Source organism: Vibrio sp. 11986-1-5, from assembly GCF_963878025.1.
Classification (GTDB): Bacteria; Pseudomonadota; Gammaproteobacteria; order Enterobacterales; family Vibrionaceae; genus Vibrio; species Vibrio injensis.
In genome coordinates, this window is the sequence record NZ_CAWNVW010000052.1 from 173,014 (window position 1) to 230,684 (window position 57,671).

A 57,671-nucleotide genomic window follows, 5' to 3' on the forward strand; every position below is an offset into this window, starting at 1 on the left:
GAAAAAGTCTCCTGCCCTAATGGACTAAGACGAACGACATCGACGAATCCTTGCATGCCTGCTTGCTCATTGATTAAGTTATAGCAATAACCAGATTGAGTTTGAATGCCATTGAGGTTAAAGACGGCTTGTCCCTCCTGGCTAGTGACCTGAATACCGGTTGGATAGCGAATACAACAGGTTTGACATTCGTCTTTAGCGAGGTTTTCTGCGCGCGCAGTGAAACAGCGGGCAGAATAGGCTAGTGGTAAATATCCATGGGCAAATACCTCTGTGGTAAACTTGCTACGAATATTTAAATCATCACATTGATTTAAGACATTGATTAACCACTCACGTGACAACTCAACCGGCATACACCAGCGAATCATACCTTGTTGTAGAAATCGTTTGAGAACATAAGCGTTATAGCAGTTGATGGCAGGACCAACGACAAAGGGAACGCCTTGTTGAGAAGCGAGTTGGATAGCGGCTACGTCATTTGCTTCAATAGTAAATTCACCGTTATCAATATACTTCTTCATCAGATTGATTTCACTGGGCGCTTCCAAGAGTGCCATGGTTGAGAGAACGACCTCTTTTCCCTCTCCAGCAAGCTGTTTCGCCATATCGAGCCAATCAGCAGCCTTTATTTCTCGACGTTTTGAACATACTGTTTCCCCCAAATAAATGATTTCTGCTGAGCTAGAGCAAGCTTGTTGATAAAACGATTCGACGTCGGTTTTGGGCCAAAAATACAGTAATGGACCTAAAGCGTATTTCATGATGATTATCCTATTATTGCCACTGTCGATGATAGGCACCGAGCGTGGTTTGTCTCCCTTCTGATACATTAGCTAGACAGTTATCCCACTCGGTTCGAACTTGATAACGCTCTGGGGCAGCAAGATAGCTATCAATCGCTGCACGCCAAGTTCGGGTGACTTGTTCAACGTAGGCAGGGCTGCGTTGTCGTCCTTCAATCTTGACTGAGGCGACATTAGCGGCAAACAATTCTGGCAACATCGACAGTGTGTTTAAACTTGTCGGTTCTTCAAGCGCGTGATAATGCTTGGATTGACCCGCGATATCACTGATAAAGCGTCCTTTGCATAAGGTCGGATAGCCTGCATTTTCACCGTGTTTATAGCGGTCGATCAGAACGTTATTTAAGCGAGACTCAAGTCCACTATCTGTTTCTTGCCAGCGAACATATTTGGCTGGTGAGCAAGCGCCAACCGTATTAGGGGATTCTCCCGTTAGGTAAGAAGATAGATAACAGCGGCCTTCGGACATAATACATAGGCTACCAAAAGCGAAGACTTCTAGCTCTACGCCAGCAGGGATTGTCCGAGACAGTTGTTTTACTTGATGAATGGAGAGCACTCGAGGTAGCACAACACGCTTAATATTGAATTGCTGCTGATAGTATTCGATCGCTTTCGCATTCGTCGCCGAAGCTTGTACGGAAAGGTGTAATTCCATCTCTGGATAATGTTGCGTTGCGTAATCTAATAAAGCTATATCAGCGATGATCAAAGCATCAACACCTGCATTTACCGCTTTATCAACGGCTTGTGTCCAGCGCTGAAATCCTTCAGGATGGGCAAAAGTGTTTAAAGCGACATGAACTTTTTTACGCCGATCATGGGCATATTGAATCGCTTTATCGAGTTTGTTACCACTAAAATTGAGTCCTGCGAAGTGGCGGGCATTGGTCTCATCTTTGAAGCCGAGATAGACCGCATCGGCGCCACAATCAACGGCGGTTTTAAGGGCTGGTAAGTTACCCGCTGGGCAGAGTAGTTCCATTGCTCATTACTGTCTTTAAGAAATTTGCGTTAGTGTAAAAATTATTCTGTGCTAGGGAATTGATATAAGGCAGGTTTCAGGCAATCAATGGCTATTTTAGAAGACTCGTAGTAAAGAAAAGCACCGATCTAGCAATAGGAGGGATCGATAGAGTGAATAACAATACGCAGTGCTTTAGTAACTACGGCGATGTTGAGAAAAGAGAACTTCGACCTCTTCTTTAGGTTGGGGACGATAAAAATGAAAGCCTTGGATGGTATGGCAATGGAGGTTAGATAACAGTATCGCTTGCTGCTGAGTTTCAACGCCTTCTGCTACCACCGTTAGGTTGAGCGATTGACCCAGTTTAATAATGCTTTCGATCACCGTGATCTGTTTGGGCAATGTATCCATATCGCTGATAAATGATCGATCAATTTTTAATTCATCGATTGGAAAACGAGCTAAGTACGCCAGTGATGAGTAACCGGTTCCAAAATCGTCAATCGATAAGCTAAAGCCTAATTTTTTGATCGCACTGAGCATTTGTAGAGTATGTTCACTCCCACTCATGATCGCACTTTCGGTCAATTCAAAGGTAATATAGCGAGGATTTAATTGGGTTTGGCGAAGCAGCTTAGTTAGGTAATCGATTAATTGTGGGTTGGCAAACTGTTCCGGCGAGATATTGATTGCAACATTGCCGGGAAGTAGATTTTGTTGTTCCCAACGCTTAACGGTCGTAAACACTTCGCGAATCACCACTCTGCCCAGATGCTCGATTAACCCCGCTTTTTCTGCAACAGGAATAAAAGCACCAGGACTGATGTACCCTTCAATTGGATGCTTCCAACGCACTAACGCCTCGGCACCATTAATACTAAAATCACGCGCGTTGACTTTGGGTTGATACCAGACTTCCAAACCATTTTGTTGCAAGGCTTTTTGCAGCTCAATTTCTAGCCATAGGCGCATGCGCGCTTCTTTGTTCATTTGATTATTAAATTGTACTAAACGATTACGGCCACGTTCTTTAGCTTCATACATCGCGGTATCAGCATTTTGCAGTAATACTCGGGCATTATGGCCATCGCCAGGGTAAACCACGCTACCAATAGAACACGCTAAGCGTTTACTAAAGTGATGTAAATCAAACGGTTGATTAATTAAGTTGATGATCCGTTCTGCAAGATCTTCACCGCTGTGGCGATGTTCAGGATAAGGTAAGATGAGCGCAAACTCATCTCCGCCCAAATGACCGAGTATCGCTTGCGAGGGCAGCAAACGCTTTAGACGGATTGCGACCTCTTTTATTACGTTGTCGCCGATATGATGCCCTAACGAATCATTAATATTTTTAAAGTTATCAATGTCTAGATAGAGCATGATCAACGGTGTATGTTGTTCAATCAGATAATCAAGACGTTTGATAAAGCTGGAACGTGTATAGACGCCACTTAAGGTATCTATATACCCCTCATCGCTTTGACAAGTGGATGACAGAGGTAATATCGGCGATTTATCTTCCCTATTTTCCATAACGACAAGCTGAGCATGGCTACCGAAGAGTGGGGTTCTCACTGCACTTAACTGAACCCTTTTCGGCGGACCGTAATCAGCATGCGTCAAACAATGAATAGGGTTAATCAGCAACTGTTGCACCAAAGTAGGATTAAAACTGCTTTGGTTGGTGTCATCGCTAAATAATGCGGAAAGCGACTCGCCTAATAAATCATGGCTTTCATCGAACCCAAATAAGCGAGCTGCAGAAGGATTAGCCGCCAGTATGCAATCCTCCTCAACTAATAAAACCCCTTCATTGAGTAGCGTGCTGAGTGCGTTGAACTTAAGTTCGGATTCTTGCAGTGACCGCAGGAGCCTTTGTTGCTCAGAGGTTTCTAAGGCATGAACAATAATATAATCAGGATGATCAGCCCGATGAATGAGAGGCGTTATGCTGATGTGCCATTGACTGGCAATATCAGACGGGGAATTGAGTGTTAGCGTCAGCTCTTGTGCTTGTCCTGCAAAGGCATTGATATAATAAGGTTTGATTTGCTGATAGAAAGCGTCTCCGAACGTATCATTATCATTCATGCCGATTAGCTCAAAGCAGGTTAAACCACTCAGTTCGGCATAACGTTCATTGATCAAAACATAGTGATGCTGGCGATCTAAAATAGCCACAAACGCTGGATTAGAAGCGGTAATATGGCCAAACCAATAAGATAAATCTTGAACGGTCATCAAAATATGACCAATGTTATACAGTATGTACTATTCACGGTAAGAATTACTCATCAAAGACCCATCAACTATAACCTTGATTCCATTGGCTGAAAAGCGTCATTGCCATCTTAATCGATAACCATTTTTTGATGCATAACAGGTATTGTGAGCTTAACATCCATTATGATAGTGCTCAGTCTCTTAAGGTAACGGATAATACGCGTGATAAACAAGATTCGTCGTCAACTCGTACAAAATGCCCCATCAATTTTGCGATCTCCAGTCCATTTATTGCCTCATCGAGTACAAAAAATAGCCTTGTTAGAGGGGCTGAAGTTGGTTTTTCAAGAAGCGCTCGCTGATGGCGATTTTGAGTTTCTGGAGGGAAAATGGCTTAAAATCGAAATACATGATATCGCATTACGTTGGTTTATTAGCTATCAACATCCGCAGTTAATCGTCGCCGATTGCCCTTGCCAAGAAGATGTCAGTTTTAGTGGATGTTTGAATGATTTTATTTTGATTGCAGGTCGCAAAGAAGATCCAGATACTTTGTTCTTTCAAAGGCGTTTGTCGATTGAAGGGGATACCGAACTAGGATTAGCCGTTAAAAACTTGATGGATAGTGTGGATCTTGAACAATTACCTCAGGGATTGCAAATTTTGCTTCACCAGTTGGCTGATTTTGTGCATAAAGGCATGCAGATGCCAAACACACAAAATGAGGTAATGAATGCTTATTCGAACTGAAGTTCCTGCGGATATTCTTGCTGTTGAGCGATTATTAAGCGCGGTATTTGCTACCGATAGCGAAGCCAATTTGGTCACAGCGCTACGTGAGAATGGGCGTCGAACACTATCGTTAGTGGCATGTGATGAGCAAGGCGAAATTATCGGCTACGCTCTGTTTAGCCCTGTCACTCTTAATGGTGAGGATCTTAATTGGCAAGGCTTAGCCCCCTTAGCGGTGGCGAAAGAGCATCGCAAGCAAGGTATCGGTGCAATGCTGGTGAATGAGGGATTAAGTTCGCTCGGTGAGCTGGGCTATCCTGCTTGTGTCGTATTGGGCGATCCTAATTATTATCAACGCTTTGGCTTTAACGATGCGCAACGGTATGGTTTCTCCTGCCCATGGCCTGAACTCGCTTCTGCTTTTCAAGTGGTGGCTTTATGGGAGGAGGCGTTTATTGAACGCCAAGGGCTGATTGAGTATTGCCCTGAGTTTACTGATGCCTTTAAGCATTTAGATACGTAACAGGATAGCTCTCAATACTTCCGCTATAGGCTTGATGGTCGATATTTGTTAGCATGTGCAGATAAATTTCGTGAAGTAGAACATCATGTTTGAGCAGCAACACTATTTACAGGCGATGGGTATTCAAGAGTGGCAGCTTATTCATCCACAACGATTGGCTGGCTACTCACCTCCGATAGAGTCTCTCGATAAACAGTGCCGATTATTGCTGGTTAGTTCGCTCTTGCCTTCTGGTGCACAATTGGTTTGGTTAGAACGAGTATTAAACAGCTTTCAGCTCAACTTATCACAAGCCAGACATGTCTATCCTCACCAGCTGTGTCAATTGGAACTCAATGATCTGCAATGGATATGGTATGTCGATTGCCAAGTAAGTGCCGTCACAACGGCAAAAGCATTACACACGCCAGCATTAAGTGAAGTTGAAGGTAATACGCACCATCGCCGAGAACTATGGCAACAAATCTGTTCTTACGGAGCGCAATAAACAATGAGTATTTACTTTGTTCCTCTCTCTGTTGAACATTTGCGCCAAGTTTGGTCGATAGAACAACAGGCTCATTCTCATCCTTGGTCAAAGAATATGATTGATGATTTAGCCAGCCGTGGCGCGTGTCATCGAGCAATGTTATTTAACGATCAGCTATTGGGTTACTATTATGCGCAGCATGTTGTCGGTGAAATCACCCTACTTAATCTAGCGATTGCGCCAAGTGAGCAGGGTAAAGGTTACGGTAAGCAATTAATTGAAGACTTTATTCAGCAAGGTGAGCGCTTGCAAGCACAAAGTGCTTGGTTAGAAGTGAGAGCGAGTAACCAACGCGCTTTTCGGCTGTATCAAGATGCAGGTTTTAATGAGATTGATCGACGTTTTAATTATTATCCGACCGAACAGGGTAAAGAAGATGCGATCATCATGAGTTATTTTTTCTTGTGATCCTCTCTAACTGACACTGCGGCGTTATTGGTATCGCTGGTTCTCTTTTATCTGTAGCTAAGGCGTTTTTGAATAACAATGGTGAATAAATCGCTGTTCAAGTTCTTGGCTGGTTAAGGGTTTATCAAATAAGTACCCTTGGAACTGTGTGCACCCCATAGTTTTCAGTGCCTCTAGCTCGAATTTGTCTTCAACGCCCTCGGCAATCACTTGTAAATCAAGACGTTTGGCAATCAATAAAATAGTATCGACAATCGCCTGCGCGCTAGGATCTAAATGCAATTGGGTGACAAAAGAACGATCAATTTTTAATACGTCAACCGCGAGATCTTTTAAGTAGCGTAGCGATGAATACCCTGTACCAAAATCATCAATCGCCAAATGCAGCGACTGGCTTTTTAGCTGAGCAATTTTTTGAATGGCTTCATCGATATTCTCTAACAGTAAGCCTTCAGTGATTTCTAATTCAATATAGTGACCACTGATCCCACTTTGTTGAAGGGTGGCAACGATGTGTTCAACAAAAGAGGCCTGTGAAAACTGCAGCGGACTAATATTGATCGCTAAACGGCGAAAATGTTCAGGAAGCACGCCACGTTTTTGCCATTGAGAGAGTTGATAACAAGCTTGTTCGATGATCCAGCGGCCAATCGGTAAAATCTGTCCGGTCTCTTCAGCGACTGGCATAAAAATACCGGGCGGAAGTAGCCCTTTTTCTGGATGATGCCAACGGATTAACGCTTCAACACCAATCAATTGATGCTGCTCATTCACTTGTGGTTGGTAATAAAGCTCCAATTGATGGTATTGCAAAGCTTCGTGCAGCCCCTTCTCTATATCAAGAAACGTCTCTACTTGCGCCTGCATTTCCGGTTCATAAAATAAATATTTATTTCGTCCACAGGTTTTTGCGCGGTAAAGGGCAGTATCTGCTTGTCGAAAAACATCCAAACTGGTGATCCCTTCAGAGGGGAAAGTGGCAATACCAATACTGGCGGTACAATACAGCTGATGGCCATCAATCGAATGAGGGTTAGCCAATAAAGCCAATAACTGCTGAGCGATACTCGAAATTTGTTGATAAGGTAAACTGGGAATAATAATTGCGAATTCATCTCCGCCCACTCTGGCAGCAGTATAACTCTGATTGGCCCAAGCCTGTAAACGGTGCGCGATGGATTGAATTAAGGTATCGCCAATGGTGTGCCCTAAAGAATCATTAATGGTTTTAAAACGGTCTAAATCTAAGTAAAAAAGTGCACCTGTGTGTTGGCGTTGATGCACATAAGCAATCGCTTGAGTCAGTGTTTGCAGCAATAATCCCCGATTAGCTAATCCGGTTAAACCATCGTAGTAGGCCAAGTGGTTCAGTTTGGCTTGCGCTTTTTCTTTGTCTTGCCATAAAGACTGAAAGCTAGAGGCAAGCTCACTTAATTCGTCTTTGGGGCGTAGTAAATTGGTCGGGATGGGGTGTTGAGCGGTAGGTAATGAACGTACCCAGTCAATTAACGTGGTGATTGGGCGGGAAAGTTTACGATAGAAAAAGGCCAATAATATAATGGTTAATAGCGTATTACGCAGTAAATCAAACAGGATCACCCGAGTGGTTTTGACGATAAACGCATGAGCAATGCTATTGCCATCAATCATAAAGCTCAGTTTTCCGACCACAATTTGCGAATCGGGTTGATGTAATTCGCTGACAAAAACCGGACTTTCAGGTGTAAGGTAACTCACCAAACTGCTTATCATTAACGAGGGATGACTGATAGGTCGCTGCTGCTTAGCTAAGACATCACCAAAATCATCAATCACTGCCGCGTTAATGATCGCTGGCTCTGCCATTAAAGAAGAGACCACTTGTTCTGCTAATAAATGATTAAGGTGGTAAGCCGCTTGGCTGGCATTAGTATAATTTTGCACTAATTTGAATTGATAATACTCTTCAACTCGTTTTTGCTCATGATGCAAATCAACCAAAGTATGATACAAGCTAAAGCAGAGGCCAACCAACACGGAGACCCAAAATACGGTGTTCGCTTGTCGAAACGCAAGGGAGTTGATAGGCTTTAATGTCATCAGGATTGAATCTATTTTTAAGTATTTAGTATTTATAGTTCATAATGATAGATAAATTAACTTTTCTGATTAAATAATGCGATACGCCTTTAGTTGCTCCAAACCTTAAGATCAGCGAGAATATCCGACAATTTGAACCATAAGGTCGACACCCTCGCATTGAGTTAGCTGTCGGCCGAAAAAGAAGATACCTTGCATGTCAACGACTCCTTTTATCGGCGAAGTCTCAAAGCGCCGAACTTTTGCTATTATTTCGCACCCCGATGCGGGTAAAACCACCATTACCGAAAAAGTCTTATTATTTGGACGCGCGATTCAAACCGCTGGCACGGTAAAAGGCCGTGGTTCAGCACAGCATGCTAAATCTGACTGGATGGAGATGGAGAAAGAGCGTGGTATCTCTGTAACCACATCGGTGATGCAGTTTCCTTATCAAAATGCGTTGGTCAATCTGTTGGATACTCCGGGACACGAAGATTTCTCGGAAGATACCTATCGGACGCTAACAGCTGTCGACTCATGTCTGATGGTTATCGATGCGGCAAAAGGGGTTGAGGACCGAACGCGTAAGTTGATGGAAGTCACTCGTCTGCGCGATACACCAATTATTACCTTTATGAATAAATTGGACCGCGAAATTAGAGACCCGATGGAGCTGCTCGATGAAGTGGAAGATGAACTAAACATTGCTTGTGCACCGATCACATGGCCGATTGGTTGTGGTAAAGCGTTTAAAGGGGTGTACCACATTCATCGTGATGAAACCATTTTATACTCTTCTGGACAGGGACATACCATTCAAGAGCAACGAGTGATTAAAGGGTTAACAAACCCAGATCTTGATGCTCAAATCGGGGCTGATTTAGCTAATCAATTACGGGAAGAGCTAGAGTTGGTGTTGGGTGCCTCTCACGAGTTTGATCTTGAGCTATTTATGCAAGGTGCTTTGACGCCAGTATTTTTTGGTACGGCACTCGGTAACTTTGGTGTTGACCATATGCTTGATGGACTTACCGAATGGGCTCCAGCGCCTTTAGCTCGTCAAGCGAATGAACGTGTGGTTGAAGCGACGGAAGAAAAATTCTCTGGTTTTGTGTTTAAAATTCAAGCCAATATGGATCCTAAACACCGAGATCGTATTGCTTTTATGCGTATTGTTTCGGGAACGTATAAGCAGGGCATGAAAATGAATCATGTTCGTCTTGGTAAGCAAGTCAGTATTTCCGATGCGGTGACGTTCATGGCGGGCGATCGCTCACGTGCCGAAGAAGCTTTCGCTGGAGATATCATAGGGTTACATAACCACGGCACGATTCAAATTGGTGATACTTTTACCCAAGGTGAATCACTGAAATTCTCTGGGATCCCTAACTTTGCCCCAGAGCTGTTTCGCCGTATTCGTCTGCGTGATCCTCTCAAACAGAAACAGCTACTGAAAGGGCTAGTACAACTCTCTGAAGAGGGAGCCGTGCAAGTTTTCCGTCCACTACAAAATAACGATTTGATTGTTGGAGCGGTAGGTGTGCTGCAGTTTGACGTGGTCGTGGCACGTTTGAAATCGGAATACAATGTGGAAGCCATTTACGAAGGCGTCAATGTGGCAACCGCGCGTTGGGTCGAGTGCGCTGATGCGAAGAAGTTCGAAGAGTTTAAGCGTAAAAACCAAAGTAATTTGGCTCTGGATGGTGGTGATAACTTAGCGTATATCGCTCCAACCATGGTTAACCTTAACTTAGCGCAAGAACGTGCTCCGGAGATTATTTTCCGAGCGACACGTGAGCATTAATGCGTCGTTAACTCATGAGTAATAAAAAAGCCGATGGATTGTTCATCGGCTTTTTTATTGGGTTTATTTCTTTTTCTTGGTCTTTTTCTTCACGCTTTTGGCGACAACTTTCTTTTTACTGTCGTCTTTTTTCTTTTTCTTAAACACCGGCTTTTTATGCGTAGGGCGTAATCCATCAATAAAGCGTTCTTTAATCTCTTCTTTCACATAGCGAGCGACGCGATCCATCATCATTTGATCATGCGCTTCGACTAAAGAAATCGCATTGCCTTTTTTACCGGCTCGAGCGGTTCGACCAATACGATGGAGGTAAACATCCGCGCTACGTGGCATATCAAAGTTAATCACGTGACTGACATCAGGAATATCAATACCTCGTGCAGCGACATCGGTCGCCAGTAGGATATTGACATCCCCTTCACGAAAACGGCTAATAGCGTTGTTACGTCGATCTTGCGGCATTTCACCTTGGATCCAAGCACAAGGGATTTGGGCTCGTTCTAGTTCTCCTCGTAATTCGGCTAAGCGTTCACGGGTTTTGAGAAACACGATTGAACGCTCGGCTTGCTGAGTAAGAATCACTTTTAGCAGGTCGAGTTTATGTTGCATGCTGTCAGCACGATGATACCACTGCGCGATTTTTTTCCGTTCCCGACGAGGTGGTTCTGCGGTAATTTCTGCTGGGTTATTGAGAAGATCCGCGGTAAAGCCTTCGACGCCACGGCCTTCTAAGGTCGCGGAAAAGAGCAAGGTTTGTTTACGCCAGCGGCATTCGGCGGCTAAACGATCGACGACAGGACCAAATCCCATATCCAACATGCGGTCGGCTTCATCAAGGATCAACCATTCAATCGCCCGGCAATCAAAACGCTCGGCGTTGATGTATTCAAGTAGGCGCCCAGGTGTCGCGACCACAATATCTTGCGTGGTAGCAAGAATATCGGCGTGTTCTTGATATTGCACACCACCAGTGATGGTGAATATATTCAGCCGAGTATGTTTGGCGAGTTGACGAGCTTGCTCAGTGATCTGCATTGCCAATTCACGCGTTGGCGTCAGGATCAGCATTCGCGCAGGTCCCGGTTTTTTGCGTGGAAAATCTTGTAAATATTGCAGAGCTGGAATCACAAACGCTGCCGTTTTTCCAGTGCCTGTCGGAGCAGAGGCAAGAATATCTCTACCGTCCAGGGCGTGGGGAATCGCCTCCTCTTGCACTTGAGTTGGGCGTTCGAAGCCTAATTCTTTAATTGCATCAAGGAGATTGTCATCCAGTTCTAGGTCAGCAAAGGTTTTAGTCACAGTTTATTTACTCCGCAAGGCTCGGGCTGAATAGTCTAAAATAGAGGGCGCACATTATAGTTGGATCCACGTCTAGATCACATCTTTAATTACACCATCTTAAGATAAAAAGCACGGGTAAGCTGGATAAATGCGTCGCTATAGTTGCCGGACTCACGAATGATCAGCTCGCTTGATTGTAATTGTTGATCGGTACGGCTCAGTTCAAATAATAGTCGTTGCACCGGTTTTTCTGCCGTAGATCTGACTTGACAGAGTCGGGTTAAATACCAACCTTGTTGTCGTGCTTGTTCAATCAATGCTTGTCCTTCTTGTTCGGGTAAAATTAGGCTAGCAGTACCTTGGTGAGTTAAATATTCTGTCAAACAGAGCAGCAATTGTTGATGAGAAAGCGTATCTGTATGACGCGCGATCGCTCGCGTTTTTTGTTGTGCTGGCTGCCCGCTATTAAAATAGGGGGGATTACAGATGATGGCATCAAACGGCTGAATAAAACGTAAGGCGGTAATATCATCATGCACCACTTCTATACGTGCCGACCATGCTGAGCGACGCACATTATTTGCTGTGGCCAAAAATGCTTGCTGATCAATATCGATAGCGTAAATGTGACTATCGGAAAAACGTTGAGCACACATTAAGCTCAGTAAGCCTGTACCACAACCAATGTCGAGTATACGTTCGGGGGGGCGGGTGAAAGCCCAGGCTCCTAATAGTACACCATCGGTGCTGACGGGCATGCCACTGTGCCCAGGTTCAATGGTAAATTGCTTAAAACGAAAGCCTTTTGTTATCGGTCGAGCTGTCTTCATTAAATATCGCTATGGGGTTGTTTTTTAAAAGTTAATCTGCTGTTGGTTTTTTGTTTGGTGTTTTGTGCTGAACAAACAACCGCAGTCATGGGTTGGTAACTGAAATATCATTCCATTAATGTTTTATAAATTAGTGTATTTAACTGCTATTGAACCTTCAGAATAAATTAATGTAGTGTTTTTCCCTTAGCTATTGCGAAATGCTGATAGGTTGTTCATTATTCGCCTTCACTAAAAACTAGATGGCTTGTACTGTCTAGAGATGCACACACAACATTCATTAAATAAGTAAATATAAGGGTTATCTGTGAAACAGACGTTAAAATTAACAGATATTGCCGCATTAGGCTTTATGCTATTTGCCTTCTTTTTAGGCGCAGGCAACATTATCTTTCCGCCATTAGCGGGTCAACAAGCTGGGATAAACTTGATGTCTGCCATGGGGGGCTTTTTATTGACGGCGGTGGGACTGCCTTTAGTGACGATCATTGCGGTGGCGATTGCTGGAGGTAGCTGGAATCACCTTACGAAAGATCTGCCAATCAAAGTCGCGACACTGATTGCCGTATTGATCTTCATTATTATCGGTCCGGCTTTTGCTGCGCCACGAACCGGACTGGTTGCTTATGAAATGGCGGTTAGTCCACTCTTTGCTGATAGCTCGCAAGCTCACCTAACTATTTTCTCGATCCTTTTCTTTTTGGTAGCAATATTTTTCTCTTGGTCGCAAGGACGTTTAATTGACCTCATCGGTAAAGTATTAACTCCCGCGCTCTTTATCGGTCTAGTCGTGTTGGCGATTGGTGTGTTCTTAGACCCTCAAGGCGATTGGATGCCGGCCACTGGGCCTTATGCCACTCAACCTTTCACTAAAGGTTTCTTGGAAGGTTACAACACCATGGATACCTTAGCAGCCTTGATGTTTGGGATGTTGATTGTTGATGCCTTGCGTAGTAAGGGCATTACCGAGCAGCGTGCGACGACGAAATATCTTATCAGTTCAGCCTTTATTGCTGCCTTCGGTCTTGCTTCGGTGTACATCTCTCTGTTTTATCTTGGTGCAACCAGTTCAGCTATCGCCGCTGGCGCAGATAATGGTGGCTTTATTTTAAGCCAATATGTACAAGCTTTATTTGGTCCTTATGGGCAGTTAGTTTTATCGACCATCGTCCTTTTAGCCTGTTTGACGACGGCGATTGGTCTTATTTCTGCGTGTTCAGATTACTTCTGCTCCTTGACGCCTCTTCCATACCGCGCTTGGGTAGTGATTAATGGCGTTGCTTGTGCAGTGGTTGCTAATGTTGGTTTATCTCAGCTGATTGCTTTGTCGATTCCAGTTTTGGTTGCGCTTTATCCTGTCGCGATAGCGCTAGTGGTTCTCGCCTTTGTGCGCCACAAAATGCCGAATCCTAAAGTGGCTTTTCGGGTTGTGACTTTAGTTGCGTTCTTGTTTGCTTTAATTGATGCCGCTCAAGTCGTTGGGCTAGATATGTCAATGTTCGACATGTTGCCACTGTTTGATGTCGGTATGGGTTGGGTTTTACCGTCGTTAGCGGCGCTAATATGCATGTTCTTTATGGCTCGTTCAGTGGTAGAACAATCCTCTAATGATGTTGCTTAGTGACGTTTTAGGTTGCAATAGAGCAGCGTGTTGATGGCGTGACGTTAATCTGCATACTGTTAACCATTTATTGTGATTAGGTGTTGTGATGGTGAATCACGTCATGTCGCTAAAATCCAATATCCCCTAAAGCGGAGCCGTATGGCTCCGCTTTTTTTCTAAGCAATTTTTCCTGTATCTTCGTCACATTTTTCAGTAGAATTCTGCGGTTAAATTCTATTCATAAAGTCAAAATAACTATGTTTGAAATCAATCCGATTAAAACCCGTATTCAGGACGTGTCGCAGCGCACATCGATCCTCAGGGGGTATCTTTGACTATGACGCTAAGCAAGAGCGTCTAGAAGAAGTCAACGCTGAACTAGAACAACCCGATGTGTGGAATGAACCTGAGCGTGCACAAGCGTTAGGCAAAGAGCGATCTTCGTTACAAGCGGTAGTGGAAACCATTAACCAGCTGGAACAAGGGGTCGATGATGTTGAAGGTTTACTTGAACTGGCGATTGAAGCTCAGGATCAAGAAACGTTTGACGAAATCCTGCCTGAGCTCGAAGAACTTGAAGAGAAACTAGCACAGCTAGAGTTTCGTCGCATGTTCTCTGGTGATCATGATGCTTCGCATTGCTACATTGATTTACAAGCTGGTTCTGGTGGTACAGAAGCTCAAGACTGGACGTCGATGCTATTGCGGATGTATTTGCGTTGGGCGGATGACAAAGGCTTTAAGACCGAAGTGATTGAGGTTTCAGAGGGTGATGTTGCTGGACTTAAATCCGCGACTGTGCGTATTATCGGGGACTACGCTTATGGCTGGCTAAGAACCGAAACGGGAGTGCATCGTTTAGTTCGTAAATCCCCGTTTGATTCCGGCGGCCGTCGTCATACTTCTTTTGCTTCAGCATTTGTTTACCCAGAAATTGACGAAAATATTGCCGTAGATATTAACCCAGCAGATTTACGTATCGACGTATATCGTGCATCGGGTGCTGGTGGTCAGCACGTTAACACCACAGAATCGGCGGTACGTATTACCCACGTTCCGACTAATACCGTGGTGCAGTGCCAAAACGATCGTTCTCAGCATAAAAACAAAGACCAAGCGATGAAGCAACTACGCGCCAAATTGTTTGAGTTGGAATTACAAAAACAAAATGCTGAAAAACAAGCCAATGAAGATGCTAAATCGGACATTGGTTGGGGAAGCCAAATTCGCTCTTACGTATTAGATGATTCACGGATCAAAGATTTGCGTACTGGAGTTGAAAACCGTAATACACAAGCGGTTCTCGATGGTGATTTAGATAAATTTATTGAAGCTAGCCTGAAATCAGGTCTGTAAGCTTTTTACCGACAAAACAAGGTACATGCAAAATGACTGATGCTGTTCAAAACGAAACGAATCAAGAGCAAATCGCGCAAGAAGAAAACAAACTAATTGCAGAGCGTCGTAGTAAGTTAGAGCACATCCGTAAAAGTTGTAAGGCGAACGGTCACCCGAATGACTTTCGTCGTGATAGCTTAGCGGGTGATCTACAAGCAGAGTTCGGTGAGAAGAGCAAAGAAGAACTGGAAGCACTCAATCATATTGTTTCCATCGCGGGTCGAGTGATGGCTAAGCGTGGTCCTTTTTTGGTGATTCAAGAGACGTCCGGTCGAATTCAAGCTTATGCCGACAAAACGGTACAGGCTGAGCTAAAAGAAAAATATCAAGGGCTTGATATTGGTGACATTATTGGCGTGAAAGGTGCTTTGCATAAGTCAGGTAAAGGCGATCTTTACGTAAATATTGAGCAGTATGAACTGCTGACTAAAGCGCTACGTCCATTACCTGAAAAGTTTCATGGTTTAACCGATCAAGAAATGCGTTATCGTCAACGTTACGTTGATTTGATTGTCAATGAAGATTCTCGTCAAGCTTTTGTCATCCGCTCTAAAGTGATGTCAGCCATTCGTAATTTCATGACTTCAAAACAATTTATGGAAGTCGAAACGCCGATGATGCACGTCATCCCTGGTGGAGCGAGTGCGCGTCCATTCATCACTCATCATAACGCGCTTGATATGCCAATGTATTTGCGTATTGCTCCAGAGCTTTACTTAAAACGTTTGGTTGTCGGTGGTTTTGATCGCGTTTTTGAAATCAACCGTAACTTCCGTAATGAAGGCTTATCACCTCGCCATAACCCAGAATTCACCATGATGGAATTCTATATGGCGTATGCAGATTACAAAGATTTGATGGATTTCACGGAAGAGCTACTAAGTACGGTTGCACTTGAAGTGCTAGGCTCAACGTCGATGCCTTATGGTGATGAAACCGTAGAGTTTGGTGGTAAATACGCTCGCATGAGCATGTTTGAAGCCATCAAGCACTACAATCCTCAACACGAGCAAATTCAAGCATTAACTGAAGATGACCTACAAAATCGTGATCTTATGGTGTCGATTGCTAAATCGGTGCATGTTGATGTCGAGCCTTTCTGGACTTGTGGTCAGCTTCTTGAAGAAATCTTTGGTGAAACGGCAGAGCCGAAATTGATGCAGCCGACATTCATTACTGGCTATCCAGCGGATATCTCGCCGTTAGCTCGCCGTAGTGATGATAATCCATTCTTCACCGATCGCTTTGAATTCTTCATTGGCGGTCGTGAAGTGGCGAATGGCTTCTCAGAACTGAATGATGCCGAAGACCAAGATGCACGTTTCAAATCGCAAGTTGAAGCCAAAGAGTCTGGTGATGACGAAGCGATGTTCTACGACGCAGATTACATTACTGCCCTTGAGCATGGTTTGCCACCGACGGCTGGTCAAGGGATTGGTATTGACCGTTTAGTGATGTTATTGACTAATACACATACGATTCGTGACGTTATTTTGTTCCCAGCGATGCGTCCGCAGCAATAATGGTTAGTGATAACTTAGAAACCGCCCACGAGGCGGTTTTTTTTGCTTGATACTTGGTGAGATGCCTTGATAGCGATCTTAGCCTATCATTAATTAGGACAATAAAGGATGTGCGATCAAAAAAAACAGTATTATCCCTTCGTTTATGGATGATATTGCCTATAGTCTTACTCGTGAGATAGATTCTATTTTAGAGTACCGCTAAGGTAGCGACAATGATCGTTACTTTTGGCCAATCACTGCGTTAACTCGATTGGCTAAGCGGGGGCATTTTTGTCATCGTGAGCGACATTGAGAGATGGAGCAAGTCCACCTTGCCATCTGTATCTCCAAAGCTGTATGGGTATCAATCAATTCAGCGCTGTATAACAATAATACTCATAAGGAAACCTGTTGATGGGCACTCAATTTCGGATGAATTGCGTTCCCGGTTCGCTGATTGTCGTTGGAGGCAGCTATGAACCGTGGTTAACCGTTTTAGAAAAGGCCGGATGGCGTTGTATGCAATGCGCAGATTTGCGTAAAGTAGATCAACAATTTACAGAAATTGGACCATGTATTGGTATTGTTGATCTCAGCAATGATGAATTTAGCTTAAATGGTATTGCTAATTTGGTCAGTAGCCATAAGCAGGTTCGTTGGTTGGCATTTGTTCGCGAGTCTCAGCTCAGCTCCGATACGATTTGCCAGTTTATCGTCAATTTCTGTATCGACTTTTTTACCGCACCAATCCCTGATGCTCAATTACTGAGTACTATTGGCCATCAACTGGGTATGCTGCAATTAGAAAAAAAAGTGTGGCCGAATTACGGTATTAATAACCAAATGGATTTATTAGGTGAATCACTGCCAATTAAGCGACTACGTGATCAAATTAAACGCGTTGCACCAACCGATGTTAGTATTCTTATCTCTGGTGAAAGTGGAGTGGGTAAAGAAAGGGTCGCTAGAGCTATTCACAACACATCATCTCGTGCTCATAAACCTTTTGTCAGTGTTAATTGCCAAGCAATACCAGAACATCAACTTGAAGCCGAGTTATTCGGTATCGGGCATCCCGATTCAATCCCCCCTTTGTTAGCGAAAGCTCATCAGGGAACATTATTACTTAATGATATTTTGGCGTTACCGAAACGACAACAGCTCAACTTGTTGCATTTTTTCCAACAAGGGACTTTACCGGCGTCGATTGGTGCAAAGGCGGTGGATGTCAGGATCTTAGCTACCCATACGACTGATATTGAAAAGGCGTTGATTGATGGTGAATTCAATGAAGAGCTCTATCATTACATTAATGTATTGCGGATTAATGTCCCCAGTTTGCGAGAACGATCAAGCGATATTGCGCTGTTTGCTGGGCATTTTTTAAAGGAGTACTCCAAAGAGTACAACGCGCAAGCGCGGAGTTTCTCTGAACAGGCACTACAAACGATGGAGCGATATGATTGGCCGGGCAATGTTCGTGAGTTAATGAATCAAATTAAGCGAATGGTCTTAATGTCTGATTCGATCATGCTTGATGAAACGCAGCTTGATCTACCTAAACGAGAAAGTAAAAGAACGTTAAAAAGCATTAAAGAGCGTTCAGAGCGAGAGGCACTCGTACAGGCATTAGAAGCGCATCGCGGACAAATCACTCATGCAGCCAGAGAGTTAGCCATATCCCGAGCGACCATGTATCGCCTTTTGAATAAGCATGGCTTACTCTCTGACTCGATTTTTTAGTCGTATTTTTTCAATCGTTAGGCTCTTAAAAAGGGCCTAACGTCGTCACACTAAGCTTAAGGGCAAGGATTCGAGTATTGGATCGCAATCTGATTGATTCTGCCGAGCAGCTCTTCACTCAATACCAGATCTAGACTATCAATATTGGTTTTTAACTGTTCGATAGTTGTCGCACCAATAATATTGGCGGCGACAAACGGTCTCTGATTAACAAAAGCCAACGCCATTTGTGCGGGATCCAAGGAAAATTCATGCGCTAAATCGACATACGCTTGTGTTGCCGCTAACCCTTGTGGTGTGAAATAACGCTGAAAACGTTCGTATAAAGAGCAGCGTGCACCGCTAGGACGTGCACCATGTAAATATTTACCACTCAATGTGCCAAATGCTAATGGGGAGTAAGCGAGTAATTTAACGCCTTCATAATGGCTTATCTCTGATAGCCCAACTTCAAAACTACGATTCAGTAAGTTATAAGGGTTTTGGATAGAGACCATGCGTGGTAAATCGTGTTTCTCCGCTAGACGAAGATACGTCATTAATCCCCAAGGTGTTTCATTTGAAACGCCAATATAACGAACCTTTCCCATCCGTACTAAATCGTTCATTGCTTCCAAGGTTTCGATCAAGGTGATCTCTTCTTGAGTTTCCGGATAAGGGTAGTTGAGTAGGCCAAAGGTGTTGGTTTGACGTTGTGGCCAGTGCAATTGGTAGAGATCGACATAATCGGTTTTTAGGCGGCGTAAACTATCATCGATCGCTTGATGGATATTGCGATGATCCAGAGCCATTTTATCGCGAATATAACTGACACTTCGTGGACCGGCTACTTTAGTGGCCAGAACAAATTTTTCACGTTTCGCTGATTTCTCTAACCAACGACCAATGTACTCTTCGGTTAAACCTTGGGTTTTGGCGCTGGGTGGGACAGGATACATCTCTGCAGTGTCGATAAAGTTGACGCCACGTTCAAGAGCATAATCGAGTTGCTGAAAGGCCTGCGCTTGATCATTTTGTTCACCAAACGTCATAGTGCCTAAGCAAATCTTACTGATTTCTAATGTTGAATGCGGTAATTTTGTATATTGCATTGTACTTCCTTGTTACCGTGAAGCTCCCTACTTTTGATGGGTGATCAATAAAACGATAGCGAGCGAAAATCGCCGTTGTCTTTAAACACCAAGGAGTTAGGGAGAGAGACATTGAATCGAATTATTCCACTATAATCTAAGCGACAGGGTAAAGTCACTGCTCGTTTTATCTTAAATTCGTTGCTTAATGGCTGAGCATGAGATTAGTACAGATAATGCTGCTGGAGTATTTGCGCGGTAAACTGAGTCCGTAAATAAAAACCTCGCGGCAAGGTTCGGATCGGACGACCATTAGCGCCATAAGCTTCGGTTAACGCTCGGCTGTTAGCGGCTTTTGGTCTCAGTTGCAATACTTCACCATGTCTTGCGGTAATCTCAGCAATCCTACCGAGTACAATAAACTCCATCAATTCTTCCCAATCGGCTTTTAATTGCGCTTCTTCTGTGGCTGAAGGGCTCCAAATCAGTGGCGAGCCGACTCGACGTTCTGCTAAAGGGATTTCTCGCTCTCCCTGAACAGGGATCCATAACACCCGCGACAATTTTTGCCTGACATGGCTATTTTCCCATGTCAGTCCTTGGACACCCGTTAACGGTGCGACGCAAACAAAGGTAGTTTCAAGAGGCTTACCAGTATAACCAATCGGAATGCTTTTTAGCTCGATACCTAAATTGGCAAAGTCTTGCTGTGGTTTACTGCCGGCACTTGCGCCTAAATGCCATTCTAATAGCTGACCAACCCAGCCCTTATCTTTTTTGAGATCGGCAGGAACAGCAATCTGTGCATGTTCAGCTAATTCGGCAAAACTAAGTCCGGCAATGTGTTGGGCTCGATGAAGAAGCTCTTGTTCACTTTTAGGTTCTGATAGCATAGCGAAGGTACTGAGGTAAAAACCCTAGTGTAACAAAAACTCGCCTTGGGGAGTAACAGACTCTTCACTGGTCCAGTAATGAAAAGATCATTATCAGAAGTTATCCACAGCTAATCATAAGTCACCTGTCGATAGTTAGGGTTTTTCTCATTCATGTATGGATAAACAGGGTTTTTAAACGCTATATGAAGGATAGAAAAGTAATGTTAGGTCGATAAATTCATTCAAGTGTGGATAACCATACATTTGATGGATCTTTGAACGATACAGTTATACTTTTGATCTTTTTAACAACTTGGTAGATGTTGTTTTTGTTTTAAATTATATCTAATTGTTTTTTATTGGTTATTTTTATTTTTAGTCATGGTATCTAACCAATGATAAGATTAAATATAGAATTTTTAGTCTACTTCCTCGGCTTCTTCACATGGTTATTCACAGAAAACGTGAATAAATGTGCTCTGTCTCTCATTCTTTTGTTGATAACTATAGCGATGAGTGAAAGTTATGCAGTTTCTTCTCGATCGTTAATAAATCTCGCCTGAATCACACGAGTTCGTTTGCTCCTGCTGGGGATATGTGGAAAAATCAACATCATTAAGATTTTATGAGAGGTTTGCCAGTGATCGATGGCGATGGTTACCGACTCAATGTAGGTATTGTGATTTGTAACAACCATGGTCAGGTATTCTGGGCGAAACGATATGGACAACACTCATGGCAGTTTCCTCAAGGGGGGATTGATGAGGGTGAATCTCCCGAACAAGCGATGTTTAGGGAGCTTTACGAAGAGGTTGGGTTAACAAAGAAAGATGTTAAAGTCATTGCCACTAGTCGTCATTGGTTAAGGTACAAACTACCAAAGCGCTTAGTGCGATGGGATTCTCAACCGGTCTGTATTGGACAAAAACAGAAATGGTTCTTACTGCGTCTTGAATGTGATGAATCAAAAATCAACATGCAACGTGGTAGCACCCCTGAATTTGATGGTTGGCGCTGGGTAAGCTACTGGTATCCAGTTAGGCAAGTTGTGTCTTTTAAGCGTGATGTATATCGGCGAGCAATGAAAGAGTTTGTCTCTTTAGCCATGCCATTTAAAGAACGTAAAATAAAAGGTAAGCGCAAAAACCGTAGGGGATAAGATGCTCTCTCAGCTAAGGGATATTGTTGAACAAGTATCAAAAGTGGAAGATGTTTATCAAGCATTGGATATTTTTGTAAAACAGACGTGTACAGCGATGAACACGGAATGTTGCACGGTCTACTTAGCGAATGAAGAGATGTCTCGCCTTGAGTTAATGGCGACACAAGGGTTAACTTTCAAAGGCGATAAAATTCATATTGGTTTTGATGAAGGCTTAGTGGGCTTAGTTAAACGTACTGCTGAGCCGATTAACCTTGCTAAAGCCTCACAACATCCTAATTTTAAATATTTTAAACAACTGGGAGAGGAGGTTTATCACTCTTTTCTTGGTACCCCCATCATTTACCGCAAACAAGTGTTGGGGGTTCTGGTGGTACAGCAAAAATCGCCTCGCTTATTCAGCGAGATGGAAGTCTCTTTCTTGGTGACGCTGGCGGCTCAGTTAGCGGTGATCATTGCTCATTCCCAAACGCAAGGACATTGGCTGTTATCTAAGAAGCAACAGTCTGTCAGTGGCATTGCCGCCTCAACTGGGGTTGCGATTGGCGAGTTGTGGTGGGATGACTCTCAACCACAATTGACGGACGTTTCTCCCGCTTCGACCTTAGATAAAGAAAGAGAACAAGCTTGGTTAACCCGGGCAATTGAAAATGCTCTGAACGATTTTCGTAAGTTACGCAAAAAGCTTGATAACGATATCAATAAAGAAGCATTGGCGATTTTTGACTTATTTACCCATTTACTCAATGATCCTATGTTGCGCAATGATCTGAAGGCGCAAGTTCTGAAAGGCGATCGCGCTGACTGGGCGGTACGCCAAGTTGTCGAAAGCTATTCTAACCGTTTTGCTCGTATGTCCGATGCTTATTTGCGGGAGCGTTCACAAGACATACGTGAGCTTGGTCAGCGGCTGCTCTATTTTCTCTACAACACGGAGCATGAACAGCAACAATTAGACAAACCGATTATCTTAGTGGTGCGAGAGCTAACCGCATCGATATTGGCTGGTTTACCGAAAGATAAGTTATTAGCTGTGGTCTCTCTTGAGGGCGCGGCCAATTCACATGCCGCCATTTTATCTCGCGCGTTGGGTATTCCAGCGGTGATGGGCGTGTCACTGAACTTAAAGCAAGTGAATGGCAAAAAAGGCATTGTTGATGGCTACAGTGGTAAATTATACATTTCCCCTAGTAAGCCTATTCTTGCTGAATATCGTGCGTTGGCCTACGAAGAGCGACAATTGGCACAAATGGTCAATGAGGCAATTTTAGAGCCCGCATTAACCGAAGATGGTGTGCAGATAGAGTTACTGTTAAACGCAGGATTAAGCGCAGATACGAATATCGCTATTAATCAAGGCATTGATGGCATAGGACTTTATCGCACCGAGATTTCTTTTTTACTTCAACAACGTTTACCCTCTGAAGAAGAGCAAATTCAGCAATATCGAGCGGTCCTTGAAGGTTATCCTGATCAGCCTGTCGTGATGCGTACCTTAGATATCGGTGGTGATAAGCCGCTGCCTTATTTACCCATTGATGAAGATAATCCCTTTTTAGGCTGGCGTGGCATTCGTTTTACGCTGGATCATCCAGACATTTTCTTAATTCAATTACGAGCCATGCTGCGAGCCAGTAGTGGCCATGATAATTTGCGTATTTTGTTGCCGATGATTTCTGGGGTAAAAGAGCTTGATGATGCTCGGCGATTTATCGATCAAGCCTATCAAGAATCGATCAAAGTTGATGCCAGCATCGTCAGGCCTAAAATCGGTATTATGCTTGAAGTGCCTTCCATGCTCTATCTATTGCCATTGATTGCCAAAAAAGTCGATTTTATTTCAGTGGGAACTAACGATTTAACGCAGTATCTTTTGGCGGTTGATCGGAACAATACCCATGTTTCGGATGTCTATGATTCGATGCACCCTGCAGTGATTATGGCATTGAAACAAATTTCGCAAACCTGTCAGCAGTATTCGTTGCCAGTATGTGTCTGTGGTGAGCTGGCTGGTGACCCTTTTGGTGCTTTATTACTCATCGGTTTAGGCTACTCCACTTTGAGTATGAATGCGTCAAACGTAGCCAAAGTAAAATATTTGGTTCGTCATTCGGCAAGGCGTGAATTACAGTTATTGGCTGATAAAGCCTTGATGCAATCGTATGGTCATGACATTTATAATATGATGCTCACCCATTTTGAAACGAAAGGCTTCGCTGGATTTGTGCGGGCTGGTAAAAAATAAACAAATAGGACGCCACTGTGGGTATTGAGTTCATTCTTCTGCTAATCATATTAGGTTCTGTCGTTGGATTGTTGGCTGGTTTGTTAGGTATTGGCGGTGGGCTATTAGTGGTTCCTGCCCTGCTGTTTTTGTTACCGCAAATGGGCATTCATCCAGAGATCGTTATGCATATTGCTCTGGCGACCTCTTTAGCGACGATCATCATCACCTCTATTTCCTCTGCGTTGAATCATCTTAAATTGGGTAATATCGATTTATTTGTTGTTAAATGGCTGCTGCCGGGCGTGCTTACTGGCGGTTTTTTAGGCTCTGTGGTTGCCGAGTGGATCCCTAGTGATTATTTACCTAAAGTATTTGGGGTTATCGTTTTGGCTCTTGCACTGCAGATGGTGCGTTCTTCCATGCAAGCTCGTTCAACAAGGCCGATGCCGGGAGCGATAGTGACGTTATTATCAGGAAATGGGATCGGAATTATTTCTACGTTAGCGGGAATTGGTGGTGGCTCATTAACGGTTCCTTTTTTAAATCACCATGGTGTTGAGATGCGTAAAGCGGTTGGTTCATCGGCCGTGTGTGGTTTAGTGATTGCCATTTCTGGTATGTTAGGCTTTATTTTGCATGGTTATCGAGTAGAAAATCTACCGGAATATAGCCTAGGTTATGTGTATCTTCCTGCATTATTAGCCATTGCTTCCACCTCAATCTTGACTACTCGGATCGGCGCTAAATTAGCGTCACGATTGCCGACGGTAACGCTAAAACGTTTTTTTGCTTTTTTCCTGATGTTCGTAGCAATAACAATGTTGTTGCAATAACTTTTTATCTAAGACAGAGAACGCTATTTTATGTCTCAAGGCTATCTTACTTTTCCTAATATTGACCCGGTGTTATTTTCTATCGGCCCGCTTTCTGTGCGTTGGTACGGAATGATGTACTTATTTGGCTTCCTATTTGCTATGTGGTTAGCTAATCGCCGAGCTGATAAGCCCGGCAGTGGATGGACACGAGAACAGGTTTCAGATTTGCTTTTTGCTGGCTTTTTAGGCGTTGTGATTGGTGGACGGGTTGGCTATGTTCTTTTTTATAACTTTGAGCTTTTCTTAGCCGATCCCTTGTATCTGTTTAAAGTATGGACTGGTGGAATGTCTTTTCACGGTGGTTTACTGGGCGTGATAACGGCGATGTATTGGTACGCTCGTCGTCAGCAACGTACTTTTTTTGGTGTTGCTGATTTTGTCGCTCCTTTAGTGCCGTTCGGTTTAGGCATGGGGAGGCTCGGTAACTTCATGAACTCTGAACTGTGGGGACGAGTGACCGATGTTCCTTGGGCGTTTGTTTTCCCGAATGGTGGGCCATTACCGCGCCATCCATCACAACTTTATGAATTGGTACTAGAAGGGATCGTACTGTTTTTTATTTTAAATTGGTTTATCAAAAAGCCGCGTCCTCTAGGCGCCGTTTCTGGGCTATTTTTGATCGGATATGGTACATTCCGTTTCCTTGTCGAGTTTGTTCGCGAACCGGATGTGCAACTCGGTTTGTTTGGTGATGTGATCTCCATGGGACAAATTCTATCTACGCCGATGATTATCTTCGGAATAATATTAATGGTATGGGCGTATCAACGCCAAATGTATCAAGATAGTCCGCAAAAAAGTAAGGTTGTAAAGTGAAGCAGTATTTAGACCTTTGCCAGAGAATTGTTGACCAAGGCATCTGGGTTGAGAACGAACGAACCGGTAAGCGCTGTCTGACCGTGATTAATGCCGATCTCACTTATGATGTGGCAAATAATCAGTTTCCCTTAGTCACGACACGAAAGAGTTTTTGGAAATCAGCGGTTGCTGAATTGCTGGGCTATATTCGTGGCTATGACAGTGCCGCAGATTTTCGTCAGCTAGGCACCAAAACATGGGATGCGAATGCGAATATGAATGCGGCTTGGCTGGCTAATCCTTATCGTAAAGGTGAGGATGATATGGGACGAGTTTATGGCGTTCAAGGACGTGCATGGGCTAAGCCTGATGGTGGACATATCGATCAACTGAAAAAAATTGTTGATGACTTAACGCGCGGTATTGACGATAGGGGAGAAATTCTCAATTTTTACAATCCGGGTGAGTTTCATATGGGCTGTTTACGGCCGTGTATGTATAGTCATCACTTTTCTTTGTTGGGCGATACGCTCTATCTAAACAGCACTCAACGATCGTGTGATGTCCCGCTTGGGCTGAATTTTAACATGGTTCAAGTGTATGTTTTTTTGGCAATTATGGCACAAATTACCGGTAAAAAACCGGGTTTGGCTTACCATAAAATTGTCAACGCACACATTTATGAAGACCAACTGGAATTAATGCGTGATGTTCAATTAAAGCGTCAACCACTGCCTGCGGCACAGTTTCACATTAATCCAGAGATTCGTTCACTGGAAGATTTAGAGACATGGGTAACGCTTGATGATTTCTCGGTAACGGATTATCAGCATCATGAGCCGATTCAATATCCTTTTTCCGTCTAATCATGACGTTTATCTTTATGCGTAGTGTGAGATAAGATCCAACGCAAAGAAAGACGATGACGATAGATAAGCGTTATCAATCTCGGTGAAGTGTTGATTGGAGCATGAGTCGACTAGTAATAATAACGCCGCCAAGCACTATGCTTTGGCGGCGTTGTTATTTGGGTTCAGTTGATAAGTGTTATGAATCAGGTTGTCAGCGTCAACACTGAGCCCGGTAGAAGAACGAAGACCGTAAATAAATAGAGTGCCACTGAAGCCTTATTTTTTACCGCGCGGTCCGAAATCCAGTCAGCGCCTTTAAGGGGGAGTTCACGTAAAAATGGAATCCCAAAAATTAACAGCGTTGCACTGATATTAAACACCAAATGCACCAGAGCAATTTGCAGTGCAAAGACAGCAAATTCACCAGAGACGGCGGTCGCTGCTAGAAGAGCGGTAATACAGGTTCCAATGTTCGCCCCAAGGGTGAAAGGATAAACATCACGAACTTTTAACACTCCTGATCCAACCAAAGGCACGATCAAGGTAGTGGTGGTGGTGGACGATTGGACTAAAACCGTAACCACTGTACCTGAAGCGATACCATGTAAAGGGCCTTTACCTATTGCGCTTTTCAATATATCGCGAGCGGGACCGACCATCAGTTTCTTCATTAATTTGCCCATCATCAGTATCGCGACAAAAATAATACTGATCCCAAGTACGATCATGCTAACCCCACCCCAGACATGACCAAAAACACTAAGCTGATCTTGCAGTCCAGTAATGATAGGTTTAGTTACAGGGCCAATAAAATCAAGACCTTTAACGCTCATATCACCTGTGGACATAAGAGGGGAAACTAACCAATAAGAGATTTTTTCAAAAATCCCAAACATCATCTCTAAAGGTAAGAAAATGAGTACGGCGAGCAAATTAAAGAAATCATGGATGGTTGCGCTAGCAAATGCTCGTTTAAACTCATGCTTACAGTGAACATGACCTAGGCTAACCAGTGTATTGGTGACCGTTGTGCCAATGTTGGCCCCCATAACCATTGGAATCGCAATTTCAACAGGTAAACCTCCTGCGACTAAACCAACAATAATTGAGGTAACGGTACTGGACGATTGAATTAAGGCCGTCGCAACTAAGCCGATCATCAAACCGGCGATAGGGTGAGCGGCAAAGGCAAAGAGCGCTTTGGCATGTTCTCCCGTTGACCACTTAAATCCGCTGCCGACCATTGCTACGGCCAGTAACAATAAGTAGAGCATCAGTGCCAAGTTAATCCAGCGTAGCCAACGTGTCATTGCTAAGCTTGGCACCGCTGTGGATGTCGCTTGGTTTATCATGGGGTTCTCCATTGACCTGATAAATATTTGAGGTCTGTTGTTGAATCTGCCCGCGATGTTAGATGACAAATATTTCAGTAATATTACAAAGGGGGCGGTAAGTCAGTGCTTGGTTAAAATGCTGGGTGTTAACGCCTTATTTATTTATTAACTCTATAATATTATTGATGTTTTGTATTTGTATCTGGATGTGTTTTCATCGATAAAATAATGTTTTTTATGTCTGAATGATGACGGTTTGCTTTTTTTGATTCGCTAAAATAAGGAATGTTTTAGCAAATGTTTCGGTTAAACCGAAGTGTTTGCCGGTAAGCGCTGAGTTTGTTATAAAAGACGAACTGTGTATTGATTGAGTACGCCATGTCACATCTTAATTATAATCACCTCTACTATTTCTGGATGGTTTGTAAGCAAGGCTCGGTGACTAAAGCCGCTGATGCCCTTTTTCTTACTCCTCAAACCGTTACTGGGCAAATTAAAGCACTAGAGGATAGGTTAGCTGGGAAGTTAACAAAACGTAATGGTCGCAGTATCGAGCCAACTGAGCTGGGGCAGTTGGTGTTTAAATACGCTGACCGGATGTTTGGATTGAGTTACGAGATGCTCGATATTGTTAATTATAGTCAGCGCTCGAATGTGCTCTTCGATGTTGGGGTTGCCGATGCGCTTTCTAAACGTTTAGTCAGTAAAATTTTGATGAGCACCGTGCCGGAAGATAATCGGATTCATTTACGTTGCTTTGAATCTACCCATGAGTTATTGCTTGAACAATTATCTCAACATAAATTGGACATGATTCTCTCGGATTGTCCGGTGGATTCAAGCCAAAGTCCGGGATTATTCAGTAAAAAATTGGGCGAAAGCCATATGGGATTTTTCTCTAGTGGTGCGGTAGAGTGTGGGCAATATCCTGCAGTACTCACCCAGCGTAAACTTCTGCTTCCTGGAGGGCGTACAGCGATGGGCCGTAAAGTTAGACAGTGGTTTGATCGCCAAGGTATGCAGCCAAATATTCTGGGAGAGTTTGATGATGCGGCTTTAATGAAGGCGTTTGCTTTATATCATCCGGATGTGATTTTTATGGCTCCTTTATTATTACGTTCAGAAATGGAACAAGAGGGGTCGTTACATTTACTCAGCCGTTTAGACGAAATTAAAGAAGAATATTATGTTATTTTTGCGGAAAGAATGATCCAGCATCCGGCAGTGAAAAATGTCTGTGATACTGATTTTAGTCATTTTTTTGAATGATCTCGCCTTAATGAAACGCCTGTCTCAATTCACGGCGTTGTGCTTTTTCCGTTTGCTTTGGTGTATATTATTGTTAACAAATAGATTACTATCTGTCGAATTGGTCAATCCATAGAAGGTTCGCTCTGATCTTGGATGCGCCGATATATTTAAACAAACTGCAGTGTTGATTTGCCTTTTAAAAGTTATAACTCATCGTCAAAATAATAAGTTGTTGAGCGTAGGCTAAATAGCTTCACTTTTACTGTGGCGTATTGCACGTTAAGGTTGGTTTGTTTAAGTTTTTGTTTTTAAAGGGGCTTACACATGAACCTAGCACAAATGGAACAAAATTCCGCTCAAGCAGTGGTGTTATTAAAAGCCATGGCCAATGAGAGGCGGCTGCAAATTCTTTGCTTGTTACACAATCAAGAACTTTCCGTTGGTGAGTTATGTAGCAAGTTAGAGTTGAGCCAGTCTGCATTGTCACAACACTTGGCTTGGCTAAGACGGGATGGCTTAGTCGAGACGCGCAAAGAGGCGCAAACGGTATTTTATACCTTGAGCAGCAATGAGGTGAAGGCGATGATTGAGCTTTTACATGGTTTATATTGCGCTAATTGATAGGATGTCATCGGACTTTGATTGAATGGAAATAGGAAACGATGTGCTATGGCAAATGAAAGTTTATCATAGTAGACAAATCGGAAAATCAAAGTTCTCAGATAAATAAAAAACCGGCTTTAGCCGGTTTTTTTATCACTGATGGATATCAAGTTCTATTACAGAGCTTTGATCGCAGCAGAGAAACGAGACTTATGACGAGCTGCTTTATTCTTGTGAATAAGGCCTTTAGTCGCCATGCGGTCAAGGATTGGTGTAACTACAGCAAACGCAGCAGTTGCAGCTTCTTTGTCGCCAGCAGCAATTGCAGCAACTGTTTTCTTCATATAAGTGCGCATCATTGAACGACGGCTAGCATTGTGCTGACGACGTTTTTCAGATTGGATAGCGCGCTTCTTAGCAGATTTGTTATTTGCCAAGGGTCTAACTCCCAAAAACTTTAGTTCGGTGACAATTTAAGGGCCGGAAATATCCCTTATTTGCACTTGAATGTCAAATGATTTGTGCAAAAACCCGTCTAAACCAAACAAGTTTGGTATCACAAGGCTTTCACGGTTAAGATGGCGTGGATTCTAACAGTATTTTTTGGGCAATGCTAATACTTATCTGATCTCATTCTGACATTCTTATCCAAGATTAGGCGATATTATCTTTCGGCAGGTGGTGACCCTAGCTTGAAGGACGTTATCGATCAGCTAAATTGGCGAGAAGGGTGGTTTTTGCCCCCGAATCATTGTTGATATTTATATTTTTGTTTTTTCTTTTCGAGGTTACTGTGAGTAAACGTTTACTCAAGTCTGGTATTGTCGTCAGTACCATGACCTTTATTTCTCGCGTCTTGGGGTTGGTTCGGGATGTTGTCGTGGCCAATTTAATGGGAGCGGGAGCGAGTGCGGATGTGTTTTTCTTTGCCAATCGTATTCCCAACTTTTTACGTCGTCTATTTGCTGAAGGGGCTTTCTCGCAAGCTTTTGTTCCGGTATTAACGGAATATCATGCCGCGGGTGATAAGCAGAAAACGCGAGAGTTGATCGCTAAAGTCTCAGGGACACTTGGCTTACTAGTCACTATCGTGACTTTAATCGGTGTGCTGTTTTCTGGTGCCGTTACGGCGCTATTCGGCGCTGGTTGGTTTTTGGATTGGTTATCCGGAGGTCCGGCTGCTGAAAAGTTTGAATTGGCCAGCTTATTGCTCAAAATTACTTTCCCCTATTTATGGTTTATTACTTTTGTTGCGCTTTCTGGTGCTGTACTTAATACGTTAGGAAAATTTGCCGTCTCCTCTTTTACTCCGGTATTTCTTAACGTAATGATGATTTTGTCTGCTTGGTATATTTCGCCTAATCTCGCTAAACCTGAAATCGGTTTGGCAATAGGGGTATTTTTAGGTGGTTTAGTCCAGTTTCTATTCCAACTGCCATTTTTGATCCAAGCTGGTATGTTAGTTAGGCCAAAATGGGCTTGGAAAGATCCGGGTGTGGTTAAAATTCGCACATTGATGATTCCGGCACTTTTTGGGGTATCTGTTAGCCAAATTAACCTGCTATTTGACTCTTTTATTGCCAGTTTTTTACAAACAGGATCGATCAGTTGGCTCTATTATTCTGACCGTTTACTTGAGTTTCCACTGGGTTTATTTGGAATCGCTATTGCAACCGTTATTTTACCTGCTTTATCTCGTAAACATGTCGATGCTCATCAAGCTGGTTTTGCGCAGACCATGGATTGGGGAGTTCGAATGGTGATTCTGCTGGGTATTCCAGCGATGCTTGGATTAATGGTGCTAGCTAAACCGATGTTGATGGTACTTTTTATGCGTGGTGAGTTTTCTGCTCACGACGTTCATCAGGCTTCACTCTCTTTGTTTGCTTATGCATCTGGTTTATTAAATTTTATGTTAATCAAGGTATTAGCGCCTGGCTATTACTCACGACAAGACATAAAAACGCCTGTTCGCTATGGCATTATTGCCATGCTGAGTAATATTGTGTTTAACGCGATTTTTGCTTGGCCTTTTGGCTATGTCGGTTTAGCCGCGGCAACAGCCTTATCAGCCTTGATCAATATGGCTTTACTTTATCGCGGACTACATCAACAAGGGGTGTACAAAGTGACTGGTCAAACGCTAGGATTTATTGCTCGTTTAGTCGTAGCGGGTGCTGTGATGGTTATGGCTATCTCTTGGCAGTTGGATTCCATGGCTGATTGGCTCAAGTGGAGTTTAACTGAGCGAGCTTTGACGTTATGTGGGTTGATTGTGTTTGGTGCTATCGCTTATTCGTTGACCGCCTTATTGTTGGGGATACGTTTAAAAGATTTAAAAGCGGCGACAGATTAATGACAATTAAGGTATAATCCGTCGGTTTTACATCCATATTAGCGATGTCCTGCTGATTGTCAGATCTTGTAGTACTGGTGGTGTGTGCTTCTTGCCGTTGATAATGGTAAAGATTAACGTGCCCAGTCTTGCTTGCGATCGGTTGTCGGTACCATTAAGAATAATAGGTTTTAAGTTTATCCCAATGGAATTGATCCGCGGAATTCACAATATTAAGCCTCATCATCGTGGTTGTGTACTAACCATCGGTAATTTTGATGGCGTGCATCTTGGTCATCAGCAAGTATTAAGCCAAGTTTCTCAACGAGCTCAACAACTGAATTTGCCTTCAGTGGTGATGACTTTTGAACCGCAGCCAATGGAGCTGTTTTTAAAAGCGAAAGCTCCTGCAAGGCTTACTCGTTTAAGAGATAAGTTTGTTCAGTTGGGGAAATTAGGGATTGATCGCCTACTGTGTGTTAACTTTAACCACCATTTTGCCAATTTAGACGCGCAGGCATTTATCCGTGACTTGTTGGTGAGGCAATTGGGTGTTAAGTTTCTGGTTGTTGGTGATGATTTCTGTTTTGGCCAAGGCCGAAAAGGTGATTTCGCGATGCTTCGTCAAGCTGGTGAGCAATACGGTTTTGAGGTAGTCAGCACACAAAGTTTTTGTGTTCAGCAATCACGAGTCAGTAGCACTTTAATCAGAGAAGCTTTGGCCAACGATCAATTAGCAATGGCTGACAGTATGTTGGGAAGAGCCTACAGTATTAGTGGTCGCGTTTCTCACGGTCGTAAACTGGGGCGAACGATTGGTTTTCCAACGGCAAATATTCCTCTTAAACGATGTGTATCACCCGTTTCTGGTGTTTATGTTGTGAAAGTTTATGGGCTTTCAACATTGCCTTTGGGAGGTGTTGCGAATATTGGCCAACGTCCGACGGTCAATGGTGTACGACAACAACTGGAAGTTCATCTTTTTGACTTCCAAGGTAATTTATACGGCAAGCAACTTGAAGTGGCTTTGTTGCATAAGCTGCGTGATGAGCAAAAATTTGCATCTTTTGATGCACTGAAACAACAAATTGAATTGGATGCTGAAGCAGCAAGGGTGTGGCTGCAGCAGCTTTACAGTGAATCGGTTGATTCCACCGATACGCATAATGTCTAACGTCGCCCAATACAACGGAATTAAGAATCGATGAGTGAATATAAAGATACCCTGAACTTACCTGAAACAGGGTTTCCAATGCGTGGCGATCTGGCTAAACGTGAGCCAGAAATGCTAGAACGTTGGTACAAAGAAGATTTGTACGGAGCAATCCGTCAAGCGAAACAAGGCAAAAAATCTTTCGTCCTGCACGATGGCCCTCCTTATGCCAATGGTGACATTCATATTGGTCACGCACTCAATAAGATTCTTAAAGACATTATTATTAAATCCAAAACCTTATCAGGCTTTGATGCGCCTTACATCCCCGGTTGGGACTGCCATGGTTTACCGATTGAATTAATGGTCGAGAAAAAAGTCGGTAAACCGGGTCAAAAAGTGACGGCAGCTGAGTTTCGTGAGAAATGTCGTGATTATGCTGCTGGTCAGGTTGAAGGACAAAAAGAGAGTTTTAAACGATTAGGTATTCTTGGTGAGTGGGATAAACCTTATCGTACGATGGATTTTACTACTGAAGCTAATATTATTCGCGCGTTAGGTAAAATTGCTGATAATGGTCATCTTCTTAAGGGCTTTAAACCAGTTCATTGGTGTACCGATTGTGGCTCGGCGCTGGCTGAAGCAGAAGTTGAGTATAAGAACAAAGTATCACCGTCGATTGATGTCCGTTTTCGTGCCACTGATGAAGCCAGCTTACTAGCAAAATTTGGCTTATCAGAGGGCCATCAAGGTCATGGTCCCGTTTCGATTGTGATTTGGACGACCACGCCATGGACACTGCCTGCTAACCGCGCGGTTTGTTTACGTAACGATTTAGAATATGTTCTTATCCAAGTTGAAGGTGAACAACCAGAGCGAATCATTGTTGCCTCTGAATTGGCAAAGCAAGTCATGGATCGCGCTGGTATTGAGCATTTCCATAATCTAGGCTTTGCTAGCGGCGCAGAGCTTGAGCTGACTCAGTTTAACCATCCATTCTATGATTTTACAGTTCCCGCTATTTTGGGCGATCATGTGACGACCGAATCAGGGACGGGCGTGGTGCATACTGCGCCAGGACACGGTCAAGAAGACTTTGCCGTTGGTCAAAAATACGGACTTGAAGTGGCTAATCCGGTCGGCTCAAACGGGGTTTACTTGTCAGATACCGAATTGTTTGCAGGACAACATGTCTTTAAAGCCAACGATGCGGTGGTTGAAGTATTGAAAGAAAAAGGTGCGTTGTTGCACCACCATGCTTATGAGCACAGCTATCCACATTGCTGGCGTCATAAAACGCCGATCATTTTCCGTGCGACGCCTCAATGGTTTATCTCTATGGACCAAGCGGGGCTGCGTGAACAAGCCTTAAGTGAAATCAAAGGCGTAAAATGGATGCCAGATTGGGGCCAAAGTCGTATCGAAGGTATGATTGAAGGCCGTCCTGAATGGTGTATTTCTCGTCAACGCACTTGGGGCGTGCCGATTGCTCTATTTGTGCATAAAGAGACGGCAGAATTGCATCCTAACTCACTTGAGTTAATTGAAAAAGTCGCGCAGTTGGTCGAGCAAAAAGGCATTCAAGCGTGGTGGGATGTCGATGCTGCTGAGCTATTAGGTGCTGACGCCGATCAGTATGAAAAAGTCCTTGATACATTAGATGTTTGGTTCGATTCAGGCGTAACCCACTACGCGGTTGTTGATACTCGTCCTGAGTTTAACGGAGCGCAAGCTGACATGTACCTTGAAGGTTCGGATCAGCATCGCGGTTGGTTCCAATCGTCATTGATCTCATCGGTCGCAATGAAAGGTAAAGCACCTTATAAAGAGGTGTTAACCCATGGATTTGTGGTTGATGGTCAAGGACGTAAAATGTCTAAATCGATTGGTAACGTGGTTGCACCGAAAGATGTCACCAATAAATTAGGTGCGGATATCTTACGTCTGTGGGTGGCTTCGACCGATTATACTGGTGAAGTGGCGGTGTCTGATGAAATCTTAAAACGCAGCGCCGATGCTTATCGCCGAATCCGCAATACGGCTCGTTTCTTCCTCGCTAACCTTAATGGCTTTAATCCTGCGACGGATATGATCCCTGTTGAGGAAATGGTGGCATTGGATCGTTGGGCTGTCGGTCGTGCATTGGCTGCGCAGCAAGAGATCATCAAAGCGTATGATGAATACAACACCCATGCGGTCGTACAGCGTTTAATGCATTTCTGTTCAATTGAAATGGGTTCATTCTATTTAGATGTGATCAAAGATCGCCAATACACAGCAAAACGCGGTAGCCATGCGCAGCGTAGCTGTCAAACGGCCTTGTATTATATCGTGGAAGCGTTAGTACGTTGGATGGCACCGATCATGTCCTTCACCGCCGATGAGATTTGGCATGCTATGCCAACGAAACAGGCTGATGGTCAAGCTCGTGGTCAATTCGTCTTTACCAGCGAATGGTACCAAGGTTTGCTTGGTTTAGACGAAAACGAAACGTTTAATAATGCATTTTGGACCGATATCCAACACGTTCGTGGAGCGGTGAATAAGCTACTCGAAAATGCTCGAAATGAAAAAGTGATTGGTGGATCGTTACAAGCTCAGGTGACGTTGTTTGTTGATGATTCATTAGCCGCGAAGTTAAAGCTGCTGGATAACGAGTTGCGTTTTGTTCTATTAACGTCTAAAGCTGCCGTCAAACCGTTAAGTGAAAAAAGCACCGCCGCTCAAGCGACCGAGATTAATGGTTTATGGGTTGAGGTCAGTAAAGTAGACGCCGAGAAGTGCGAGCGCTGTTGGCATCATACCGATGATGTGGGTACGATTGCTGGCCATGAAACCATTTGTGGTCGTTGCGTGTCTAACATTGACGGCGATGGTGAACAACGTCAGTTCGCGTAATCGTATTGGTTTCTTTAATTACCAAGGTTATTTATGACTCAACAGGCATTAACGTTAAAACAATCCGGTGTGCGTTGGCTATGGCTAGCGCTACTGATTTTCCTCGCTGACATCGGCATCAAGTCAGTAGTGATGAACAACATGGGTTATGGATGGCATAATCGGATAGAAGTACTGCCATTTTTTAATTTATTGTATGTTCATAACTACGGCGCAGCATTCAGTTTTCTCAGTGAGCAGGCGGGATGGCAACGTTGGTTGTTTACCGGCATTGCCTTTGCTGTCACGGCGTTATTGGTGTATTGGATGCGCCGCTTACCTGCCACAGAGAAATGGAATAACATTGCTTATGCCTTGATCATTGGTGGTGCGGTTGGTAATGTTTTTGACCGTGTTGTGCACGGGTTTGTGGTTGATTATCTGGATTTTTATTGGAAAACTTACCACTGGCCAGCTTTTAATTTAGCGGATAGCGCGATCTGTATTGGAGCTGCGATGGTTATTTTAGATGGCTTTCGCAATAAAAAATAACAGTTTGAAGTCTCGTCTGATTGAATAACCTTAAGCGTCGTCCGTTGATTCGGTCGGCGCTTTTTGTTAGAACGTGTCGGGAGTATTGCAACAACGCTAACGTGTTTATCACTCAGCGCGAGATATCGAATAATGAGTGCCCTGTGCATCATTTCTGTTACTGATCATAATAAGTCGCTCGATGAGAAGCGATTGACCATTTTAAGGAAGCCTAATAACGTGAGTATCATTGTTGATAATTCTGCTGTGACGTTACATTTTACTATTAAACTCAAGGATGGATCGGTAGCGGATAGTACCCATAATATTGGCAAACCCGCCAAATTGATCATGGGTGATGGTAGCCTCAGTGATAATTTTGAGTATCACTTGTATGGTATGCAAGCGGGAGAGAAAAAAGTGATAGAACTGGCCGCTGAAGATGCTTTTGGATTACCGAACCCTGATCATATTCACTACATGGATCGTGGTAAATTTGTCGGTGAGAATGACGTTGATGTCGGGACCATTATGGCATTTAGTGGTCCTGATGGGATGGAAATTCCGGGGATTATTACTGCAATAGCCGGAGATTCTGTGACCGTTGATTTTAATCACCCCCTCGCTGGTCAAGAAGTTATTTTCGATGTGGAAATTGTCTCCGTTGATTAATTTATTTTACAATAGTCCGATTTGAATCCATGAGCCATAACATGAAAATATTGTTAGCCAATCCGCGCGGTTTTTGCGCTGGTGTTGATCGTGCGATCAGCATTGTTGAACGTGCATTAGAGCTGTATCAGCCGCCGATCTATGTACGCCATGAAGTGGTTCATAACCGTTTTGTGGTTGAAGGGCTAAAACAGCGTGGCGCTGTTTTTGTTGAAGAGCTCAGTGAGGTTCCTGACGATAGTATCGTCATTTTCTCTGCTCATGGCGTGTCTCAAGCGGTTCGTCAAGAAGCCAAAGCTCGAGCTTTGACCGTGTTTGATGCCACTTGTCCTTTGGTTACTAAAGTCCATATGGAAGTGGCGCGTGCGAGTCGTCGCCATATGGAAGTAGTTTTGATTGGTCATGCGGGGCATCCTGAAGTGGAAGGCACCATGGGGCAATACGCCAGTCAAAAAGGCAAGATGTATTTGGTGGAAAAGCCGGAAGATGTCGATGCTTTAAAAGCTCAAGTAAAAGATCCAACTCATTTGCACTATGTCAGTCAAACCACGCTATCAGTAGATGAAACGGCTGATGTGATTGAAAAGCTGCGTGAGGTTTTTCCTGAGATCCAAGGGCCGCGTAAAGATGATATCTGCTACGCGACACAAAATCGCCAAGACGCGGTGCGTATTTTGGCCGAGCAAGTGGATGTGATGGTTGTTGTCGGATCGAAAAATTCGTCCAACTCAACGCGGTTGAAAGAACTGGCAGAAAAATTAGGTACGCCTAGTTATTTGATTGATTGTATCGAAGATATCTCACCAGATTGGTTCAATGGTGTCACTATGATCGGGGTAACCGCTGGTGCTTCTGCTCCTGAAGCGCTGGTTAATCAAATTTTGCAGCAAATTAAAGATTTTGGGGCTACGGACGTTGAAGAGGTATTAGGCCGAGAAGAAAATATGTTCTTTGAGGTACCTAAAGAGCTACAAATTAAGCAAATCAATTGATCAACGGTTGAGCGGAGTTTTACCGTTAAAAATTAAAAAGGGGCTAATGTATTTAGCCCCTTTTTTACGCCGGTCTTAATACGAGTTGCTTAACGATGACGTATTTCACTAAGCGGTTTCGACTGAGTTTTTCTCAATTTCTTGTTGTTCAGCCAAATCGATCTCGCCTTTGCCTTTGGAAATACGCATGACATAGATCATCGCGATTAATGATGTGCTTATTCCAATAATAGTCGAGAGTGTCATGGCTAAGCCAAAGCCCAGTGCACTATTATTAAGGATAAAGGTCACACAAACCGTGGTCATAAACAGCGCTGGGACGGTTGTGATCCAATGCAACTTATTGTGACGCAGTAGATAAGCGGATGCTGTCCACAACATCATCACTGCCGTAACTTGGTTAGCAAATCCAAAGTAGCGCCAAATGATAGCAAAGTCGACTTGGGTTAAAATCCCACCCAGAACAAATAATGGTAGTGCCATCATGAGTCGATTGCGCAGCGTTTTTTGCTCCATATTAAAATATTCGGCAAGAATCAAACGGCTGGAACGAAAAGCCGTATCACCAGAGGTAATCGGTAAAATTACCACACCGAGAAAAGCCAATATCCCGCCAAATACGCCAAGTAAACCAAAGGAAGCGCTATAAACGACATTACCTGGTCCACCATTTGCTACCGCCGCTGAAAGTGAATCGAGTGAACCGAAGAAAGACAGGGCAATCGTACACCAAATTAGAGCAATGATCCCTTCACCGATCATCGCGCCAAAGAACACGAAGCGGCCATTTTTTTCATTTTCCATACAGCGTGCCATGAGCGGCGATTGCGTAGCATGAAAACCAGAGATAGCACCGCAAGCGATGGTGATAAACAGTGCTGGCCACAGTGGCATATCATTAGGGTTGAGATTACTGAACATATCTCGCATCTCAAAGCCACCAAGAACTTGATGATCGCTCGACCAAGCGATAGCGCTCATGAGACCGACCGACATAAAAATCAGCAGCGCGCCAAACAGTGGGTAAAAACGGCCAATGATTTTATCCACCGGGACAATGGTGGCGATAATGTAGTAAGCAAAAATGATCACCACCATGCTGGTCATGGTGACGGTGAAATGGGTTTGTGAGTTGATAAGGTTGGTTATCATCCCAGCAGGCGCTGACACGAAGACGACACCGACCAGCAGTAGCAGTACAATGGCAAAAATGTTCATAAAATGTTTGGCGCCATTGCCTAAGTAACGTCCGGTAATCGCGGGTACCGATGCACCACCGTTACGAATCGATAGCATGCCGGAGAAATAATCGTGAACCGCGCCAGCAAAAATACAGCCGACAACAATCCATAGCATCGCTGCTGGACCGTAAAGTGCGCCCATGATTGGACCAAAAATAGGTCCTACACCAGCAATGTTAAGTAACTGAACTAAGTAGACTTTAGGTGTCGACATCGGTACATAATCGACCCCATCGGTTTTGGTGTACGCAGGAGTTTTACGTTGTTCATTGATGCCAAAGATTTTTTCAACGGCGAAACCATAGAGAAAATAACCACCAATCAGCGCGGCAACGCAGGTGAGAAACCACAACATAGTCAGTATCCTTTATCAGGTTGTATTGTACCTAGCTCACTTTTCGTTGAGTGGCTTAGGTGTAGGATGTGTAGGGGTAAAATCGATAGAAGAATAAGTGAACCATTGATGATGAGCACGGCGTTTTGTCATCAGTGGTCGTATAATTTATTAAGCGGCATTTAAGCTTGGTAAGTGGTTTTTAATAAAACGTTACAATGGTTAACGAAGGTGGATAGGTGACTTATGAAAAAATGGATAATGGCTTTACTATTGTTAACAATGTTTGGTTGTGCCAGCAGCGATGATCAACTCGCCGCGAAAGGAGATTGGTATCAAATCGGTTATAACGATGGCATTGCTGGAAATTTACAACGCTCTTATCAAACGCTATCTCAATTAGGTAATGCCAAGCATGCTGATTATGAACGTGGTTATCTAGACGGTGTTCAAGAATACTGCAACCCTAACTTTGCCTATCAGATGGGGCTTAGTGGGCAATATTACGAAGGCGTTTGCGAGGGGACTGAGCAAGCCCATAAGTTTCGCATGGAATGGCAGCGCGGTTGGCGAGAATACAACCGCTGATGTTCTGCCATGTTCGTTTGTTTAAGGTAAGTAAATTACGCCTAACGAAGTGCTTCGTTTAGCGCCGGTGACTTCCGGTAAGTTGCTCGGTAAATCATGGATCCGTCGCTGGGCTAACCAAGCAAAAGCCATGGCTTCCATATAATCACCATCGACGCCTTTCGCTTGAGTAGGAGCCACCAACCAAGTGGGTAAATTGGTTTGTAAGCGCTCCATTAACAAGGGGTTTTGTGCCCCTCCACCGCAGACTAATAACTGTGGTGTAGCTCCTTGAGCATACTGATTCACTTGTTCACTAATGGTTTGTGCGGTGAGTTCGCATAATGTACGTTGAACATCTTGCTGGTTTACGCTTAATCCCGCCAATTTGCTTTCAAGCCAAGCGAGATTAAACCATTCCCTACCGGTACTTTTGGGCGCAGGTTGTGAAAAGTAAGTATCTTGTTTTAATCGCTGCAAGAGGGGGAAATCTACCTTCCCTTGTCGAGCCCATTGACCATTTTCGTCATAAGCTCGACCAGTGTGCTGCGCGCACCAATAATCCATTAGCACATTGCCAGGCCCTGTATCGTAGCCGATGACACGCTTATCAGTGGTGAGTACTGAGATATTAGCAATGCCACCAATGTTAAGAACGACGAGAGTTGAATCGGTGGCATTAAAAATGGTTTGGTGAAAAGCCGGGACCAGCGGAGCTCCTTGACCACCCAATGCGATATCTTTACGTCGAAAATCGGCTACGGTGGTGATCCCAGTACGGGTAGCAAGAATGTTCGCATCGCCCAACTGAATGGTAAATGGTGTTTCTCCCGTAGGTTGATGAAAGACGGTTTGCCCATGATTACCAATCGCCGTGATTTGCTCTGGGCGATAACCACTGCGCGCCAGTAATTGTTCTACTGCGTGTGCGTATAGATGACCCAGTTGATGATCCAATTGACCAATCTCGTGTAAGTTGGTGGGCTGGCCTAAGCAAATATTCAACAAGCGCTGCTTGATAGATTCTGGCATCGGTAAACTATCGTGTGCTAATAGTTTGATGGTATTACCAGTAAGGGAGACTAACGCACTGTCGACGCCATCCATACTGGTGCCAGACATGATGCCAATATACAGTTCAGTATTATCCACAAGCGACTCCGATCGTTATACGATTTGCCAAGTGATTGATAAGATAAACGACATTGTAATTGAAAAACTACCTGAATAACTTTACTCGCTATGCTAATTTGCATTTTTATTGCTCGTATCACGCTAACGACACGAGCATGGCGTCGATAATACTCTCAACTTTCTCATTGTATAAGGAGCCAACATGGGACCGCTATGGCTTGATGTCGCTGGTTATGAATTGACAGCGGAAGACCGTGAAATTCTCGCTCACCCTACGGTAGGAGGCGTCATACTGTTTGCTCGTAACTATCATGATAACCAACAGTTAATTGCTCTTAATCACGCTATTCGTCAAGCGGCTAAACGGCCAATATTGATTGGAGTTGATCAAGAAGGGGGACGAGTACAGCGTTTTCGTGATGGTTTTAGTCCAATTCCTGCAGCGCAATACTACGCACAATCGGCTGATGGTGAAGTGTTGGCGTATCGTGGTGGTTGGTTAATGGCTGCTGAACTGATTGCCCATGATATTGATCTCAGCTTCGCCCCAGTATTAGACAAAGGTTTTGATTGCCGAGCGATTGGTAATCGAGCTTTTGGTGATGATGTGAAGAGTGTACTGACCTATAGCGGAGCTTACCTGCGTGGCATGAAAGCGGTCGGGATGGCTACCACAGGGAAGCATTTTCCTGGGCATGGTGCGGTGCTGGCAGACTCACACCTTGAAACGCCACTCGATGAACGTGACTCGATTGCTGATGATATGACCATTTTTAACGCTCATATCGAGCAAGGTCTTCTGGATGCGATGATGCCTGCCCATGTGATTTATCCTCATTATGATCCACAACCAGCCAGTGGCTCGGCTTATTGGTTAAAGCAAGTACTGCGTCAACAGCTCGGTTTTCAAGGGATTGTCTTTTCTGATGATTTAAGTATGGAAGGGGCGGCAGTGATGGGCGGTCCAGCACAACGTGCACAGCAGTCTTTAGCGGCGGGATGCGACATGATTTTGATGTGTAATCGACGCGAATCGGCGGTTGAGGTGCTGGATAATCTACCGATCAGTGAAGTACCACAAGCATTATCCTTATTGAAAAAGCAGAGTTTTACTTATCGTGAGCTACAGTCTTCATCAGAGTGGCAGCAAGCGTCTTTGGCAATGCGCCGTTTGGTTGAGGCTTCTGCTTAACTTTAGCGTGGCAATAGGATTCTCTCATCAATAAATTGGGGCTAATAAAACCCCAATTTCTCTTTGAGTTCTTTTAAAAAACGGCGGCTTACTGGGACGATGTAGCCTGAACGGGTGATGATCTCGGCAAGACCGTTGTCTAATAATTTGATCTCTTTGATGGCTTTGAGATTGATCAGATATTGACGATGACAACGTAGCAGCGGCGTTTTTTCTTCTAGGACTTTTAACGTCAATTGACTACTGGCTCGCTGCTGCGCGGTTTGCACGTGCACTCCGGCAATATCACTACAAGCAAATTCGATCTCTCCCGTTGGGATGATCATGATTCGATTGAGGCCGATACACGGAACTTGATCAAGCTGATTGGGGGCGAGAATCGAGTAATCTGGTGTTTTCACTACGCTACGTTGTAAACGTTGGATAGTTTTTTCAAGCCGCGTTGGATCGACCGGTTTAAGTAAATAATCAAAGGCGTTATCTTCAAAGGCTTGTAGTGCATATTGATCATAGGCAGTCACGAAAACCACCTTGGGCATGGTGTCAGGATCGAGCATTGCGAGCAGATCTATTCCAGTAATTTGAGGCATTTGAATATCCAAAAAAACCACATCGGGTTTGTGTTGATTGATTTTTTTCAGTCCCTCAATCGCATTATTCGCTTCACCAATTACCTGCATGTTGCCATTTTCATTCAGTAATTCAATGAGTTCCTCTCGGGCCAAACACTCATCATCAATGACTAAAGCTGATAACGTTACCATCCCTTAAGTTCCTCTTGGTTGATTGGGAATAAGAAAGCTCATTCGCGTGCAATGGTTCGGCTCAACGTCAATTTTAAGCGTTGCTGAGTGGCCAAACTGATGGATTAAGCGTTTATCGACAATGTGCATTCCTAAACCATCGTGATCGTGTTGTGGCGTTTGATAACTACCGGCATTATCTTCCACCACTATGCGCTGACCCGCAGGTTCGGCGAGATTATAGATGCGTATTTTACCGCCTTCGAGCAGATTAGATACCCCATGTTTAATCGCATTTTCCACTAAGGGCTGCAAAGTAAAACTCGGTAATTGACGGCTCAATAGCGGTTCGTCGATCGTAATCTCAACTTCTAAACGATCGCTAAAACGTGCTTTTTCAATGGTTAAATAGGCATTCACGTGCGCGAGCTCGTCTTGCAAGGTGACCGTTTCAACATTTTGCTTGAGATTGCTGCGGAAAAACTGCGAAAGATGCTGAATAAGATCGCGAGCTTTAGCTGGATCACGCCGGATCACGGCGCTAATCGTATTGAGTGCATTGAATAAAAAATGTGGGTTGACTTGAGCTTGCAGTAACTTGATTTCAGCTCGTGAGAGAAGAATTTGTTTCGCTTGATATTCCCCATACAGAATTTGGCTTGAGAGTAATTGAGCAATACCTTGGCCCATTGAGACATTAATGGTTGAAAACAATTTACGTTTCGGTTCGTAGAGTTTGATGGTGCCGATCACTCGATCGCCAGCTCGTAGTGGAATAATCAATGCTGAGCCCAATTTACAGCTTGCCGATAATGAGCATTGATAGGGATGCTCTTTACCATCAAGATAAATGATCGCATTACGATTTATGGCGTCTAAAGTGCTTTGTGAAGATATCGCGGTATTCGGTCGATGGTGATCATCACCAACGCCGACAAAAGCGAGGATCTTGTCGCAATCGGTAATTGAAACGGCACCGACATTGGTTTGTTCATAAACAATACGAGCAATTTTATGGGCATTTTCAGGGGTAAAACCTGCCGCTAAAATTCCAACCGAACGTTCGGCGATGTTTAATGCTCGGCGAGAAAAAGTCGCGGAATACTCATCAAAAATAGTTTTCCTATCTTGCAAAATACTCATAAACAATGCCGCTCCTACTGAGTTGGCAATGATCATCGGCGCAGCAATCGCAGACACGAGGTGATAAGCCTCACTAAATGGCTTAGCAATCAGTAAGATCAAGGCCATCTGCACAATTTCAGCGACAAAGGTAATGCCAAACACCACACTGGGGCTAAACAGTAAATGGCGTTTGCCTCGTTTGAGTAAATAGGCATGAAACACGCCACCAATCAGCCCTTCGGCGGTGGTCGAAATAGCGCAAGCAAGATCGGTAAACCCACCAAGAGAATAACGGTGCAGACCTCCTGTTAACCCGACAGCAAAACCAATCAGCGGCCCACCAAATAATCCGCCCATGACCGCACCAATCGCTCGCGTGTTGGCTATCGCATCATCAATGTGTAACCCGAAGTAGGTGCCCATAATGCAAAATAGTGAAAACAACACATAAACGGTCATTTTATGACTAAAATGCCCAGAAATGTTGAGTAACGGTAGAAAGATTGGTGTTTTACTTAGCATATAAGCCAAGACTAAGTAGACACACATTTGTTGTAGTAGTGAGAGGATCAGTTCCATCAAGGTTTGCGCCTAGTCATCGATAGCCAAAACCGCTATTTTAAGTAACTTGAAGGCAATAAAATACGTTTGTTGAGTCCATTACTTTTCCAACGCTATTTTTCATTTGGTGTGTATCTTTAAGTTTACATTATTTGTTTTTTTAAATTTACACTTGCAATGTTTTTTTAGCCTGTTATTTTGTGTTTAGTTGAGTTTTGTTAGCCAAATACATTTTTGGTGTAAATTAAAGATTACAGGTGTAGCAATGAAAAAAAGTGATTTAAGTGACATTAATATTGTTGATGAACAGGTCTTAATCACCCCTGATGCATTAAAAGCTAAACTACCATTAAGTGAAAAAGCCAGACTGTCGATTCGACAATCTCGGCAAACCATCGCCGATATTATCCATAAACGTGATCACCGTTTATTGGTGGTTTGTGGCCCTTGTTCTATTCATGATATTCAAGCCGCAAAAGAGTATGCTAAACGTCTACAGGTATTGGCGACTGAGCTGAGCGATCAACTGTATATTGTGATGCGAGTTTACTTTGAGAAGCCACGCACCACGGTTGGCTGGAAAGGTCTGATTAATGACCCGCATCTTGATGGATCGTTTGATATTGAGCATGGCTTACATGTTGGCCGTCAATTATTGGTAGATTTAGCGGAGATGGGCATGCCACTTGCGACAGAAGCGCTGGATCCGATCAGTCCGCAATATTTAGCTGATACCTTCAGCTGGGCTGCGATTGGCGCTCGGACGACGGAATCACAAACTCACCGTGAGATGGCCAGTGGTCTTTCTATGCCGATTGGCTTTAAAAATGGTACCGATGGTAGCTTATCGACGGCGATCAACGCGATGCAAGCAGCGTCATCAAGCCACCGTTTCATGGGCATTAATCGTGAAGGGCAAGTGGCTCTTTTAACCACACAAGGCAATATGAATGGCCATGTGATTCTACGTGGTGGCAAACAAACCAATTACGATTCCGTTTCGGTCGCTGAGTGTGAACAACAATTAACTGGTTTTGGATTGGAGGCGGCATTGATGGTTGATTGCAGTCATGCCAACTCGCGTAAAGATTATCGTCGTCAGCCATTGGTGGCAGAAGATGTGATTCATCAAATTCGCGAAGGAAACCGTTCAATCATCGGTGTGATGATTGAAAGTCACTTAAACGAAGGGAATCAATCAGCGGAGCTACCTAAATCGCAAATGCAATACGGAGTGTCGATCACTGATGCATGCATTGATTGGCAAACGACAGAACAATTATTGCGTCATGCTCACCAGGCGCTGGTGCCTTTTTTAGCAGACCGCTGTAAATCGTAGATAAAGGAACAACGATGGCTGAAGAGTTGAATGCATTACGAGAACAAATCGACGCATTGGATAAACAGATGATTGATTTACTGGCTCGCCGTTTAGCGTTAGTTGAGCAAGTCGGAGAAGTCAAAAGCCGTTACGGATTACCGATTTATGTCCCAGAACGGGAAGCGAGTATGCTGGCGTCGCGCCGTACTGAAGCTGAAGCGCAAGGTGTGCCACCACAATTAATCGAAGATATTTTACGCCGAACAATGCGCGAGTCTTACGCCAGTGAGAAAGACTCAGGTTTTAAATGTTTAAAGCCTGAATTACGCTCAGTGGTGATCATCGGTGGTCATGGCCAACTTGGCCGCCTGTTCGCTCGTATGTTTGAGTTATCCGGTTATCAGATCAAAGTGCTGGGTAGCCAAGATTGGCATCGCGCCGATGAACTCTTACATGATGCGGGTTTAGTCGTGGTAACGGTACCGATAGATTTGACTGTTGGTGTGATTGAGAAACTCAATCAACTCCCTTCCGATTGTATTTTATGTGATTTAACGTCAATTAAATCGAAGCCGCTGGCGGCCATGTTGAAGGTTCATTCTGGTCCTGTCGTTGGCTTGCACCCGATGTTTGGCCCCGATGTCCCAAGCTTAGCAAAGCAAGTCATCGTGTATTGTGATGGCCGAGGAGTGGAGCAGTATCAATGGCTGCTGGACCAATTTGCGATTTGGGGAGCAAGTTTATGTGCCATTGATGCCCAAGAGCACGACCAAGGCATGACCTTAATTCAAGCATTACGCCATTTCACTTCATTTGTTTACGGTGTGCATTTAAGTAAAGTCAATCCCAATATTGAGCAATTGCTTAAATTAAGCTCACCGATTTACCGCCTCGAATTGGCGATGGTCGGGCGTTTGTTTGGACAAGATCCTAACTTGTATGCGGATATTATTTTATCTTCACAAGAGAATATTGAAATGATTGGCCGTTTTCAGGATAGTTTGGAACAAGCGGTCAGCTTGCTTAAACAAGGTGATAAACCAAGTTTTGTTAGCCAATTTAATCAAGTGAGCGATTGGTTTGGCGACTATTCTCAGCAGTTTATGCAAGAGAGTCAGCACTTACTTAAACATGCCAGTGATGCATGGCAACGTTGAGAAACGCTATGGAGCCTCAGTCACTAAATGTTCTAAATCGCGGTGCAAAAGTTCGTCATCACCGATATTGAGTTCTACTAAGCGTTTTAAATGGGCGATACTCTCTAAATCAATATGAACCATCTTGATATGTAGAATACGCTCATTTTGCCGCACCAATTGTCCGCTTAAACGAATCGTGATCTCGCTTTCCGGCAGGGTAAACGCCACGTCTACTAACTGATCGCTATCTAAATTGGGTTCATCGACGGCCCACAAGAGTAAACCTCGTAAAGAGAGATCGTGGATACAAGTACTGAGCAGCAGATCGCCTTGTTGTAATGTTGCTGGTGCTTGGTAAAGAATGCGTGAAAACTGTCGACGTTCGATCATAAGTCCTACAATTGCGTAATGAGTACGCATTAAGCATAGCAGAGTACAGGTGTCTTAACTCGAATTTGGCGCACGAAATAAGGTTTTGTGCAGAGTAAAAAAGCTACCCGAAGGTAGCTTTAATCTAAGCAACGGATTATTTACTGATCCGTTTGTACTTAATACGGTGTGGTTCAGCCGCTTGAGCGCCAAGCGTGCGTTTTAGCCATTCCATATATTCAGTATAGTTACCTTCATAGAAGTTCACTTTGCCCTCATCTCGATAGTCAAGGATATGAGTGGCAATACGGTCAAGGAACCAACGGTCATGGGAGATAACCATGGCACAGCCAGGGAACTCTAATAAGGCTTCTTCTAGTGCGCGTAGGGTTTCAACATCTAAGTCGTTGGTTGGTTCATCGAGGAGTAGGACGTTGCCGCCAGCTTTCAATAACTTAGCCAAATGGACGCGGTTACGCTCCCCCCCAGACAGCTCACCAATGATTTTTTGCTGATCATTACCTTTAAAGTTGAAGCGAGAGCAGTACGCTCGTGCTGGGATTTCAAAGTTATTGATCTTGATGATATCCGCGCCTTCAGAGATCTCTTGGAAGACGGTTTTTTTGTCATCCATGCTGTCACGGAACTGATCGACCGAAGCCAATTTAACCGTTTCACCTAACTCAATGGTCCCTGAATCGGGCTGCTCTACGCCACTGAGCATTTTAAATAAGGTTGATTTACCGGCACCGTTAGCACCGACAATACCGACGATCGCACCTTTCGGCATACTGAACGACAGATTATCAATCAGCACGCGATCACCAAACGATTTGGTTAGGTTGTTAACCTCCAGCACTTTATCACCAAGACGCTCACCAGGTGGGATGAACAATTCATTGGTTTCGTTACGTTTTTGGTATTGACCGGTGGTCATCTCTTCAAAGCGAGCCATCCGCGCTTTAGACTTAGCTTGACGACCTTTTGGATTTTGGCGAACCCATTCTAGCTCTTTCTCAATGGTTTTCTGACGGGCGCTTTCCCCGGCTTTTTCTTGTTTCAAACGTTCATCTTTTTGTTCTAGCCAAGAAGTGTAGTTACCTTGCCACGGAATACCTTCACCACGGTCCAGTTCTAAAATCCAACCAGCAGCGTTGTCGAGGAAGTAACGGTCGTGAGTAATCGCGACTACGGTTCCGCTATAGTCCACCAAGAAGTGCTCAAGCCAAGCTACGGATTCTGCGTCTAAGTGGTTGGTTGGCTCATCGAGCAGTAGCATATCAGGCTTTTCAAGCAGCAAACGACAAATTGCCACACGGCGGCGCTCACCTCCTGATAGAGTGGCGATTTTGGCATCCCATTCAGGCAGACGTAAAGCGTCAGCCGCGCGCTCAAGAGCGGCTTCTAAATTATGACCATCTTTGGCTTGGATCAGGGCTTCTAATTCGCCTTGTTCTTTGGCTAGGGCATCGAAGTCTGCGTCTGGTTCAGCATAAGCGGCGTAGACTTCATCAAGCCGTTTGAGCGCATGGGCGACATCGGCTACGGCCTCTTCAACCACTTCACGGACGGTTTTATTTTCATCCAACACCGGCTCTTGGGGAAGGTACCCCACATTTAAGCCTGGTTGCGGACGAGCTTCGCCGTCAAAATCTTGATCAATCCCCGCCATAATGCGTAGCAGGGTTGATTTACCGGAGCCATTGAGGCCAAGCACGCCGATCTTAGCACCAGGAAAAAAGCTTAATGAAATATCTTTGAGGATTTGACGCTTAGGAGGCACAACTTTGCTCACCCGCGACATGGTATAGACGTATTCAGCCATTGCCGATCATTCCTAATCTTTCAAACAGAACAAAGCTATCATTCTATATCAAAGCGGATACTTTTGTTACTCGTCGGCCAGTTATTTTGCTTGGTTTACCTTTTGTTATGAATGAACCAAACCGCAATATTTTGAATAAAGTCAAGTGCAATAAGTTGATTACTATTTTTTCTTACTATTGACTTCAAGTTTACATCTTACACCTTTACATTTAGCTATGGAGTCTGCGTAATAAAGTGAATTGGGAAAGTGAAATAGAAGGGATCATCGCAATGGGGTATAGGGTTTTATTGCAACGACATAAACCGATGTCGTCAACGCTGCTCGGCTGTGCTTTGATCGGTGCTATAAGTTTTAGTGGCTCAGGGGTGGGCAAAACCTTAGATTTAGAAGCGCAACGGGAATTGTATGAACAAGCACACCAATGGTTAGATAATAAAGATGTTGCACGTTTCAAAAAAGCGCGTAGACAGATAGCCGATTATCCATTGACGCCGTATCTCGATTATCGGAGCTTTTTGATTGATTTAGGTGATAAATCTCCGATTGTAGTGCGTAATTTTATCGATAGTCATAAAACTTTTCCTTTTTCAAATCGGATCAGTGCACCTTATTTTGATGCTTTAGCGAGTCAGGGAAAGTGGGCTGAGATATTGAAGTTTTCTCCGAATGAACCTAATGGAGAAACGTATCGCTGTCATTATTATCATGCCAAATTAAAAACCGGGCGCTACAAAGAAGCTTTCATTGGTGCTAAAGCGCTGTGGCAAAGTGGCGCAAGTGTTTCTTCGGCTTGCGATCCGCTCTTCACGGTGTGGGAGCAGCAAGGTGGCTTGACGGATAGTCTAGTTTTACAACGTATGCTATTGGCTTTTGAAGGGCGAAATCGGCCATTAATGCGTCATTTAGCCAGTAAGCTGAATGGTAAACCGACACATGCAGAAGCATTGGCAATGATCGGTTTATACGATAAACCTGAAACGGTGGTGAGTTTTATTTCACAGTATCGAGATAAAACCTTGTTGTATCGTCAGGTGGAGCTGGCGTTAGAAAAAGCAGCGAGAGCCGATGCTATTCAAGCTCAACGGTTATGGGTATTTGTAGATAAACAGCTCGATTGGTCTGATTCGTTACGTGCTCGGACTGGGCAATATATCGCTTTGCGTATGATGAATGTCGAACCACCAGAGCTTCAACAATGGCGCGACAGCATGATTATGGCTAGCGATAATACCCATTTAATTGAAACTCGAATACGTTTAGCGTTGCGCAGTATGGATTGGAAGGGAATAGCTAAGTGGATAGAGCAATTACCCGCAGAAGATAAAGCCTCAACACGTTGGCAATATTGGTTGGCACGTAGCGAATTACAAGCAGGGCAAATGGAACAGGGATTAAAAAGAATGCGTAGCTTACTCGGGCAACGTAATTTCTATAGTGTTGCTGCGGCGGAAGCATTGCAGCAATCGATTCAATATCCAAGTTCGACCCTTTCTTTAAATCGCCAGTTGATTAAACCTTATCAAACGGAGCTTATTCGTATTGGTGAGCTGATTGAGCGCGATAAAATCGCCGCAGCGAAGAGTGAATGGAATTGGCTATTACAGCGAGTAGAACAGCCCAGCAAAGAAATGCTCGCTGTGTATGCTGCCACACAACATTGGTATCATTTAACGGTCCGCGCGACGATATCGGCTAATTTATGGGATAACACTCAGTTACGTTTTCCTCTCGCTCATCAATGGTGGTTCAATTTTTATGGAGAGAAACATGGTATTGATCCGATTACCTTGATGTCGTTGGCGAGGCAAGAAAGTGCGATGGATATCGAAGCGCGTTCTCCTGTTGGTGCTCGGGGCATTATGCAAGTCATGCCGACAACAGCTCGCTATACCGCGCAAAAATATCGCTTAAGTTATCAACATGAAGATGAGCTTTTCCAAGTCGGTAAAAATATCGAAATTGGCAGTCATTATCTGAATGATTTATTGGCGAGATACAATAACAATCGTATTTTAGCTTTTGCTGCTTACAATGCAGGCCCTAGTCGAGTGGATCGTTGGCGAGAGCAGACTCAAGGACAGTTAGATGCCTATGCCTTTATTGAAGCCATTCCGTTTCGTGAAACCAGAGGTTACATTCAAAACGTATTGATGTTTGAAACTTACTATCGCGATGTTATGGGAGTGAGTGGCCGGTTTTTAACGGAGAATGAGTTGCAGACTATGTATTGATTCCCGCTCAGTCTGCTCTACAATACGGAGTATGTATCACTTAACGAGTACAAGCATGTCCACACAACCTGAGTACAGCGACTGGAGCGAATTATTAACCTTAGTACAACAAGCAGTTTCACGTGATCAGCATGAGATGTTGTTGACCATGTTGATGACGCCTGATGAACGAGAGGTATTAGTTGCACGAGTTAATATTCTCTGTGAGTTACTGAAAGGGGAGTTATCTCAACGACAAATGAGCCAACTTCTAGGAGTGGGCGTGGCGACCATTACTCGTGGGTCCAATGAGCTTAAATCACGTTCATTAACAGAGCGTGAAGCTTTGGCAGCGTTATTACTGAAGTAGCGCGATTTATTACTTGCCGTGATATGAATCATTTCACAGTAAACCAGAAAAAAACTTTTTATTTTATTAAGTTAAGCTTGTACTTATTTGTTTATACCGCATAAGTACAAGCTTAGCCTTAACCTATCAACTACTTTTTCAGATTGTTATCCGCAGATAAAAACAAATCAGGGTTCAAAAATGGTACTAGTGCTAGGATAAGTGCCTGATGATAAACTGAACTGCGAGTTAAGTGATGCTGAGTGAGCAAACTTATCGCTCCTCCTTTTTGTTTGATGTTATCAGTACCAAATACTTCATCCATAATCTCACCAAGTTCGTTGTTGGCGTGTAAACGTTGGTTAATGGCAGGAGGTAACATTAAGCTGGCAGAACGAGACTCTCCATATTGTTCGCCTGATTTGATGATCATCCAGGCAAACGTCATCCCCTGCTCAATGCCTGCCTCTAATCCCACATAAAAATCGGCTCCTGGATAAGCTTGCTCTGCATGGTGTACTCGATTCAGGGCGCCTTGCTTTGTTTCTTTATCGCTCATTGGTTGGGCGGCTACACCACTATCTACAGTCACGCCTTGTAACTGCAGCGTATACTTAGGAAATAATTGCTCAAAAGCGCTTTTGACGGCGTTAATTTTGGCAGGATTAAGTGAGGCAACAATGATATGAATAACGGTTTGATTGGATGACATGTCGTGGTTCTCTTTGTTTCTTAGTCGATATACTCTAGCTAACTGAAGTTGCTCTGGTTTGCTTGCTCCAATCACCGCGTTACTCGTGTTTATTGGAGTTCACCTTTATCTACTGCAACTTCAAGCCGTTTAGCTATCGATTGATCTGCGATGTTTTTAGGCTTGGGTCAATTTAACCTGAGTAGGTTTAATATTTTCAATAGGATAACAACCAAGGACCTTTAAATGTTTGGTCAGCTTGGTCAACTCACCGAGTGCTTTTTGCATCTCGTCTGAATCCAGATGAGCTTGCAAGTCGACATAGAACATCTCTTCCCACGGATTACCCATGATCGGTCTGGATTCTAGTTTAGTCATGTTGATCCCATAACGCTGGAGTACCAACAGTGTTGCGACCAACGAGCCTGCTTCTTGTGCCGTAGACATGATCAAGGTGGTTTTTGCTGGAATTTGAGTTGAAACTTCAATTGGTTTACGGGCCACAACAATAAACCGAGTATGGTTTTCTGTTTGGTTCGCGATATTGGTTTGAATCGATTGCAAACCATACAATTTGCCACTTGTCGCATTGCCAATAGCCGCTACATCATTACGTTGCATTTGTTGCACTTTTTTCATCGCATCAGCAGTACTGGCGCAGGTTTCTAGTTTTACGCCTTTTAAGCGACTTAAAAACTCACTGCATTGTTGATGTGGCTGTGGATGAGAATAAAGAATTTTTAGCTCTTCCAAGCGAATATCTTGTGTCGCGACCAAGCAGTGTTCTATCGGTTGAGTGATTTCTCCAACGATGTAAAGGGTAGTATGTTGAAGTAAGTCATACACTTCATTAATCGAGCCGGAGCTGGTGTTTTCAATCGGTAAAACACCATAATCAGCATGGCCAGATTCAACGGTTTTGGTAATGTCTCTAAACTGTTCGCAATTGAGCTCAATAAGTTCAGTATTTTTGCGGCTGAAATATTCTCGAGTTGCAAGATGTGAATAAGAGCCTTTCGCACCGAGAAAAGCAACTCTAGCTAATGGCTTGCGGTTTTGTGGGTTGGCTAGGTTCTGTAAGTAAGCTTGCTGTAGTAATACGGAGTCTTCGATAATCGTATGAAACAGTTTGGTAATATATGGGGCATCTAATTGATAATCCTGTTTACCGATTTGAATTAACTTAACCAATAGTTGCTGCTCTCGAACGGGGTCGCGTACGGGCTTTGATGTTTGTACTTTACTTTTGGCGACGTCGATACTGAGTTGACGACGTTCGGAAAACAACTTCAACAATTGATTATCAATAGTATTTAATCGGTCACGAATCTCTTCTAGTGACAATTCGGGGGTGGTCATAACTAAATCCTTATAAAAAAACCTCCCGATGGGAGGCTTTCTGTCTGTTCGTTTTTGACTTATTTTCTTTAAACGAGCAAGCCTCCAAGGTTATTGGAGAAAAAAGAAGTCAAAAATAAACAGCCTATGAGAGTTTAACATCGGTGATGATTACCTTAACGATTGAATGGACACAATAAGCAAGCCAGTAAACAGCGTCAAGCAAAAAAATAGCGCCCTAAGGCGCTAAATGGATAAGAGGGGAAGACTACTCTTCAACTTCTACAATTTCAGGTTTCTCGGTGCGCCGAGCATCAGGTTTATGACGCAATTTATTGAGCTGTCTCTCTAATTTTTGTTCAACTTCATTGATAGCGGCGTAGAGATCCTCGTGAATCGCAGAGGCGACTAATTGACCTTTGGGGATAGTGACCGTCGCTTCAAATTTTTTCTGTTTATTGGGTTGTTCACTAAAGCTTGCTTGGCAACCAGTGATATCGACTTGCCATTTTTCGAGCTTTTTAAATTTACTCTCAATGTAGCTACGGATTGCAGAGGTGATTTCAATGTTTTTACCAGTGATGTTCATTTGCATAGTGTTTTTCCTCTGTTGCATCCCTTATGAGTTAACTTCAGATTACAGGTTTGCAGATAAAATAATGTGATATTGATCACTATTTTGTTGGGTGTTGAGATGCTTGAGAGTAAACGTGATCTTTCGCAAAGAGTAGTAGGAATAGTCGATAAAAAAACTTGTCATTATTAGAGAAAACGCTAAATTGATAAGCGGAGTCACTAAATATCATCGCTGTTTTAGTGCTTTGTTACGGCCTGAAAAAAGACCGTTCTCCTTTTCTCAACACCTCGTCTTTTCATTACTGAAATTTGTATAAATTTTCTATTTCTAGCCATAGTTTCCCCACTCACATTATCGATTAATGTTCATGGGGATGGTTTATTCAGATAGTTTAATCATGCTGCTTAAGGGCGGGCGTTCAATTGCATGAGCTGTTTCGTTCGTTCGGCTGCATCAGTCAATCCCAACTGTTGATAGGCTTTTAGCTGAATGGATAAAGATTTACGTGCTGCTTCAGTACCAGGATAGGTTTTCTGTAGTTCTTGAGCTCGATTAATCGCAGCGATCCAAGCTTCACGACGTAAATAGAAATCAGCCGTCGCTAGGTCATATTCAGCTAAACGATTTTTCAAAGCTATCATGCGTTGTTGTGCATCATTTGCGTACAAACTGTTTGGGTAACGCTCAAGTAGGCGCTTAAAGTCTGCAAAAGCGGCTTTTACCGGTTCTGGATCACGATCACTACGGTCAATATTGAATAGATCGTGCATGAAGTTTCGATCTTGGGCCATATGGGTTAAGCCGCGCATGTACAGAACCCAATCCATTTTTTCGTGAGTGGGATTGAGTCGAATAAAGCGTTCGATGGTGGCAAGCCCTAAAGCGAGATCATCATTTTTATAGTAAGCGTAAATCAAGTCCAGTTGAACCTGCTCCGAATATGCGCCGAATGGATAACGAGAGTCTAGCGCTTCTAACTTACTAATAGCGGTTAACCAGTTACCGCTTTGCAACGAGCTTTGAGCATCGCTGTACAACTCCGCGGGTGGAACGTCAGGGACAATCTCTTCTTTACTTGAACAGCCAACTAATAAAGATAATGCGAGTAAGCCTGATAAAGTTTGGTATTTCATGTCAGGGTTAGGTTCCTTGCAATAAAGCTTCTATACTTGGAGCGAGCTTGCTCCGTAAATCGTTTCGTTACTTTCCGATCAGTAACAGATACAATGAAAACATATTTTTCCACACTCGTGGCTATTAGTCTCACGGTTTTTAAAAAAGTTCGATATGGCTCAGCAGATTGAATTAACTCAAACAGTAAAAGAAAGCCAGCTTGGTCAGCGTTTAGATCAAGCGGTAGCAGAATTATTTGTCGATTTTTCCCGCTCTCGTCTTAAAGAGTGGCTATTAGATGGCAAAATTACAGTCAATGGCACGGTGGTCACTAAACCACGGACCAAAGTGATGGGAGGAGAGTGCATTACCGTTCTGGCCGAGTTAGAAGATGAACAACGCTGGGAAGCGCAAGATATTCCATTGAATATCGTTTATGAAGATGACGATATTCTGGTGATCAATAAACCCAGAGATTTTGTCGTTCATCCGGGGGCGGGAACGCCAGATCGTACTGTATTAAATGCTTTACTCTTTCATTATCCACCGATTGCCGAAGTGCCACGTGCAGGTATTGTGCATCGTCTTGATAAAGATACGACGGGTTTAATGGTGGTCGCGAAGACAGTACCAGCACAAACGCGTTTGGTCAGAGATTTACAAAAACGTAATATTACTCGTGAATATGAAGCGATTGCGATCGGTAAAATGACCGCAGGTGGCATGATCGATAAACCAATCGGTCGTCACTCAACAAAGCGTACCTTGATGGCAGTGAATCAAATGGGCAAGCCAGCGGTCACGCATTATCGTGTCGCAGAACATTTTCGTGAACACACCAGAATTCGTTTGCGTTTAGAAACTGGCCGAACTCACCAAATTCGAGTGCATATGGCTTACCTGCAACATCCATTGTTAGGCGACAGTGCTTACGGTGGTCGAGCTCGTATTCCTAAAGGAGCAACCCCTGAACTTACGGAAATGATCCGAGCTTTTGATAGACAAGCATTGCACGCTGTAATGTTAAAGTTTGAACATCCGATCACTGGCGAAGAGCTTGAGTTTCATGCTCCTGTGCCCGACGATATGGTTATTATGACTGAAGCGCTACGTGAAGATGCTAAACTAAATTATTCGCAAGAGTATTAAACTATGTCGGTGATCATTCCTAATTGGCCAGCGCCTAACAATGTGAAAGCATTTTGTTCAACCCGTGATGGTGGATTTTCTCTTCCGCCTTACGATGGTTTGAATGTTGGCATGCATGTTGGGGATGATCCCGCGACTGTGGCAAAAAATCGCGATTGGCTGCAACAATATTGTCAGATGCCATCAGCGCCTATCTGGCTTAATCAAACACATTCAACTCGAGTGATTGCAGTTAACCAGCCTAGTGATGATGTATTAGATGCTGATGGTATTGTCACATCGACTCCGCATGTTGTTTGTTCTGCCATGACTGCTGATTGTTTACCTGTATTGATTACTAATACGCAAGGCAGCCAAGTTGCCGCAGTTCATGCTGGGTGGCGAGGATTAGCGGGAGGGATTGTAGAACAGGCACTAGACAAATTCTCTGATGATGTTGTGGTCTGGCTTGGCCCAGCCATCGGCCCTGAAGTTTTTGAGGTTGGTGACGAAGTTAGGCAGGCTTTTTGCGATTATGATAGTGATGCGCAAAGGGCTTTTTCAGCAACATCAAATGATGGTAAATGGCTAGCTGACATTGCCCAGCTCGCGCAATTGCGTTTAGCTAAAATCGGTGTTGAACAGGTAGTTAATAGTCATTTATGTACTTATCAACATGATCAGCAATT

50 protein-coding genes and 1 other annotated feature (2 of these 51 only partly in view) are annotated in these 57,671 nt (G+C 43.7%); of the genes, 30 read left to right on the plus strand and 20 right to left on the minus strand.

The genetic code is table 11. The features are described from left to right. From AACS00_RS14905 to AACS00_RS14915, 3 genes are all read right to left on the minus strand, one after another. On the minus strand, positions 1-764 hold the 5' portion of the coding sequence (locus tag AACS00_RS14905) for a U32 family peptidase (protein ID WP_110167859.1). It extends 115 nt beyond the left edge of the window; the window shows 764 of its 879 coding nt (coding positions 1-764); its start codon is at positions 762-764; its stop codon lies beyond the left edge, outside the window. A gap of 13 nt (positions 765-777) precedes the next feature. After that, on the minus strand, positions 778-1,791 hold the full coding sequence (gene ubiU, locus AACS00_RS14910) for a ubiquinone anaerobic biosynthesis protein UbiU (RefSeq protein ID WP_072671360.1): 1,014 nt from the start codon (positions 1,789-1,791) through the stop codon (positions 778-780). A gap of 174 nt (positions 1,792-1,965) precedes the next feature. Beyond that, on the minus strand, positions 1,966-4,017 hold the full coding sequence (locus AACS00_RS14915; RefSeq protein ID WP_110167860.1) for a sensor domain-containing protein: 2,052 nt from the start codon (positions 4,015-4,017) through the stop codon (positions 1,966-1,968). A 204-nt stretch (positions 4,018-4,221) separates the two neighbouring features. Here AACS00_RS14915 and ubiT point away from each other — a divergent pair, with 204 nt between their 5' ends. From ubiT to rimI, 4 genes are all read left to right on the plus strand, one after another. Next, positions 4,222-4,749, plus strand: a complete 528-nt coding sequence (gene ubiT, locus AACS00_RS14920; RefSeq protein ID WP_072671358.1) for a ubiquinone anaerobic biosynthesis accessory factor UbiT — start codon at positions 4,222-4,224, stop codon at positions 4,747-4,749. Then, positions 4,733-5,254 (plus strand): GNAT family N-acetyltransferase, encoded by a 522-nt coding sequence (locus AACS00_RS14925; protein ID WP_110167861.1) that lies wholly within the window; start codon positions 4,733-4,735, stop codon positions 5,252-5,254. The genes ubiT and AACS00_RS14925 overlap by 17 nt, the downstream gene beginning before the upstream one ends. Before the next feature lie 85 nt (positions 5,255-5,339). Next, positions 5,340-5,741: a DNA polymerase III subunit psi gene (locus AACS00_RS14930; protein ID WP_072671356.1), complete on the plus strand. Its 402-nt coding sequence runs from the start codon at positions 5,340-5,342 to the stop codon at positions 5,739-5,741. A 3-nt stretch (positions 5,742-5,744) separates the two neighbouring features. After that, on the plus strand, positions 5,745-6,191 hold the full coding sequence (rimI, locus tag AACS00_RS14935; protein WP_110167862.1) for a ribosomal protein S18-alanine N-acetyltransferase: 447 nt from the start codon (positions 5,745-5,747) through the stop codon (positions 6,189-6,191). A gap of 57 nt (positions 6,192-6,248) precedes the next feature. On the opposite strand, the gene AACS00_RS14940 is transcribed toward rimI, so the two are convergent. Next, entirely contained in the window at positions 6,249-8,273 is a 2,025-nt protein-coding gene (locus tag AACS00_RS14940; protein ID WP_181397601.1) for a putative bifunctional diguanylate cyclase/phosphodiesterase, read from the minus strand. Between the two features lie 193 nt (positions 8,274-8,466). On the opposite strand from AACS00_RS14940, the gene prfC reads away from it, so the two are divergent. Next, positions 8,467-10,056 carry a peptide chain release factor 3 gene (gene prfC, locus AACS00_RS14945; protein WP_072671353.1) on the plus strand — a complete coding sequence of 530 codons (1,590 nt, stop codon included), beginning with the start codon at positions 8,467-8,469 and terminating at the stop codon, positions 10,054-10,056. Positions 10,057-10,119: 63 nt separating this feature from the next. Here prfC and srmB read toward each other — a convergent pair whose 3' ends face one another. Next, positions 10,120-11,355 (minus strand): ATP-dependent RNA helicase SrmB, encoded by a 1,236-nt coding sequence (srmB, locus tag AACS00_RS14950; RefSeq protein WP_110167864.1) that lies wholly within the window; start codon positions 11,353-11,355, stop codon positions 10,120-10,122. A gap of 89 nt (positions 11,356-11,444) precedes the next feature. Next, the gene (locus AACS00_RS14955; RefSeq protein WP_110167865.1) at positions 11,445-12,167 is read right to left on the minus strand and encodes a tRNA1(Val) (adenine(37)-N6)-methyltransferase; all 723 of its coding nucleotides are present in this window, start codon (positions 12,165-12,167) and stop codon (positions 11,445-11,447) included. Between the two features lie 307 nt (positions 12,168-12,474). On the opposite strand from AACS00_RS14955, the gene brnQ reads away from it, so the two are divergent. The 4 genes from brnQ (at position 12,475) to AACS00_RS14975 (ending at position 18,416) form a co-directional block, all read left to right on the plus strand. Next, a complete protein-coding gene (brnQ, locus tag AACS00_RS14960; RefSeq protein ID WP_110167866.1) occupies positions 12,475-13,788 on the plus strand; it encodes a branched-chain amino acid transport system II carrier protein in 1,314 nt (437 codons plus the stop codon). A gap of 239 nt (positions 13,789-14,027) precedes the next feature. Continuing rightward, positions 14,028-15,126 (plus strand): peptide chain release factor 2 gene (prfB, locus tag AACS00_RS14965; RefSeq protein ID WP_110167867.1). Its coding sequence is split into 2 segments (ribosomal slippage): positions 14,028-14,102 and positions 14,104-15,126, totalling 1,098 coding nucleotides; the frame shifts between segments, so codons are not numbered across the junction. 32 nt (positions 15,127-15,158) lie between these two features. After that, on the plus strand, positions 15,159-16,691 hold the full coding sequence (gene lysS / locus AACS00_RS14970) for a lysine--tRNA ligase (protein ID WP_072671349.1): 1,533 nt from the start codon (positions 15,159-15,161) through the stop codon (positions 16,689-16,691). 396 nt (positions 16,692-17,087) lie between these two features. Further along, positions 17,088-18,416, plus strand: coding sequence for a sigma-54-dependent transcriptional regulator (locus AACS00_RS14975; RefSeq protein ID WP_072671348.1), 1,329 nt, complete (start codon positions 17,088-17,090; stop codon positions 18,414-18,416). A 56-nt stretch (positions 18,417-18,472) separates the two neighbouring features. Here the strand turns inward: AACS00_RS14975 and AACS00_RS14980 are convergent, their stop codons facing one another. Both AACS00_RS14980 and mutH read right to left on the minus strand, forming a co-directional pair. Next, on the minus strand, positions 18,473-19,507 hold the full coding sequence (locus tag AACS00_RS14980) for an NADP(H)-dependent aldo-keto reductase (protein WP_110167868.1): 1,035 nt from the start codon (positions 19,505-19,507) through the stop codon (positions 18,473-18,475). A gap of 203 nt (positions 19,508-19,710) precedes the next feature. After that, positions 19,711-20,379 (minus strand): DNA mismatch repair endonuclease MutH, encoded by a 669-nt coding sequence (gene mutH / locus AACS00_RS14985; protein ID WP_110167869.1) that lies wholly within the window; start codon positions 20,377-20,379, stop codon positions 19,711-19,713. Positions 20,380-21,001: 622 nt separating this feature from the next. Between mutH and rppH the strand changes: the two genes are divergently transcribed. From rppH to AACS00_RS15010, 5 genes are read left to right on the plus strand one after another with little or no spacing between them, the layout of a single operon-like run. Next, positions 21,002-21,520 (plus strand): RNA pyrophosphohydrolase, encoded by a 519-nt coding sequence (gene rppH / locus AACS00_RS14990; RefSeq protein WP_040903856.1) that lies wholly within the window; start codon positions 21,002-21,004, stop codon positions 21,518-21,520. A 1-nt stretch (position 21,521) separates the two neighbouring features. Further along, a complete protein-coding gene (gene ptsP, locus AACS00_RS14995) occupies positions 21,522-23,768 on the plus strand; it encodes a phosphoenolpyruvate--protein phosphotransferase (RefSeq protein WP_072671345.1) in 2,247 nt (748 codons plus the stop codon). A 17-nt stretch (positions 23,769-23,785) separates the two neighbouring features. Then, positions 23,786-24,583 (plus strand): sulfite exporter TauE/SafE family protein, encoded by a 798-nt coding sequence (locus AACS00_RS15000; protein WP_072671344.1) that lies wholly within the window; start codon positions 23,786-23,788, stop codon positions 24,581-24,583. 30 nt (positions 24,584-24,613) lie between these two features. Next, positions 24,614-25,441: a prolipoprotein diacylglyceryl transferase gene (gene lgt, locus AACS00_RS15005; RefSeq protein WP_072671343.1), complete on the plus strand. Its 828-nt coding sequence runs from the start codon at positions 24,614-24,616 to the stop codon at positions 25,439-25,441. Beyond that, complete coding sequence (locus AACS00_RS15010; protein ID WP_110167870.1) at positions 25,438-26,289, plus strand: thymidylate synthase; 852 nt, start codon at positions 25,438-25,440, stop codon at positions 26,287-26,289. Before lgt ends, AACS00_RS15010 begins: the two co-directional genes overlap by 4 nt. Positions 26,290-26,477: 188 nt before the next feature. Here the strand turns inward: AACS00_RS15010 and AACS00_RS15015 are convergent, their stop codons facing one another. Then, entirely contained in the window at positions 26,478-27,626 is a 1,149-nt protein-coding gene (locus AACS00_RS15015) for a Na/Pi symporter (RefSeq protein ID WP_072671341.1), read from the minus strand. A 360-nt stretch (positions 27,627-27,986) separates the two neighbouring features. Here AACS00_RS15015 and nhaR point away from each other — a divergent pair, with 360 nt between their 5' ends. Further along, positions 27,987-28,877, plus strand: a complete 891-nt coding sequence (gene nhaR / locus AACS00_RS15020) for a transcriptional activator NhaR (protein WP_072671340.1) — start codon at positions 27,987-27,989, stop codon at positions 28,875-28,877. Positions 28,878-29,183: 306 nt separating this feature from the next. Next, positions 29,184-29,480: an ArsR/SmtB family transcription factor gene (locus tag AACS00_RS15025; protein ID WP_072671339.1), complete on the plus strand. Its 297-nt coding sequence runs from the start codon at positions 29,184-29,186 to the stop codon at positions 29,478-29,480. Between the two features lie 158 nt (positions 29,481-29,638). Here the strand turns inward: AACS00_RS15025 and rpsT are convergent, their stop codons facing one another. Then, on the minus strand, positions 29,639-29,899 hold the full coding sequence (rpsT, locus tag AACS00_RS15030; RefSeq protein WP_004394128.1) for a 30S ribosomal protein S20: 261 nt from the start codon (positions 29,897-29,899) through the stop codon (positions 29,639-29,641). A gap of 356 nt (positions 29,900-30,255) precedes the next feature. Between rpsT and murJ the strand changes: the two genes are divergently transcribed. The 6 genes from murJ to ispH all read left to right on the plus strand — a co-directional run bounded on the left by murJ (position 30,256) and on the right by ispH (position 38,022). Then, complete coding sequence (gene murJ / locus AACS00_RS15035; RefSeq protein ID WP_072671338.1) at positions 30,256-31,818, plus strand: murein biosynthesis integral membrane protein MurJ; 1,563 nt, start codon at positions 30,256-30,258, stop codon at positions 31,816-31,818. Between the two features lie 184 nt (positions 31,819-32,002). Then, positions 32,003-32,971: a bifunctional riboflavin kinase/FAD synthetase gene (ribF, locus tag AACS00_RS15040; RefSeq protein ID WP_072671337.1), complete on the plus strand. Its 969-nt coding sequence runs from the start codon at positions 32,003-32,005 to the stop codon at positions 32,969-32,971. Positions 32,972-33,001: 30 nt separating this feature from the next. After that, positions 33,002-35,848, plus strand: a complete 2,847-nt coding sequence (gene ileS, locus AACS00_RS15045) for an isoleucine--tRNA ligase (RefSeq protein WP_072671336.1) — start codon at positions 33,002-33,004, stop codon at positions 35,846-35,848. A 33-nt stretch (positions 35,849-35,881) separates the two neighbouring features. Beyond that, positions 35,882-36,379: a signal peptidase II gene (gene lspA, locus AACS00_RS15050; protein WP_072671335.1), complete on the plus strand. Its 498-nt coding sequence runs from the start codon at positions 35,882-35,884 to the stop codon at positions 36,377-36,379. Between the two features lie 219 nt (positions 36,380-36,598). Next, positions 36,599-37,030 carry an FKBP-type peptidyl-prolyl cis-trans isomerase gene (fkpB, locus tag AACS00_RS15055; RefSeq protein ID WP_072671334.1) on the plus strand — a complete coding sequence of 144 codons (432 nt, stop codon included), beginning with the start codon at positions 36,599-36,601 and terminating at the stop codon, positions 37,028-37,030. A gap of 29 nt (positions 37,031-37,059) precedes the next feature. Continuing rightward, entirely contained in the window at positions 37,060-38,022 is a 963-nt protein-coding gene (gene ispH / locus AACS00_RS15060) for a 4-hydroxy-3-methylbut-2-enyl diphosphate reductase (RefSeq protein ID WP_072671333.1), read from the plus strand. A gap of 108 nt (positions 38,023-38,130) precedes the next feature. Here ispH and AACS00_RS15065 read toward each other — a convergent pair whose 3' ends face one another. Next, on the minus strand, positions 38,131-39,618 hold the full coding sequence (locus AACS00_RS15065; protein WP_072671332.1) for a carbon starvation CstA family protein: 1,488 nt from the start codon (positions 39,616-39,618) through the stop codon (positions 38,131-38,133). Positions 39,619-39,843: 225 nt separating this feature from the next. On the opposite strand from AACS00_RS15065, the gene AACS00_RS15070 reads away from it, so the two are divergent. Beyond that, positions 39,844-40,185: a DUF2799 domain-containing protein gene (locus tag AACS00_RS15070; protein ID WP_072671331.1), complete on the plus strand. Its 342-nt coding sequence runs from the start codon at positions 39,844-39,846 to the stop codon at positions 40,183-40,185. Between the two features lie 21 nt (positions 40,186-40,206). Here the strand turns inward: AACS00_RS15070 and AACS00_RS15075 are convergent, their stop codons facing one another. Beyond that, positions 40,207-41,316: an anhydro-N-acetylmuramic acid kinase gene (locus AACS00_RS15075; RefSeq protein WP_072671330.1), complete on the minus strand. Its 1,110-nt coding sequence runs from the start codon at positions 41,314-41,316 to the stop codon at positions 40,207-40,209. A 184-nt stretch (positions 41,317-41,500) separates the two neighbouring features. Here AACS00_RS15075 and nagZ point away from each other — a divergent pair, with 184 nt between their 5' ends. Continuing rightward, positions 41,501-42,490: a beta-N-acetylhexosaminidase gene (nagZ, locus tag AACS00_RS15080; protein WP_110167872.1), complete on the plus strand. Its 990-nt coding sequence runs from the start codon at positions 41,501-41,503 to the stop codon at positions 42,488-42,490. Positions 42,491-42,531: 41 nt separating this feature from the next. Here the strand turns inward: nagZ and btsR are convergent, their stop codons facing one another. Together btsR and AACS00_RS15090 are read right to left on the minus strand one after the other, a co-directional pair. Continuing rightward, the gene (gene btsR / locus AACS00_RS15085) at positions 42,532-43,254 is read right to left on the minus strand and encodes a two-component system response regulator BtsR (RefSeq protein WP_004394117.1); all 723 of its coding nucleotides are present in this window, start codon (positions 43,252-43,254) and stop codon (positions 42,532-42,534) included. A 3-nt stretch (positions 43,255-43,257) separates the two neighbouring features. Next, positions 43,258-44,937: a sensor histidine kinase gene (locus AACS00_RS15090; protein ID WP_110167873.1), complete on the minus strand. Its 1,680-nt coding sequence runs from the start codon at positions 44,935-44,937 to the stop codon at positions 43,258-43,260. Positions 44,938-45,184: 247 nt separating this feature from the next. Between AACS00_RS15090 and AACS00_RS15095 the strand changes: the two genes are divergently transcribed. Together AACS00_RS15095 and tyrA are read left to right on the plus strand one after the other, a co-directional pair. Then, positions 45,185-46,258, plus strand: a complete 1,074-nt coding sequence (locus AACS00_RS15095; protein WP_072671327.1) for a 3-deoxy-7-phosphoheptulonate synthase — start codon at positions 45,185-45,187, stop codon at positions 46,256-46,258. A 14-nt stretch (positions 46,259-46,272) separates the two neighbouring features. Continuing rightward, positions 46,273-47,397, plus strand: a complete 1,125-nt coding sequence (gene tyrA / locus AACS00_RS15100) for a bifunctional chorismate mutase/prephenate dehydrogenase (protein WP_072671326.1) — start codon at positions 46,273-46,275, stop codon at positions 47,395-47,397. 6 nt (positions 47,398-47,403) lie between these two features. On the opposite strand, the gene AACS00_RS15105 is transcribed toward tyrA, so the two are convergent. Then, entirely contained in the window at positions 47,404-47,769 is a 366-nt protein-coding gene (locus AACS00_RS15105) for a PilZ domain-containing protein (protein ID WP_072671325.1), read from the minus strand. Positions 47,770-47,905: 136 nt separating this feature from the next. Continuing rightward, entirely contained in the window at positions 47,906-49,573 is a 1,668-nt protein-coding gene (ettA, locus tag AACS00_RS15110) for an energy-dependent translational throttle protein EttA (RefSeq protein WP_072671324.1), read from the minus strand. 272 nt (positions 49,574-49,845) lie between these two features. Here ettA and AACS00_RS15115 point away from each other — a divergent pair, with 272 nt between their 5' ends. Both AACS00_RS15115 and trpR read left to right on the plus strand, forming a co-directional pair. After that, the gene (locus AACS00_RS15115; protein WP_110167874.1) at positions 49,846-51,807 is read left to right on the plus strand and encodes a transglycosylase SLT domain-containing protein; all 1,962 of its coding nucleotides are present in this window, start codon (positions 49,846-49,848) and stop codon (positions 51,805-51,807) included. 55 nt (positions 51,808-51,862) lie between these two features. Further along, positions 51,863-52,156 carry a trp operon repressor gene (gene trpR, locus AACS00_RS15120; RefSeq protein ID WP_219968424.1) on the plus strand — a complete coding sequence of 98 codons (294 nt, stop codon included), beginning with the start codon at positions 51,863-51,865 and terminating at the stop codon, positions 52,154-52,156. Between the two features lie 130 nt (positions 52,157-52,286). Here trpR and yjjX read toward each other — a convergent pair whose 3' ends face one another. The 4 genes from yjjX to AACS00_RS15140 form a co-directional block, all read right to left on the minus strand. Then, positions 52,287-52,847, minus strand: a complete 561-nt coding sequence (gene yjjX / locus AACS00_RS15125) for an inosine/xanthosine triphosphatase (RefSeq protein WP_110167876.1) — start codon at positions 52,845-52,847, stop codon at positions 52,287-52,289. Between the two features lie 156 nt (positions 52,848-53,003). Beyond that, entirely contained in the window at positions 53,004-54,185 is a 1,182-nt protein-coding gene (gene pheA / locus AACS00_RS15130; RefSeq protein WP_072671320.1) for a prephenate dehydratase, read from the minus strand. Positions 54,186-54,196: 11 nt separating this feature from the next. Beyond that, positions 54,197-54,321: a sequence feature (Phe leader region), on the minus strand. Between the two features lie 111 nt (positions 54,322-54,432). Next, positions 54,433-54,759 (minus strand): ribosome hibernation-promoting factor, HPF/YfiA family, encoded by a 327-nt coding sequence (hpf, locus tag AACS00_RS15135; protein ID WP_004394106.1) that lies wholly within the window; start codon positions 54,757-54,759, stop codon positions 54,433-54,435. A gap of 386 nt (positions 54,760-55,145) precedes the next feature. Next, the gene (locus AACS00_RS15140; RefSeq protein WP_110167877.1) at positions 55,146-55,874 is read right to left on the minus strand and encodes an outer membrane protein assembly factor BamD; all 729 of its coding nucleotides are present in this window, start codon (positions 55,872-55,874) and stop codon (positions 55,146-55,148) included. A 154-nt stretch (positions 55,875-56,028) separates the two neighbouring features. Between AACS00_RS15140 and rluD the strand changes: the two genes are divergently transcribed. Together rluD and pgeF are read left to right on the plus strand one after the other, a co-directional pair. Beyond that, positions 56,029-57,003: a 23S rRNA pseudouridine(1911/1915/1917) synthase RluD gene (gene rluD, locus AACS00_RS15145; protein ID WP_004394104.1), complete on the plus strand. Its 975-nt coding sequence runs from the start codon at positions 56,029-56,031 to the stop codon at positions 57,001-57,003. Between the two features lie 3 nt (positions 57,004-57,006). Further along, positions 57,007-57,671: the 5' portion of a peptidoglycan editing factor PgeF gene (gene pgeF, locus AACS00_RS15150; protein ID WP_110167878.1), read on the plus strand. It continues 61 nt past the right edge of the window; 665 of the gene's 726 nt are visible here — the first part of the coding sequence; its start codon is at positions 57,007-57,009; its stop codon lies beyond the right edge, outside the window.

Excerpts from the sequence above, each read along its gene's own strand:
- ubiU (WP_072671360.1), bottom strand. The coding sequence starts at position 1,791 with ATGGAACTACTCTGCCCAGCGGGTAACTTACCAGCCCTTAAAACCGCC.
- AACS00_RS14915 (WP_110167860.1), bottom strand. The coding sequence starts at position 4,017 with ATGACCGTTCAAGATTTATCTTATTGGTTTGGCCATATTACCGCTTCT.
- AACS00_RS14925 (WP_110167861.1), top strand. The coding sequence starts at position 4,733 with ATGCTTATTCGAACTGAAGTTCCTGCGGATATTCTTGCTGTTGAGCGA.
- AACS00_RS14930 (WP_072671356.1), top strand. The coding sequence starts at position 5,340 with ATGTTTGAGCAGCAACACTATTTACAGGCGATGGGTATTCAAGAGTGG.
- rimI (WP_110167862.1), top strand. The coding sequence starts at position 5,745 with ATGAGTATTTACTTTGTTCCTCTCTCTGTTGAACATTTGCGCCAAGTT.
- prfC (WP_072671353.1), top strand. The coding sequence starts at position 8,467 with ATGTCAACGACTCCTTTTATCGGCGAAGTCTCAAAGCGCCGAACTTTT.
- AACS00_RS14955 (WP_110167865.1), bottom strand. The coding sequence starts at position 12,167 with ATGAAGACAGCTCGACCGATAACAAAAGGCTTTCGTTTTAAGCAATTT.
- lysS (WP_072671349.1), top strand. The coding sequence starts at position 15,159 with ATGACTGATGCTGTTCAAAACGAAACGAATCAAGAGCAAATCGCGCAA.
- AACS00_RS14975 (WP_072671348.1), top strand. The coding sequence starts at position 17,088 with ATGGGCACTCAATTTCGGATGAATTGCGTTCCCGGTTCGCTGATTGTC.
- AACS00_RS14980 (WP_110167868.1), bottom strand. The coding sequence starts at position 19,507 with ATGCAATATACAAAATTACCGCATTCAACATTAGAAATCAGTAAGATT.
- mutH (WP_110167869.1), bottom strand. The coding sequence starts at position 20,379 with ATGCTATCAGAACCTAAAAGTGAACAAGAGCTTCTTCATCGAGCCCAA.
- ptsP (WP_072671345.1), top strand. The coding sequence starts at position 21,522 with ATGCTCTCTCAGCTAAGGGATATTGTTGAACAAGTATCAAAAGTGGAA.
- lgt (WP_072671343.1), top strand. The coding sequence starts at position 24,614 with ATGTCTCAAGGCTATCTTACTTTTCCTAATATTGACCCGGTGTTATTT.
- AACS00_RS15015 (WP_072671341.1), bottom strand. The coding sequence starts at position 27,626 with ATGATAAACCAAGCGACATCCACAGCGGTGCCAAGCTTAGCAATGACA.
- nhaR (WP_072671340.1), top strand. The coding sequence starts at position 27,987 with ATGTCACATCTTAATTATAATCACCTCTACTATTTCTGGATGGTTTGT.
- AACS00_RS15025 (WP_072671339.1), top strand. The coding sequence starts at position 29,184 with ATGAACCTAGCACAAATGGAACAAAATTCCGCTCAAGCAGTGGTGTTA.
- ribF (WP_072671337.1), top strand. The coding sequence starts at position 32,003 with ATGGAATTGATCCGCGGAATTCACAATATTAAGCCTCATCATCGTGGT.
- ileS (WP_072671336.1), top strand. The coding sequence starts at position 33,002 with ATGAGTGAATATAAAGATACCCTGAACTTACCTGAAACAGGGTTTCCA.
- lspA (WP_072671335.1), top strand. The coding sequence starts at position 35,882 with ATGACTCAACAGGCATTAACGTTAAAACAATCCGGTGTGCGTTGGCTA.
- ispH (WP_072671333.1), top strand. The coding sequence starts at position 37,060 with ATGAGCCATAACATGAAAATATTGTTAGCCAATCCGCGCGGTTTTTGC.
- AACS00_RS15065 (WP_072671332.1), bottom strand. The coding sequence starts at position 39,618 with ATGTTGTGGTTTCTCACCTGCGTTGCCGCGCTGATTGGTGGTTATTTT.
- AACS00_RS15070 (WP_072671331.1), top strand. The coding sequence starts at position 39,844 with ATGAAAAAATGGATAATGGCTTTACTATTGTTAACAATGTTTGGTTGT.
- nagZ (WP_110167872.1), top strand. The coding sequence starts at position 41,501 with ATGGGACCGCTATGGCTTGATGTCGCTGGTTATGAATTGACAGCGGAA.
- btsR (WP_004394117.1), bottom strand. The coding sequence starts at position 43,254 with ATGGTAACGTTATCAGCTTTAGTCATTGATGATGAGTGTTTGGCCCGA.
- AACS00_RS15090 (WP_110167873.1), bottom strand. The coding sequence starts at position 44,937 with ATGGAACTGATCCTCTCACTACTACAACAAATGTGTGTCTACTTAGTC.
- AACS00_RS15095 (WP_072671327.1), top strand. The coding sequence starts at position 45,185 with ATGAAAAAAAGTGATTTAAGTGACATTAATATTGTTGATGAACAGGTC.
- tyrA (WP_072671326.1), top strand. The coding sequence starts at position 46,273 with ATGGCTGAAGAGTTGAATGCATTACGAGAACAAATCGACGCATTGGAT.
- AACS00_RS15105 (WP_072671325.1), bottom strand. The coding sequence starts at position 47,769 with ATGATCGAACGTCGACAGTTTTCACGCATTCTTTACCAAGCACCAGCA.
- ettA (WP_072671324.1), bottom strand. The coding sequence starts at position 49,573 with ATGGCTGAATACGTCTATACCATGTCGCGGGTGAGCAAAGTTGTGCCT.
- AACS00_RS15115 (WP_110167874.1), top strand. The coding sequence starts at position 49,846 with ATGGGGTATAGGGTTTTATTGCAACGACATAAACCGATGTCGTCAACG.
- trpR (WP_219968424.1), top strand. The coding sequence starts at position 51,863 with ATGTCCACACAACCTGAGTACAGCGACTGGAGCGAATTATTAACCTTA.
- yjjX (WP_110167876.1), bottom strand. The coding sequence starts at position 52,847 with ATGTCATCCAATCAAACCGTTATTCATATCATTGTTGCCTCACTTAAT.
- pheA (WP_072671320.1), bottom strand. The coding sequence starts at position 54,185 with ATGACCACCCCCGAATTGTCACTAGAAGAGATTCGTGACCGATTAAAT.
- hpf (WP_004394106.1), bottom strand. The coding sequence starts at position 54,759 with ATGCAAATGAACATCACTGGTAAAAACATTGAAATCACCTCTGCAATC.
- AACS00_RS15140 (WP_110167877.1), bottom strand. The coding sequence starts at position 55,874 with ATGAAATACCAAACTTTATCAGGCTTACTCGCATTATCTTTATTAGTT.
- rluD (WP_004394104.1), top strand. The coding sequence starts at position 56,029 with ATGGCTCAGCAGATTGAATTAACTCAAACAGTAAAAGAAAGCCAGCTT.